The organism is Streptomyces sp. NPDC059037, from assembly GCF_042740015.1.
Classification (GTDB): domain Bacteria; phylum Actinomycetota; class Actinomycetes; order Streptomycetales; family Streptomycetaceae; genus Streptomyces.
Genome location: NZ_JBHYIG010000029.1, coordinates 1 through 49,747, shown reverse-complemented (window position 1 = coordinate 49,747; position 49,747 = coordinate 1). Strand labels below are relative to the sequence as shown.

Below are 49,747 nucleotides of genomic sequence, written 5' to 3'. Positions count from 1 at the left end.
AGACCCCGCCGTCCGCCCCGGTGCGCTCCCGGGACTTTACGGCGGGGGCACCGCCGCACCCCGGTTTCCCCGGGGGGCGGGACGCCGGCGGCCCCCGCGGGGGACGCGGGCACCGGGTCAGGCCGGGCCTCGCGTCCGGGCGTTCAGAGGTCCGGGAGCCGCTCCGGAGTTCCTGTACGCCGACAACGACCAATGTGCCGGAGCCGTGTTAAGCGGGTGCTGCGCGGACGTGACACGCTCGTACCACTTCCGCGAAGTTCGGCCCACGGCACACCCGGTGGCCTACTGCCCCTGCTGCTCCGCGAGGAACGCCAGCAGGTCCTGACGGCTCACCACACCCGTCGGCTTGCCCTCGACGAGCACGATCGCCGCGTCGGCCGCGCCGAGCACCGACATCAGGTCGCCGACCGGTTCGCCCGAGCCGACCTGCGGCAGCGGGTCGGACATGTGCTTCTCCAGCGGGTCGCCGAGCGAGGCGCGCTGCGCGAACAGGGCGTCCAGGAGCTCGCGTTCGACGACCGAGCCGATGACCTCCGCCGCCATCACGTCGGGGTGGCCCGCGCCCGGCTTGACGATGGGCATCTGCGAGACGCCGTACTCACGCAGTACCTCGATGGCCTCGCCGACCGTCTCCTCCGGGTGCATGTGAACGAGCGAGGGCAGCTTGCCGCCCTCCTTGCGGCTCAGTACGTCACCGACGCGAGGCTGGTCGCCGGCCTGCTCCAGGAACCCGTAGTCGTTCATCCACTCATCGCTGAAGATCTTGCTCATGTAGCCACGGCCGGAGTCGGGGAGAAGGACGACCACCACATCGTCCGGGCCGAGCCGCTCGGCGACCCGCAGCGCCGCCACGACCGCCATACCGCAGGAGCCGCCGACGAGCAGCCCCTCCTCCTTGGCGAGGCGCCGCGTCATCTGGAAGGAGTCCTTGTCGGACACCGCGACGATCTCGTCGGTCACATTGCGGTCGTACGCCGTCGGCCAGAAGTCCTCGCCGACGCCCTCGACGAGATACGGCCGACCGGAGCCGCCGGAGTAGACCGAACCCTCGGGGTCGGCGCCGACGATCTTGACCTTGCCGCCGGACACCTCCTTCAGATATCCGCCGGTCCCCGAGATCGTGCCGCCGGTGCCGATGCCCGCCACGAAATGGGTGATCTTTCCTTCCGTCTGCTCCCACAGCTCAGGGCCGGTGGAGTGGTAGTGGGAGAGCGGATTGTTCGGGTTCGAGTACTGGTCGGGCTTCCAGGCACCGGGGGTCTCACGCACCAGGCGGTCGGAGACGTTGTAGTACGAGTCCGGGTGCTCCGGGTCGACGGCCGTGGGGCAGACGACGACGTCCGCGCCGTACGCCCGCAGCACATTGATCTTGTCCAGGGACACCTTGTCCGGGCACACGAAGATGCACTTGTAGCCCTTCTGCTGGGCCACGATCGCAAGGCCGACCCCGGTGTTCCCCGAGGTCGGCTCGACGATCGTGCCGCCGGGCTTGAGCTCCCCGCTCTGTTCGGCCGCCTCGATCATGCGCAGTGCGATGCGGTCCTTCACCGACCCGCCGGGGTTGAAGTACTCGACCTTGGCCAGGACCGTGGCCTGAATGCCCGCGGTCACGTTGTTGAGCCTCACCAGCGGGGTGTTGCCGACGAGGCTGATCATCGAGTCGTGGAATTGCACCGTTGTCTCCGGGCTGCCATGTAGTGCGACGAATGGGTGTCGTAAGCGTAAGACTCCTGGTCCTCCGTTCACCTCCGATCACGATTGGCCGACCGCCCTTACGGGGCAATGAGTGGATGTACGGCGGTATGGCTACGAGGAGGTGGCTGCAGGGCATGTCGAGGGCGAGGGTGGCGAGGAGGATCGCCGCGGGCGCGGCGTACGGCGGCGGAGGCATCGGGCTGCTCGGCGCGGCGACCGTGGGGGTGGTCCTCGCCGAGGTGCAGCTGGCGAAGCGGTCGGTGGGCAACAACGGGGCGCATGCGGCGCCGCCGCGGGCCGACGGGCGGTACGGCGGGGCGCTCGCGGAGCGGCAGGACGGCGCCGAGCCCTTGCGGTTCGCGATGCTCGGCGACTCGACGGCCGCGGGGCAGGGGGTGCACCGGGCCCGGCACACCCCGGGGGCGCTGCTCTCCTCGGGGCTCGCGGCGGTGGCGGAGCGTCCGGTGGAGTTGCGGAACGTGGCGCAGCCGGGCGCCCAGTCGGACGACCTGGACCGCCAGGTGTCCCTGATCCTCACCGACCCCTCGGCCTGGATCCCGGACGTCTGCGTCATCATGATCGGCGCGAACGACGTGACGCACCGGATGCCGGCGACACGGTCGGTCCGCTACTTGGCGGCGGCGGTGCGGCGGCTGCGGACGGTCGGCGCGGAGGTGGTCGTCGGCACCTGTCCGGACCTCGGCACCGTGGAGAACGTCTACCAGCCCCTGCGCTGGATGGCCCGCAGGGTCTCGCGGCAGCTGGCGGCGGCGCAGACGATCGGCGTGGTGGAGCAGGGCGGCCGTACGGTGTCGCTCGGCGATCTGCTGGGCCCCGAGTTCGCGGCGAACCCGCGGGAGCTGTTCGGCCCCGACAACTACCACCCCTCCGCGGAGGGGTACGCGACGGCGGCCATGGCGGTCCTGCCGACCCTCTGCGCGGCGCTGGGCCTGTGGCCGGAGGAGGAGCGCCCCGACGTCTCCCGCCGGGAGGGCTTCCTGCCGGTGGCCCGCGCGGCGGCGCAGGCCGCGTCGGAGGGCGGCACGGAGGTCGCTGCCGCGATGCCTACGGGGCCACGCGGACCCTGGGCCCTCCTCAAGCGGCGGCGCCGCCGCCGCATCCACACGCCGGATCCGTCTCCGCTGCCGCACTGACGAAAGGGGCGCAGGCGGTCGTGCCCCTTTAGCGGCGCGGGGAACTGCGCGCCAAGCCCCCACCGGCCCGCAGCCAGATTCCGCACCCCACCATCCAAGGCGCCCCCGCCAGAAATGAGCAAGCGCTTAGAAAAATGCGGCCCGCGTCACAGTCCCCGGCCGATGACCGACAGCGATACGTGCAGGTAACTTCCCAGAGAGCCCTGCCCCCTCGTCACAGGAGTGCCTTGATGCCCGAAGCCGTGATCGTCTCTGCCGCCCGCACCCCGATCGGCCGCGCCTTCAAGGGCTCGCTGAAGGATCTGCGCCCGGACGACCTGACCGCCACGATCATCGAGGCCGCCCTCGCCAAGGTCCCCGAGCTCGACCCGAAGCAGATCGACGACCTGATGCTCGGCTGTGGTCTGCCCGGCGGCGAGCAGGGGCACAACCTGGGCCGCATCGTCGCCGTACAGATGGGGATGGACCACCTCCCCGGCTGCACCATCACCCGTTACTGCTCCTCCTCCCTGCAGACGAGCCGCATGGCCCTGCACGCCATCAAGGCGGGCGAGGGCGACGTCTTCATCTCCGCGGGCGTCGAGATGGTGTCCCGCAGCATCAAGGGCTCCAGCGACGGCCTTCCCGACACCCACAACCCCCTCTTCGCCGACGCCGAGGCCCGCACCGAGGCCGTGTCCAAGTCCGAGGGCTCCTCCTGGCACGACCCGCGCGAGGACGGGCTGATCCCGGACGCGTACATCGCCATGGGGCAGACCGCCGAGAACCTGGCCCGCGCCAAGGGCGTCACCCGTCAGGACATGGACGAGTTCGGGGTCCGGTCCCAGAACCTCGCCGAGGAAGCCATCAAGAACGGCTTCTGGGAGCGCGAGATCACCCCCGTCACCACCCCTGACGGCACCGTCGTCAGCAAGGACGACGGCCCCCGCGCCGGCGTCACCGTCGAGGGCGTCTCGGGCCTCAAGCCCGTCTTCCGCCCCGACGGCCTCGTCACGGCCGGCAACTGCTGCCCGCTCAACGACGGCGCCGCCGCCCTGGTGATCATGAGCGACACCAAGGCCCGCGAGCTCGGCCTGACCCCGCTCGCCCGCATCGTCTCCACCGGCGTCACCGGCCTCTCCCCGGAGATCATGGGCCTCGGCCCGGTCGAGGCCAGCAAGCAGGCGCTCAAGCGCGCCGGGCTCACCGTCGACGACATCGACCTCTTCGAGATCAACGAGGCCTTCGCCGCCCAGGTGATCCCCTCCTACCGCGACCTGAACATCCCGCTCGACAAGCTGAACGTCAACGGCGGCGCCATCGCCGTCGGCCACCCCTTCGGCATGACCGGCGCCCGCATCACCGGCACGCTCATCAACTCCCTCCAGTTCCACGACAAGCAGTTCGGCCTGGAGACGATGTGCGTCGGCGGCGGCCAGGGCATGGCGATGGTCATCGAGCGCCTCAGCTGAGCCTCCGGACCCCTGCGGATCCCCAGCGCCTCCATTGATTCGTGACTCAATCTCCCCCAGGATGTGACCTATCTCCTGGGGGAGATGCATATGCCCAGGTCAGAGCACATCTGTGGATAAACACCGGGCCAAAAGACCTGTCCAATTCGTGACGTAATGCACTGACAGGTGGATCGTGCAGGCTTCAAGCTGATGTAGGAAGTCGGGGGTCGACTTGAAACCGGGAGTACGTCAGTGAGCGCCATGCCTCTTGCCCTGCTGCTCTCCACGGCTGCCGCCACGGCCGTGGGCGCCGCCGCCCTGCACGCCGTGCACGGGCTGCGGAAGCAGATAACGGCCCTGCGCACCGAGCTGGCCCAGAGCCACGCCGCGACGGGGCGCCCCACCGTGCCCGCGGCACGCACCACTCCGGACACCGACGAGATACGCGCGGCCGTGGCCGAAGCGCTCGCCGAGGAGCGGGAGCGCGAGCTCGCCGAGGCGCGGGCCTTCTGGGCCGCCCAGGAAGCCCGTGACGCGTCGGACGCGCCGTCCCTGCTCAGCGGTCTGCCGGGGCTCTCCGACATGGCGGACGAGCTGTTCCTGCCGCGCCAGGCGGATCTCGCGGGCATCGAGGCGGACAGCCTCGAACCGGTGATCGAGCCCTACGCCGAGCAGAGCGACGAGTTCGCGGGCGACTCCCCCGAGCTGGCCGCGGCCCGCCGCAGGCACCCCTCGCACCCGGACTTCGTACCGGTCCAGACGCCCCACACGGACGGCCACGGCGACCACGAGCGCACGGTCGCCTGCCTGGAGGAGCTGGCCGGCGCCCGCACGGCGCTCGCCGACGTCCGACCGGGCCCGCTGGGCACCCTGGACGTCTATGTCTTCGCGGACGGTACGACGCTCTGTATGACGCCGGGCCACCGCGAGACCGCGGAGCAGCTCGCCGACGCCCTGCGCGACGGCCACGCCCCGGTCCTGCTCGGCGGCTCCGGAGTCTCCGGCGCCTACGCCCTCACGTTCGAGTGCGGCACCGAGAACGTCTACATCCTGGCCGACCGCGTCATCGCCTCGGTCTGAGGTCTGAGGTCTGCGGTCCAAGGTCTGAGGAACGCCCACTCCAAGGCCCACCGGTCTGAGGGTCCCCACCCCTCAGACCGACGCGCGCTTCTGCGCCTTCTCCACCAGCGTCAGCGCTTCCGCCAATTGCCGCTCGTCCTCCAGTACGAGGGCCAGGTCCCGCCCGGCGACCGTGATCTGGTCGGCCGCCGCGAACATCCCGGCGTCCGGCATCTCCCGCGGCTCCTCGTCGGGCACCTCGATCCGCTGCGCCCACGCCGCCAATTCCCTGGCCAGAGCGAGCGCTTCGGCCGCCGCCCCCCGCTGCAGGCGACTCTGCGGGGCGGCCCGCAACCGATCGGCGAAATGGTCCACTGCGGCCGTCAAAGGCGTCGTATCAAGCACCCGGCGACCCTATGCGCCAGGACGGGACTGTTGCCAACGCCCCAACGCTCAGGCACGGTGGCGTGAAGGACGGAACACATCGCGACGCGTCCGGAGGCGCCGATGTCCCAAGTCTTCTCCGAGGAGACCCACCGCAATCTGCTCGCCCGCATCCCCCACTGCACCGGTCGTGAAGTCTCCGACTGGCTTCGCGCCGTGGACGAAGGCCCTTCTCTCTTCCGCTTCGAGGAGAAGGTCAGCTGGCTCCGCGCCGAACACAACCTCGCGTACGGACATGCCAAGGCAATCATTCACGAGTACGACTTGCGGAGGGCCGCACGCAAGTTCCTCTGACCCCCCGACCCCTCACACACACGACTCACACACGGCGAAGGGCCCCGCGGAACATCTGTTCCGCGGGGCCCTTCGGCTGCCGGCCGTTGACCGGCGTCGTGCGTCAGTCGCTACTCAGGATGGAGATCAGGCGCAGGAACTCCAGGTAGATCCAGACCAGCGTCATCGTCAGACCGAACGCCGCGAGCCAGGCCTCTTCCTTCGGGGCGCCGTACGCGATGCCGTCCTCGACCTGCTTGAAGTCCAGGGCCAGGAAGCACGCGCCGAGCAGGATGCCGACGATGCCGAAGACGATGCCGAGGCCGCCGCTGCGGAAGCCGAGGCCGTCGCCGCCGCCGAAGACGGCGAACAGCAGGTTCACCGCGGTCAGCAGCAGGAAGCCCATCGCGGCGGCCATCACGAAGCCGTAGAAGCGACGGTTGACCCGGATCCAGCCCGCCTTGTAGGCGATGAGGACACCGATGAAGACCGCCATCGTGCCGAGCACGGCCTGCATGGCCGCGCCGCTCGCGATGCGGTTGTCGACGACGCTGGAGACGACGCCGAGGAAGACACCTTCGAGCGCGGCGTACGTCAGGATCAGCGGGGGCGACGCCTTGCGCTTGAAGGCCTGGACGAGGCCGAGCACCATCGCGATGAGGCCCGCGCCGATCGCGATGCCGTAGGACTTGCTGATGTTCGCGTCGTCCACCGGCAGCAGCGCCCAGGCGAGCGCGGCGGTCACCACGAGGGTGCCGAGCGTCGTGGCCGTACGCATGACGACGTCGTCCATCGTCATGCGGCCCGCAGTGGTCACGGGCGCCTGCGGCGCGCCGTACTGCAGGTCCTGCTGGGCGTAAGGGTTGGCCGCGTACGGGTTGGTGGGGGCCTGCTGGCCCGCGCCCGCGTACGGATTGCCCTGCGCGTACTGGGTCTGCGTCCCGCCCGCGGGTCCCCCGGCCTGCGGCTGCTGGCCGAAGCCCGCGTAGCCGTTGTCGCGGCTGAACCCCCGTCGCGAGAAGACCGGGTTGCTGCTCCTCATCTCACTCCTCCATGGCCACCGGGCGTGGCATTGGCTCAAGAGTAATGCGTAGGCAAAAGGAAGACCCTAGTGCTTGGGGAGGATCTTTCCCTCCTTGTGACCAAGAACGATCGGTGCCTGGCTCTCTGTTCCCGCCGAGTCTCCCGTCGATTCTCCCGCCGCGGCCGGGTTTCGGCGGCTGCGCCGGACGAGTGGCACCAGGGAGATCGCCACCGCACCGAGCACGGCGGCGACGGCGAACGTGGTGAATCCGAGGGACGCGTTTCCGCCGGAGACTACGGCGCCTCCCAGCCACGGACCGACGACCGCGCCGGTCCGTCCGACGCCGGTGATCCAGCCGAGGCCCGTGGCGCGCTGGGCCGGTGTGTAGACCGAGGGAGCGGAGGCGTACACCATGACCTGCGCCGAGAAGAGCCAGATGCCGGTGACGAAGACGATCACGTACGCGACGCCGAGCGGCAGCTCCGCCTTGAGCAGGAAGGCGCCGCAGGCGGTGAGCAGGAACCAGATCGCGGAGATCCGCATGGCGCCGAACTTGTCGGCGGCACGGCCCGCCACCAGCATGCCGACGATGCCGCCCGCGTTGATCACCATGAGGAAGGTGACGGAGGAGGAGAGCGAGTAGCCGGAGGCGCGCATCAGCTCGGGGAGCCAGGTGGAGACGCCGTAGACGAGCAGCAGTCCGGCGAAGGAGGCGATCCACAGGAGCGGGGTCGCGAGGCGCTGTCCCGGGGTGAAGAGGGATGCCACGGCGGAGAAGCGGCCCTTGGCGCCGGCCTCGGGGGCTTCGGCGAGGGTCGGCGACGGCAGCAGATAGCGGGCGGCGACCGCCTCGGCCTCGCTCGCCCTGCCCTTGTTGAGCAGCACCCCCGGCGACTCGGGCAGCCACTTCACCACGAGGGGGATGGCGACGGCGGCGGGGATGACGCCCGCCCAGAAGACCACGCGCCAGCCGTGGTCGGGCCCGAGCGCGAGGCCGAGGCCCGTGGCCGCCATGCCGCCCGCGTGGTACGAGGTCATCATCAGGCCGGTGGCGAGCGCGGCCCTGCGCTTCGGCGCGAACTCGGCGACGATCGCGAGGCTGATCGGCATCAGACCGCCGAGCCCGAGCCCGGCGACGAAGCGCCCCGCGCCGAAGACGGCGGCGCTCGGCGCGAGCGCGCACACCGCGGAGCCGAGTGAGAACAGCGCGACGCTGCCCACCACCATCGGCTTGCGGCCGAGCCAGTCGGTGAGCGTGCCGCAGCCGAGGGCGCCGATCAGCATGCCGAAGGTGGTCCAGGAGCCGATGGTGCCCGCGGTCGACGGGGTGAAGCCGAAGCCCTTGTCGTCGATGAGGTGCGGCATCACGGCGCCGTAGATGTTGACGTCCATGCCGTCGAAGAAGACGACGAGCCAGCACAGGGCTATGACGGGGGCGACTGATCTGAAGGTGCGCTCGGGGGCGGCGCTCTGGGGAGCGGTCACGGGGCTCTCACTTCTTTGTGGGACCGGCTGGGGACGGGGACGTTCCAGGGGGTGCGGCGGTGCGGGCTCAGTCGAGGGGGAAGCCCGTGTAGCCCTCCGCGAGGTCGGCCTCGGCCGAGCGCGCGGTGGTGATGCGGTCAAGGCGGGCGAGCTGGATGCGGTCGTCGAAGGGGGTGGCTTCGGGGCCGCGGTGGAGCATGGTCGTCATCGCGTACGAGAAGCGCTCGGCCTGCCAGACGCGGCGCAGACAGGTCTGCGAGTACGCATCGAGGCGGGCGTCGGAGCCGGTCTCGCGGAGTTCGACGAGCGCGCGGGCGAAGGTGACGACGTCGCCGACGGCGAGGTTGAGGCCCTTGGCGCCGGTGGGCGGGACGATGTGCGCGGCGTCCCCGGCGAGGAAGACCCGGCCGTGCCGCATGGGCTCGTGGACGTAGCTGCGCATGGGGGTCACGGACTTGGCGGTGACGGGTCCGCGCTTCAGCGTCCAGGAGGCGTCGTCGGTCTCCAGGCGGCGGTCGAGCTCGTCCCAGATCTCCTCGTCGCCCCAGTCGGCGGCGTCCGTGCCGGCCGGCACCTGAAGGTACGCGCGCGTGACGGTCGGCGACCGCATGGAGAGCAGCGCGAAGCCCCGGTCGTGGCGGGCGTAGACCAGCTCGTCGTGCGAGGGCGGCACATCGGCGAGGATGCCGAGCCAGCCGAAGGGGTACGTGCGCTCGAAGACCCGGGAGATGTCGGCGGGCACGGCCTTGCGGGCCACGCCCCAGGAGCCGTCGCAGCCCACTACGTAGTCGCACTCCAGGACGTCATCGCGGCCCTGATGCCGGAAGCGGACGCGGGGGTTCTCGCTCTCGGCGCCCTCGACGGCGAGCGCCTCCGCCTCGAAGAGCAGCGGTCCTCCGGCCGCGAGCTGGAGGGCTATGAGGTCCTTGCAGACCTCGGTCTGGGCGTACACCATCACGGACCGGCCGCCGGTCAGGGCGGGGAAGTCGACGCGGTGCCTGCGGCGGTCGAAGCGCAGCTCGATGCCGTCGTGCGGGATGCCCTCGCGGTCCATCCGGGCAGCCACGCCGGCCTCCCGAAGGACATCCACGCTGCCCTGCTCCAGGATTCCGGCGCGCTGGCGCTGCTCCACGTAGGCGCGGTCCCGGGTCTCCAGGACGACGGAATCGATGCCGGCGTTGTGCAGCAGGCGGGCGAGGAGCAGTCCCGCGGGTCCGGCCCCGATGATTCCGACGGTGGTGCGCATCGATCGTTCCCTTCGCTTCCGAACCAGCCCACTCGACTCGACTTGTTCGCCTGGTGAACTTTCGTTCATAATGTGCTGACGGGAGTCTCCGACCGGACCCAGCGGCTGTCAACGGTTGCGGGGCACCCATTTCGACGGCTTTCCACGGCCACGAGGAGCGGCGCCATGCCCGAAGAGTCCGTACGCCCCCTGGAGCGCGGCCTCGCGGTGCTGCGCGCCCTAGCGGCCGCCGACAGGGCGAGGGCGGGCGATCTGGTCCGCGCCACGGGCCTGGCCCGCTCGACCGTGGACCGGGTGGTGGCGACCCTGGCCCGGCTCGGATACGTACGCGAGAGCGGCCAGGAGCTTCAGCTCACCCCGCGCCTCATGGAGCTCGGCAACGCCTATCTGGCGGCCAGCGGTCTCACCGGCGAGGTCGCGGCGCGCACCGCGCGGCTCGCGGACGAACTGGACGAGTCGGTGTCCCTTGCCGTGCCGGACGGCGACGGCGTCCGCTTCGTCACGCAGGCCGCGCGCCGCCGCGCGATGTCGGTGGCCTTCCGCATCGGAGATCTGCTGCCCGCCGAACGGTGCGCGCCCGGCGCGCTGTTCGCCGCCGAGTGGGACGAGGCGGGGTGGGCCGCATGGCACGCGCGCGTGGCCGCCGATCCGGACGGCCACGCCTTCCCCGCGCTCCCGCCGGGGCCCGCGCCCCGCGTCCCGGACCTGGCGGACCGTGTGACGCACTCGCGCGCCGCGGGGTGGGCCCTGGACGACCAGCTGATCGAGCCGGGCCTGATCGCGACGGCGGTCCCGGTGCGCGACACCGCGGGCCGCGTGCGGTACGCCCTGTCCGCGGTGAGCCACACCAGCAGACACACGGCGCAGGGCCTCGCGGAACTTGTCCTTCCGCGGCTGCGCGAGGAGGCGGCACACCTGGAAGCACTGCCGACCGCCCCATCGCCGTACGAAAAGGGCGAGTTGACGCCACATCAGACTCAGGCTCAAACTCAGACCCCGGAAACCGCCGACGCCAAGGCCGAACTGGGCCCCGGGTTCCTGCAGTCGCTCGCCCGCGGCCTCGCCGTCCTGCGCGCCCTGGGCCGGGCCCGCGGCGACGGACTGCCGCTCACCGCGATCGCCGAGGCCACCGGACTGCCGCGGGCCACGGCCCGCCGCTGTCTGCACACCCTGGAACTTGAGGGATACGCGGCACATGACGGTCGCCTCTACCGTCCGCTCCCCCGCATCCTGGAGCTCGGCTACGCCCGGCTTTCCCGCCTGGGCTTCGCCGAGATCGCCGAGCCGCATCTGCGCGAACTGACCGGCCGCGTCCACCAGTCGGCGTCGGTGACGGTGCTCGACGGCACGGAGATCCTGTACGTGGCGCGGGCGGCGACGGTCCGCGTGATGAGCGTCTACATCACGCTCGGCACGCGCTTCCCCGCCCACCCCACCGCGATGGGCCGCGTCCTGCTCGCGGGGCTCCCCGAGCGGGACCGCGCCCGCCTGCTGGCGGCCGAGCCGCCGAAGGCCCTCACCCGGCACACGGTCACGGACCCGGCGGAGCTGCGGCGCATCCTCGACCGGGCCGCCGCCGACGGCTACGCCACCGCGGACGAGGAACTGGAGGAGGGCCTGCGCTCGGTCGCCGTACCGCTCAAGGGCGCGGACGGCCGCGTGGTCGCCGCCCTGAACGTGGCCCAGCACGCGGGCACCGCCCCGCTGAGCGAGACGGTCGAGGCCCTGCTGCCGGCCCTGCGCGAGACCGCGGCGGCGATCGAGACCGATCTGCACACCGCGGCCCGCTTCAACTCGGTGCGTATGCCCTAGAGGTCACCAACACTGCTGCGAGACGCTTGAAATGACGCGCCATCAAACAAATACCTTCATGGTTGAATACCGAACAGAAGGATCTGCCGGATGCGGTCGATCAGATTCGGCTGATCTTCGCCGCAGAAGGAGGGTGATCTTGGGTCGGACGGCCGGACACGACCGTCGCGAATCGCACACAAGCACCCCACAAGGGGGCAGCGGAGGTGCCCGGAGCCGGACTCGAACCGGCACGCCCCCGAGGGGCAGCGAGGTTTAAGCTCGCCGTGTCTGCATTCCACCATCCGGGCAGGCCATGGGCTCCGCATCAAGTGATTCGACCCTATCGGGAGGCGTCCCCCGAACAGCGGAACAACAGCCCGATGTTGTCTTATTTTATTGACGTCTGAGGGTGCATCAGCCACCGGTACGGGCCATCGGTACATGCCGCAGGCCATTCCGTGAGTTCCCGGCCTCCTGCACGGAATGACGGAATTTAGCCGCAGCCGGACCGCACCCGGCTCGCTTTCGCGTGCCGCCCGTCTCAGGGGCGGGTGTCATCCCCAGGTATGACAAGGGCGTCCCGGGTCCGACTGGAGAGGGCCCCGGGAACCGGAACAGCGGCTGACTACACGGCGCGGATCGGCAAGCACGATGGAGTACGTCCCCACTCGTCGTCCCGACAGGAGCACCGTCCCGTGACCACCACCCCCTTCGCCGCCCGCGCCACCGCCGTGGCAGCGCGCGCCACGGATCTCTCCAAGGTGTACGGACAGGGCGAGACGCAGGTGGTCGCCCTGGACCATGTCTCCGTCGACTTCCGGCAGGGCGAGTTCACCGCGATCATGGGCCCCTCGGGCTCCGGCAAGTCGACGCTCATGCACTGCGTCGCGGGGCTCGACAGCTTCAGCGGCGGCTCCGTGCGGATCGGCGAGACCGAGCTCTCCACCCTCAAGGACAAGCAGCTCACCAAGCTCCGCAGGGACAAGATCGGCTTCATCTTCCAGGCCTTCAACCTGCTGCCGACGCTGACCGCCCTGGAGAACATCACGCTGCCGATGGACATCGCGGGCCGCAAGCCGGACAAGGCGTGGCTGGAGCAGGTCATCTCCATGGTCGGCCTCGCCGAGCGGCTCAGCCACCGGCCCACCGAGCTCTCCGGCGGGCAGCAGCAGCGCGTCGCGGTGGCCCGTGCGCTGGCCTCTCAGCCGGACATCATCTTCGGCGATGAGCCCACCGGAAACCTGGACTCCCGCTCCGGTGCCGAGGTCCTCGGCTTCCTTCGCAACTCCGTACGTGAGCTGGGCCAGACCGTCGTGATGGTGACCCATGACCCGGTGGCGGCGGCGTACGCGGATCGCGTGATCTTCCTGGCCGACGGCCGCGTTGTCGACGAGATGCTGAACCCTTCCGCCGAGGGGGTCCTTGACCGGATGAAGGACTTCGACGCGAAGGGGCGTACGAGCTAAGCGCTCCGCCTCTCCGTTCCTCGACTGCGGGCCGCATGTGGCTGGTCGCGCAGTTCCCCGCGCCCCTTCGGGGGCCCGCCCCTCTCCAGGACAGGACCATGTTCCGTACCGCCCTGCGCAACGTGCTCGCGCACAAGGCCAGGCTGTTGATGACCGTGCTCGCCGTCATGCTCGGCGTCGCCTTCGTCTCCGGCACCCTCGTCTTCACCGACACCTTCGGCAACGCCTACAAGAACAAGTCGGCGAAGAGCTTCGACCACGTCTCGGTCGCCATCCAGCAGAACGGCGGCTCCGACGACGAGACCAAGCAGCAGCCCCGGCTCACCGACTCGCTGCTCGCCAAGACCAAGGAGCTGCCCGGCGCCGAATCGGCGATCGGCGGTGTCTACGGCTTCACCGCGCTCGCCGACAAGGACGGCAAGCTGGTCGGCGGCGAGTGGGGCACCACCGGCGCCAACTACTACCCGGACAAGGACGGCAAGGACCCGCGCTACGACTTCACCGAGGGCGCCGCGCCCAAGTCCGCGGGCGATGTCGCCCTGGACTCGCGCACCGCCGGGCGCACCGGCTACAAGGTCGGCGACACGGTCCGCTACTCCACCGAGGGTCCGGTGCGGGAGGCGAAGATCAGCGGCGTCTTCGACACCGACGACGGCAGTGTCGTCGCGGGCGGCAGCCTGATGGTCTTCGACAACGCCACCGCGCTGAAGGCGCTGAACAAGACCGAGTACGACGAGATCGACGTGAAGGCGGCCGCCGGCACCTCCGAGACGGCGCTCAAGAGCTCGGTCGAGAAGATCCTGCCCAAGGACACGGACGCCGTCACCGGCACCGAACTCTCCGACCAGCAGGAGTCGATGATCGAGGAGCAGACCAGCTCGATGAGCCAGGTCCTGCTGATCTTCGCGGGCATCGCGCTCTTCGTCGGCATCTTCATCATCGCCAACACCTTCACCATGCTGGTCGCCCAGCGCACCAAGGAGCTGGCCCTGATGCGGGCGGTCGGTGCCTCGCGCCGCCAGGTCACCCGCTCCGTGCTCATCGAGGCGTTCCTGGTCGGCCTGGTCGCCGCCGTGGCCGGCTTCGGGCTCGGCATCGGCGTCTCGACGGGCCTGGAGGCCCTGATGAACTCGGGCGGCGCCTCGCTGCCCCAGGGCCCCCTCGTCATCGCCCCGACGACGGTCGTCGTGGCGCTCGTGATCGGCGTGGTCGTGACCATGCTGGCCGCCTGGCTGCCGGGCCGCCGCGCCGCGCGGATCCCGCCGGTCGCCGCGATGAACAGCGTGCACGCGACGCCGACCACGCGCGGTCTTGTCGTACGCAACACGCTCGGCTCGCTGGTCGTCGCGCTCGGCACGGTCATGCTCTTCATGGACGACAACTACGTGATGGCCGGCGGCGCCGGTGTCATCCTCGTCGGCGTCATCGTCCTCACGCCGCTGCTCTCGCGCCCGGTCATCGCCGCGTCGGCCCCGCTCCTGAAGCCGTTCGGCGTCGCCGGCAAGCTGTCGCGCCTCAACTCGGTGCGCAACCCGCGCCGTACGGCCTCCACGGCGTCGGCCCTGATGATCGGCCTGACCCTCATCACGGCGATGACGGTCGTCGCGACCTCCATGAGCAGCGCCATCAACAAGATGGCGGTCGACTCCCTGAAGGCCGACTACAGCGTCTCCATGGCGAACTTCCAGCCGCTGACCCCCGAGGTCCGCGAGAAGCTCGACAAGCTCCCCGACGTCGAGGCGAGCAGCCCGCTGCGCGCCGCGTACGGCGAGGCCGACGGCAGCTACACCTCCATCTCCGGTGTCGACCCGAAGACCATCGGCAAGCTGGTGGGCCTGGACTTCACCAGCGGTTCGATGGACGCCTTCAAGGGTGAGTCCACGCTGGTGGACTCGGACACCGCCAAGGACAAGGGCATCAAGGCGGGCGACACCATCCCGGTGAAGTTCGACGAGGACAGCAAGACGGTCCGGCTGAAGGTGGCCGGCGTCTACGAGGCGAACGAGATGCTCAACGGCCTGTTCGCGCCGACGTCCGTCGTCGACCCGCACCTCGACAAGATCGTCGACAAGCAGGTGCTCCTGAAGATGAAGGGCGGCGCGTCCGACAGCGCCGAGGACTCCATCGTCAAGGCCCTGGGCGACAACCCGGCCATCACCATCCAGGACAAGCAGGCGATCAGCAACGCCATCGGCGGCGCCATCAACATGGTCCTGAACATGCTGTACGGCCTGCTCGCCATGGCGATCCTGATCGCGGTGCTCGGCGTCATCAACACCCTGGCCATGTCGGTCTTCGAGCGGAAGCACGAGATCGGCATGCTGCGGGCCATCGGCCTCGACCGCGCGAAGGTCAAGCAGATGGTGCGCCTGGAGTCGGTCGTGATCTCCCTGTTCGGCGCGGTGCTCGGCATCGGCCTCGGCCTCTTCATGGGCTGGGCGGCGGGCGGCAGCATCGCCGAGACGGTGAAGACGTACTCCATGGAGATCCCGTTCGGCCGCATCGCGATCTTCCTGGTGATCGCCGCGGTGGTCGGCGTCCTCGCGGCGGTCTGGCCGGCCCGCAGCGCGGCGCGGCTCAATCCGCTGCAGGCGATCAAGAGCGAGTAGCACCAGCGGTAGTACGCGCGAAGGGGCCCGGACGGTATTCCGTCCGGGCCCCTTCGCTGCCCCGTAAGGGGCGCGGGGAACTGCGCGACCAGCCACATCGGACCCGCAGACGAAGAACGCCTACCGCCAGTCGCGGGCCCGCAGAGGCACCCCGGAGGTGCCAACCTCGGGGGTCTTCACCGCAAGCACCTGATTGACGCCGATCCGATTCCGCTCAAAGGACAGCGCAGAGGCGGCCATGTAGAGCCGCCAGATCCGCGCACGCCCCGGCGAGGTAAGCCGCTGCCCCTCCGGCCAGTTCGCCTCAAGATTGGCGACCCACCTCCGCAGGGTGAGCGCATAGTGCTCACGGATGGCCTCCACGTCGCGCACCTCGAACCCCGCCCGCTCCAGGAGCCCCACCGTGGTCCCCACAGGCGCCAGCTCCCCGTCCGGGAAGACATAGGCGTCGATGAACTCGTCCACCGAGTACGCGGACTCGTCCTCCTGCGGGCGGCGCGCGATCTGGTGGTTGAGCAGCCGCCCGCCCGGCTTGAGGAGGGCGTGCAGGTCGTGTGCGTACTCCAAGTAGCGCTCGGAGCCGACATGTTCGGCCATACCGATGGAGGAGATGGCGTCGTACGGGCCGTCGCGCACATCGCGGTAGTCCTGGACGCGGATCTCGACCTTGTCGGTCAGGCCCTCCTCCGCGATGCGCTTCCTTGCGTACGCGGCCTGCTCCTGGGAGAGCGTGACGCCGACGACGGTGACGCCGTGCTCGCGGGCCGCGTGGATCGCCATCGAGCCCCAGCCGCAGCCGACGTCGAGCAGCCGCATGCCGGGCTTGAGGGCGAGCTTGCGGGCGATGAGCTCCAGCTTGTCGCGCTGGGCGTCCTCCAGGGTGGAGTCCTCGGACTCCCAGTAGGCGCACGAGTAGACCATCGAGGGGCCGAGCACCAGCTCGTAGAAGTCGTTGCCCACGTCGTAGTGGTGGCTGATGGCCTGGCGGTCGCTGCCCTTGGTGTGCAGATGGAGCCGGCCGCGCCTGCGCATCTCCTCCTGCGGCGGGGACGGCGGCAGGAACGGCGCGGCCAGGGCGATCAGCGAGCGGGCGGCGGCCCGGAACTCGGGGTCGCGCAGCGATACCCTGAGGCTCTTGGCGTCGTCGCCGCGCTCCCAGATGAACTCGGCGAGCGCGTCGAGCGCGGCGTACAGGTCTCCTTCGACGTCCAGGTCACCGGCCACCCAGGCGCGGGCAAGACCCAGTTCGCCCGGCTTCCACATCAGGTGGCGCAGGGCCCTGCGGCTGCGCACGACGAGGGCGGGCGCACCCGGCGGGCCCGCTTCCGAACCATCCCAGGCACGAATACGTACGGGGAGCGGGGCTCCCAGCAACTGTTCGGCAAGCTTCTTCAGCCGCGGTGCGGCGCTTGGCATGGTGCACACCTCCGTGATTCGGGATATCCCGGATAGGTTCAACACCACGTAAACACCAACGGGGCGCTCGCGCAGTCCCGTTGCGGCGTTACGGATCGGCAAAATACATGTAACAGCCATGTATGAGGTCGCGGAAAAGCCGGTCACGGAAAACGCCGAAGGGGCCGCCCGCACCACGGATGGCGGGCGACCCCTTCGGGGCTGATCAGTGACCGGAGGTCAGGAGGCCTTGGCCTTCTCCTCGGCCTTGGCGACCGGAGCCTCCGCTGCAGCGGCGGGCTTCGGCGCGGGCTTGGCGGCCTCGTAGAACTCCTCGCGCGGAGTCTCCATGGCGCCGAGCGAGACGACCTCGCGCTTGAGGAAGACCGCGAGGGTCCAGTCCGCGAGGACGCGGATCTTGCGGTTGAAGGTCGGCATGGCCATGCCGTGGTAGCCACGGTGCATGTACCAGGCGAGACGGCCCTTGAGCTTGATCTTCACCTTGCCCATGACGATCATCGCGACGCCCTTGTGCAGACCGAGACCGGCGACCGCACCCTTGTTGGCGTGGCTGTACTCCTTCTGCGGGAAGCCCCGCATGCCGGAGATGACGTTGTCGCCGAGGACCTTCGCCTGACGCAGCGCGTGCTGGGCGTTCGGCGGGCACCAGGCGTTCTCGTTGCCGGCCTTGCGGCCCACGAGGTCCGGCACCTGGGCGTTGTCGCCCGCGGTCCAGATGTAGTCCGTGCCCTTGACCTGGAGGGTCGGCTCGGCGTCCACGTGGCCGCGCGGGCCGAGCGGCAGGCCGAAGCGGGCGAGCGCCGGGTTCGGCTTGACACCGGCGGTCCACACGATGGTGTTGGAGTCGACCTCGAGGCCGTTCTTGAGCACCACGTGGCCGTCGACGCAGGAGTCCATGGAGGTGGAGAGGTAGACCTCGACCCCACGGCCCTCCAGGTGCTCCTTGCCGTACTGGCCCAGCTTCGGGCCTACCTCGGGAAGGATCTTGTCCGCGGCGTCGACCAGGATGAAGCGCATGTCCTCGCGCTTCACGCTGGTGTAGTACTTGGCCGCGTCGCGGGCCATGTCCTCGACCTCACCGATGGTCTCCGCGCCCGCGAAGCCACCGCCGACGAAGACGAAGGTCAGCGCCTTGCGGCGGACCTCCTCGTCCGTCGTGGAGTCAGCCTTGTCGAGCTGCTCGAGGACGTGGTTGCGCAGGCCGATGGCCTCCTCGATGCCCTTCATGCCGATGCCCTGCTCGGCGAGGCCGGGGATCGGGAAGGTGCGGGAGACCGCGCCCATCGCGATGACCAGGTAGTCGAAAGGCAGCTCGTACGCCTCGCCCACGAGGGGGGCGATCGTGGCGACCTTGCGGTCCTGGTCGATGGTGGTGACCCGGCCGGTCAGAACTTCCGCCTTGGGCAGCACGCGTCGCAGCGGGACGACGACGTGCCGAGGCGAAATGCTGCCGGCTGCGGCTTCGGGGAGGAAGGGCTGGTAGGTCATGTACGACCGGGGGTCGACGACCGTGACGGTCGCCTCTCCGTAGCGCATCTTCTTGAGAATGCGCCGAGCTGCGTACAGGCCTACGTACCCACCGCCTACTACGAGGATCCTGGGACGCTCCGTGGTGCTCATGCCATCGAGTATCCACCTGCCTGACGGGGGTCGCTCGTGCGCCCCTTCACAAGCATGGGTACACCCTCTGCTACACTTCGCCGCCCACGTGACGCAGGCCATAGCCCCCCAGGGGAACCACGACTTCACCCGAGACGTTGTGCACCCCTTGTGAGCTGCCGCTCTGGCCCATTTCGCACAGTGGACCACGCGGCCGCCGCACACTCCGGACACGCGCCCGAACCTTCACTGTCACGGGTCAAGAGGCCCCTGAGGGGCACATTCAGGGGCTCGGAACCCAAGAATCTCGCCCAACCGAGGCCAATTCCTTGTGAAGAACTTCACGAAGTTTCCCGACAGGGCGTCGCCGAAGGGCCCTTCAGGCCCCTCACCAGGCGCTCAGACGCCGCCGGAACCGCTCACGCGAGGGACCATCCGATCCCGTCGAGGATGTCGTGCTCGCTGACGACGACCTCCCTGGCCCCCGTCCGGTCCATGATCGCCAACAGCACGAGAGCGCCCGAAACGATCACGTCGACGCGGCCCGGGTGCATCACCGGGATCGCGGCGCGCTCGTCGTGCGTCGACCCGGCGAGCCGCCCGACGATCTCGGCGACCTGCTCGTACGAGATACGGGAGTGGTGGATCGCCGCGGAGTCGTACGCGTCGAGGCCGAGCGCGATGGCCGCCACGGTGGTGACGGACCCCGCGAGGCCGACCAGGGTCCGGGCCTCGCGGATCGGGACGGTCTGCTCCGCGAGGTCGAGCGCGGCCTCGATGTCGGCGCGGACGGCGTCGAGCTCGGCGGGCGCGGGCGGGTCGCTGCGGATGTGCCGTTCCGTCAGGCGTACGCAGCCGATGTCGACGGAGCGGGCGGCGCGGGCGTGGTCCTCGCCGACGACGAACTCCGTGGAGCCGCCGCCGATGTCCACGACGAGGTAGGGCTTGGCGAGGTGGTCGGTGCCGGTCAGCTCCTTGGTCGCCCCCGTGAAGGAGAACTCGGCCTCCTGGTCGCCGCTGATGACTTCCGGCTCGACGCCGAGGATGTCCAGGACTCCGCGTACGAAGTCGTCGCGGTTCTCGGCGTCGCGGGATGCGGAGGTCGCGACGAAGCGGAGGCGCTCCGCTCCGTGGCGCTTGATCACCTCGGCGTACTCGTGGCAGGCCGCGAAGGTGCGGTCCAGTGCTTCGGGGGCGAGGCGGCCCGTCTTGTCCACGCCTTGCCCCAGGCGGACGATGGTCATCCGGCGGTCCAGGTCGACCAGTTCGCCGGTCGCGGGGTCGGCGTCCGCCACGAGGAGGCGGATGGAGTTCGTGCCGCAGTCGATCGCTGCCACGCGGGTCACTCTGGGTTCTCCTCAGTCAATCGGTACTCGGCGGCTGTGGCGTTGTGCCCACCCGTTCCGCCGTGCGGAACGCCTGCCCACAACGGGGACGGCCGGGCGACCAGGGCGGGAAGGCACCGTGCGGGGCGCCTGCACGCAACGTGCCTGTTACTCCTCGGGCAGGGTCACGCAAGCGCCCTTGCGCCACCACTCCGGGAGCATCGCGATGGCCTCGTCGCCCAGGGGGTTCACTCCCGGGCCCGCGGCCAGGGAGTGGCCGACCAGGACGTGCAGGCACTTCACGCGGTCCGGCATGCCGCCCGCGCTCGGGAATCCCTCCAGGACCTCGATGGCGTCACGGCGCGCGATGTAGTCCTCGTGCGCCGCGCGGTACGCGGCGGCCAGCTCGGGGTCCGTCTTGAGCCGCTCGGACATTTCCTTCATGACGCCGTTGGCTTCCAGCGTGCCGATCGCGGACGCGGCCCGCGGGCACGTCAGGTAGTACGTCGTCGGGAACGGCGTCCCGTCCGGCAGGCGCGGCGCCGTCTCGACGACGTCCGGCTGCCCGCACGGGCAGCGGTGTGCGATGGCCCGCAGGCCGCGCGGCGGGCGGCCGAGCTGCTGCTTGAAGGCCTCGACGTCGGCGTCGGTGGGCTCGGTGCGCGGGGTGGTCGGCGGGGGCGTTTCCATGCCTGTCTTTCATGTCCTTGGGTCAGTCGTCGGGGCGGTCGGCCTTGTCGACGCCGTCCCATACGTTCGAGTACCAGGGGCGCGTGGCCGCCCCCTGGTCGGCGCGGCGGCTCTTCGTCGCCGCGGGGTCGATCACCGTGAACCCGGTCTCGCCCGGCATCACATAGTGCAGCCGGTCCCGGATCCGCTGCTCCGCGTACGCGTCGTCACGCCAGCGCGCCTTCTCGTCCTTCAGCCTCTCGACGTTCTCGCGGCGCTCGGCCTGCTCCCGGCGCTGATCGGCGATCTCGGCGCGCTGGGAGACGTACTGCCTTATCGGGTACGCGAGCGCGACGACGAGGGAGCAGAGCACAAGAGCGAGGAGGGCCGCCCGGCCGGTGAGCCGGGAGCGGCGGGCCTGGCGCTTGGTCTGGGAGCGGTAGACGCGCTCCGCGGTCTGCTCGCCGAGCAGCCGCAGCCTGGTCGCGGTGGAGAACCGGTCCCGGTCCTTCACGGCCATGTCCCCGCCTCCCGTTCACACGCGCGTACGTCCCCGCACACGGTACGGGACCGAGTACGGGGACGTACGTAACTACAGCGTGACTACGGCTCAGCCCTTGAAGCGGGGGAACGCCGAACGGCCGGCGTAGACCGCCGCGTCGTCCAGGATCTCCTCGATGCGCAGGAGCTGGTTGTACTTGGCGACGCGCTCGGAGCGGGCCGGGGCGCCGGTCTTGATCTGGCCGCAGTTGGTGGCGACGGCCAGGTCGGCGATGGTGACGTCCTCGGTCTCGCCGGAGCGGTGGGACATCATGCACTTGAAGCCGCTGCGCTGGGCCATCTCGACGGCGTCGAGCGTCTCGGTGAGCGAGCCGATCTGGTTGACCTTGACCAGCAAGGCGTTCGCGGACTTCTCCTCGATGCCGCGGGCCAGGCGCTCCGGGTTGGTGACGAACAGGTCGTCGCCCACGAGCTGGACCTTCTCGCCGAGCTTCTCGGTGATGACGTTCCAGCCGGCCCAGTCGTCCTCGAACAGCGGGTCCTCGATGGAGACCAGCGGGTACGCGGCGACGAGCTCCTCGTAGTACTCGGTCATCTCGGCGGCCGAGCGGGACTTGCCCTCGAACTCGTACTTGCCGTCCTTGTAGAACTCGGACGCGGCGACGTCGAGGGCGAGCGCGACCTGCTCGCCGGGGACGTAACCGGCCTGCTTGATGGCCTCGAGGATGAGGTCGAGCGCGGCGCGGTTGGAGTCCAGGTTCGGGGCGAAGCCGCCCTCGTCACCGAGGCCGGTCGACAGACCCTTGTCCTTCAGGACCTTCTTGAGGGTGTGGTAGACCTCGGTGCCCCAGCGCAGGGCCTCGGAGAACGACTCGGCGCCGATCGGCGCGATCATGAACTCCTGGATGTCGACGTTCGAGTCGGCGTGCGACCCGCCGTTCAGGATGTTCATCATCGGGACGGGCAGCAGGTGCGCGTTCGGGCCGCCGAGGTAGCGGAACAGCGGCAGGTCGCTGGCCTCGGAGGCGGCGTGCGCGACGGCGAGGGAGACGCCGAGGATGGCGTTGGCGCCGAGCGAGCCCTTGTTGTCGGTGGCGTCCAGGTCGAACATGGCCTGGTCGATCAGGCGCTGCTCGGTGGCGTCGTACCCGACGAGCTCCGGGCCGATCTGCTCGATGACGGCGAGGACGGCCTTCTCCACGCCCTTGCCCTGATAACGGTTGGGGTCACCGTCACGGAGTTCGATGGCCTCGAAAGCACCGGTGGACGCACCGGACGGAACGGCGGCACGACCCGTGCTGCCGTCGTCGAGGCCGACCTCGACCTCGACCGTGGGGTTGCCTCGGGAGTCCAGGATTTCCCGGGCTACGACGACGTCGATGGACGGCACGAGCATCTCCTTCTGGGATGTGACGCGGGTACGCGGGGCGTTGGCCTCGCGGACACGAGCCTAACCGGCTCCCGGACAAGAGCCAGCCGAGCGACCGCCCTGTGGACAAACCGAGAGCAAAAAGTTTCCGAACGGAACAAAGCGGTGGATCAAAAAGACCCCGCCCCGGTGCGTACGGGGGATACGCGCACCGGGACGGGGTGGACCCATGGGGACGGGGGTTGCGCCCCGAAGGGGCGCGGGGCTGTGACATCGTGCGGCTCCGCCGCGTGGGCGCGACAAGCCACGAAGCACCCGCAGCCGAACAAGACTGCCGAGGCGCCCCGCCAGAACTAGCTGAGGTGCAGCTGCTGACCCGGGTAGATCATGTCGGCGTTGTCGATGATGTCGCCGTTGAGCTTGTACACCTTGTGCCAGCCGCCCTTGACGTCCTTCTCCTCGGCGATCTTGGAGAGGGTGTCGCCCTTCTTGACCTTGTACTCGCCGTCGCCCTTCTTGACCTTCTTGCCGGTCGGGGTCTCGACGGTCTTCTTGGACTCGGCCTTCGGGGCGGGCTTCGGGGCCTCGGCCTTGGGTGCGGCCGGCGCCTCGGTCTGGGCGCTCGGCTGGCTCTGCGGCTGCTCGGCCGGCTGCTGCTGCGGCGCGCTCTCCTCGGCGCCGCCACCGCTGTACGCGGCGCCCGAGAGGCCCACGCCACAGCTCGGCCAGGCGCCCTTGCCCTGACCCGCGAGAACCTTCTCGCCGATCTCTATCTGCTGGGCCTTGGAGGCCTGGTCGGCGGTGGCGGCGTACTTCGTGCCGCCGTACGCGGCCCAGGTGGAGGCCGAGAACTGCAGGCCGCCGTAGTAGCCGTTGCCGGTGTTGATGGACCAGTTGCCGCCGGCCTCGCACTGGGCGACGGAGTCCCACTCGGAACCGGTGGCGGCGGAGGCCGATCCTGCGGCCATCAGCGGGGCGGCGACCGCGACACCGGTGACGCCGGCGAGCGTGGCGACGCGGGTGGCCTTGGACGGACGACGGTGCTTGCCCTTGCTGGAAAACAGCATGAGTGATCCCCTCACCGACGCCTACGAGGTGAGCTGTCGGGTTCGGGCCGATGAAGTTGCCCGGCCGCGCTTCTTGAGCGCGACTTAACCCCTAGCCGGTCCCAACTCCGCTCGGCAGCTTCCTCGTTCTGCTGCTGTGCGGCCGGGCCGGCGGAAACCTTGGGTCCCCCGCTCCTGCCTACGGCGCTTGACGCGACGACTGTTCCCGAACGGCCGTTGGCAGGACTAGGCGTACCGACCGGCGGGGCCCGCTGTGGCGAGCGGTCACGACCGTAGTCATGCGATCCGCCGAATTTCAAAGACGATCAGGGCTTCTGAGACCCATCTCTCACTTGCGCCAAACCGGACATTCGGCGCGAAGCGAGTGGCCGACTCTTCGTCAACTTCCCTTACTTTTCGCCCAAATCGAGGCTCTGACCGGGGAGGATGAGGTCGGGGTCGGCTCCGACGGACTTCTTGTTCTCGTCGTAGAGCGCGCTCCATCCGCCCTGCACGCCGAGGTCGTCGGCGATGGTCCAGAGGTTGTCTCCGGAGCGGACCGTGTACGTCCCGTCGGCGCCGTCCTTCGCGCGGTCGTCGCCGCGCGACGCGTGCCGCCCCGAGCCGTCGCGGTCGCCGTTCTTGGCCTGCCCGTCGTCCGCGCTGTCGCCGCGGTGCCGGCCGGAGCCCTCGCCCGCGCCGGTGGAGGGGGTGGAGTTCGGGGTGGCGGGCGAAGTGGAGTCGTTCTGCCCGGACTTGTCCGAATCACTGCCGGTGTCGCCCGACTCGTCGTGATTCTTGTCTCGGGAGTCGTCGCCGGAGTCGGCCTTTTCGGAGGGCTCCTCGGACGGCTTCTCCGAGGGCTTCTCCGAGGGCTTTTCGGTCGGCTTCTCGGAGGGCTTCTCGGACGGCTCCTCAGACGGCTTCTCCGAGGGTTCGGCCGAGTCGCCCGAGTCATCCGACCCGCTCGTGTCACTCGTGTCGCCGGACCCGCTCGTGTCGGTCGGCTCGTCCGAGGGCAGTGAGGTGATCGGGGCACCCGGGTCGACATCGGCCGGGGCGTCGTGCTTGCTCAGCCCGGCGATCACTCCGCAGCTGGGCCAGGCGCCGGGACCCTGGTCGGCCAGGACCTTCTCGGCGACGGCTATCTGCTGCGAACGGCTGGCCTGGTCGGCGTAGGGGGCGTAGTCGAGACCGCCGTACTGCTCCCAGGTCTCCTGGGACATCTGGAGTCCGCCGTAGTAGCCGTTGCCCGGGTCCAGGCTCCAGGAGCCGCCGCTCTCGCACTCCGCGAGCTTGTCCCAGGTGGCGGTGTCCGCGGCGCTCGCGCTGGTGGCGCCGAGCAGCGGGATCGCGATGGCTGATCCGGTGACACCTGCCGCGACGATGAGGGCCGGGGCTTGGCGGGGGCGTCGGTGACGACCATTACCGGAGAGCATGCAAGTGCCTTTCAGGAGACTGCAGAGGCGACTGCGGCTGCTGCGACAGCGGATGCCGAGTCGTCGGTGAACGTAGCCGCAGTCGAACAGTTGTCACAAGTCGATGCAGCGGAGATCACGTGAAAGTCACAGTCTTGACGCACCGTCAGCTCAAGGGTGCCTCAGGTGTGCTTCTGTGCGGGTGTGAACTCCACCGGCAGCGTGCGCAGTCCGCGCATGATGAGCCCGCCTCGCCAGCGCAAATCACCCGGTTCCGCCGCGAGGCGCAGGTCAGGGAGACGGCGTAGCAGGGTCGCGAGGGCGGCCTGCCCTTCGAGCCGGGCGAGCGGCGCACCCAGGCAGTAGTGAATGCCATGCCCGTATCCGAGGTGCTGGTTGTCGCGCCGGGAGAGGTCGAGCGTGTCGGGGTCCTCGAACCGCTCGGGGTCACGGTCGGCGGCGGCGAGCACGACGAGAACGGGGTCGCCCTGCGCGATGTCCTGCCCGCCGATGGTCAACGGCTCGGTGGCGAACCGCCAGGTGGCCAGCTCCACGGGCCCGTCGAAGCGGAGGAGTTCCTCGATGCCGGTCTCAAGGAGCCCCATGTCCCCTCCCCTGATGGACTCCTGGAGGCGCTCGCGCTGCTCGGGGTGGGTGAGGAGCGCGTAGGTCCCGTTCCCGATGAGATTGACGGTGGTCTCAAAACCGGCGAAGAGGAGAATGAAGGCCATCGCGGCGGCCTCGTTCTCGGTGAGGTGCTCGCCGTGGTCGGAGGCGCGGATGAGCCCCGAGATGAGGTCGTCGCCCGGTTCGAGGCGCTTGCGGTGGATGAGTTCGGCGAGATAGCCCCGCATCTTCTTCACGGAGCGCGCGACGCCGCCGCGCGGGCCGCCGCCGTGCCGGATCATCATGCCCGCCCAGTCACGGAAGTCGTCCTGGTCCTCGCGCGGGACGCCGAGCAGATCGCAAATGGCGTAGATGGGGAGGGGAAAGGCGAAGTCGTGAATGAGGTCGGCCTCCCCCTTCTCCGCGAACCGGTCGATGAGGTGGTCGGTCAGCTCCTGCACGCGGGGCGCGAACTCGGCGACGCGGCGGGGGGTGAAGGCCTTCGACACGAGGCGGCGGAGGCGGGTGTGGTCCGGCGGGTCGATGTTGAGCAGATGCGTCATCAGGTTGGCGCTGCGCTCGCCCGGGATGCCGGTCTTGCTCTTGGCGTGGGCGGGTTCGCCGTGATGCGCCGGATTCTTGCTGAGCCGCTGATCGGCGAGGGCCTGCTTGGCATCGACGTACCGGGTGACCAGCCAGGCCTCCACGCCACTGGGCAGCGCGGTCCGGTGCACGGGCGAGTTCTCACGCAGCCAGGCGTAGGCGGGGTAGGGGTCGGTGGCGAACTCCCAGGTGAAGAGTTCCGGCTGCGGGGTGGCGGCTCCTGCGGGGCAGGCGGCGGGCGGCTGGTCTTGCATGGGGTCGACGGTATCCCTAGGCGGGGTCCGGCTCCTGGCCGGTCGGGCGGAGGAGCCCTTTGAGGCGTTGCCCGGCCATGGGGTCGCCGTCGGCCTTCGCGATACGGAAGTAGTGGACCGCGAGGTGCTGGTGGACCTGCCCGAGGAGGGCGGCGGTCCCGGGCTCGCCCGCGTCGGCGGCGGCCGTGAGATGAGGAACCGCTTCCGCGTAGGCGAGGCGGATGGCGAGGAGGCGGCCCAGCGCACCGGCGGCGCGGGTGCTTCCGAGATCCGCGGCCTTGCGGTACCAGTCCTCGGCGGCCGCCGTGTCCCCTTCCTCCTCGGCGAGGAGGCCGAGCCACCCCATGGCGGGGACGTCCCCGCTCGCGGCCTGGGGGGTGAGGGTCAGCCGGAAGGCGGCCACAAAGCCGTCCAGTTCGGCCACGTCATGGGGCTGAAGATCGCGGTGCGCACGGACCCACACCTTGTCCGGCACCGGCCCCGTCAGGGGCGAGCGGTTCGCGTCCGCGATCAGGGAGCCGTACGCCCGCCAGGTGCCGGGCCACTCGCCCGGTACTAGCAGTCCGGTCACTCCGTGCCGGGGCTCGGTGGCCCAGGCGAGCGCCTCCTCGAAGCTCTCGCTGCCGGCGTCGGCCGCCTCCGGGCCGTACGCCTCCTGGACCTGGCTCAGCAGCTTCGGTGTGACGCCCCGGGTGAGCCCGCACCGCGCGAGATCGATCGCGGCGCGCACCAGGAGGTGCCCCAGCGGATTCCTGCGGGCCGCCCTGCGCCACTCGTCCCACAGCTCCGGGCCGACCGCCAAGTACTCGGTGACGCCCCGTTCCCCGCGCCACCGCGCGGCGTCCACGAGGCGAGGGTCAGCCGCCTCCGCGAGCCGCGCGAGCTCCGGTTCGCTCCAGCGGGAGTTCAGCTGGACCCAGGCCACACCGCTGAGGAGACGGGACGCGGGACCGCGGCCGAACCGATGGGTCTCGTACGCCTCGTCGCTCATGGTGGCCAGGACGAGCACCTTCTCGCCGACGAGCTGGGCCAGCAGGCCCGCGGTGAGGCCGTGCCTGCCGAGGTGGCCGTCCAGGTCGTCGAGCCAGACGACGTACGTGCCCAGGGGGTCGTGGCCCCGGAGTTGGGCAGGGAGGTCGTGCAGGTTCGTGCCCGGGTGCGGGGCGTAGACCCGGCCCTCGTCGCTCACGGTCTGGTGGAGTGCCGCCCAGGCCGCCGTCGTCTTGCCGGAGAGAGGTTCGCCCGTGACGACGACGAGGCCGCCGAGGAGCACGGCCTGCGTGACCATGGCCGTCAGTTCCTCGTCGCAGTCACGCGGAACGTAGGGATGCCGGCCGGGATCGTCGTCGAACTGCCGCGCGGGGCGGATGCCGAGGGCTTGGGGACGCAGCTGGTCGATGCGGGGCCAGCTGTCCGCGAGGGCGTGGGCCGGCGGGGTGCCGTAGTGGTTGTGCTGCACGCCGATGGCCGGGGCGCTGAAGTTCCCCCTGCTGAAGTCGATGTGGTCCTGCGATTCGGCATGGTGGTGAAGGGTGACCGCACCGATGGAACCGGACCGGACAAGGCCGCCGGAGACGAAGTCACCGGACACGGCGTTGCGGACGAGGGAGGGCCCAGAGACGGGGCGCTCGTCGTCCGGCCCCAGCCTGAACTCGGCCACGATCGCCTGGACTTCAGGGATCGTCTCCGGCTGTTCTCGCATGAGGCGGCTCAGACGGACGCGCCATTCCAGCGAGACGCGAGCCGCTGTCGTCCTGTCCCCGTCAATCCGCTCGGCTCTGGACTCGGTCAGCCTCGACTCCCAGGCCACGCGCCCCGCCATCTGGAACAACAACGTGAAGCGCGCCCGCACCACTTCCCAGCGGTCGGAGACCATCGCGTCGATGATCGCCCGCCGCCCCGAAGCCGCCAGTTCCTCCAACTCCGGTTCCACGCAAGCCCCTATGCGTCGACGACAGCCCTACCGCAACGGTACTAAGGCCCCGCCCTCCGTCTACTCCGTCTGCCCCGTCTCCTCCTCCAGCACATCCGTCCCCGCCCGCAGCGATTTCAGGTACGTCACCGCATCCATGTCCCCCGCCTCCGCGCCCTTGGTCAGCCAGTGGCGGGCGCGGTCGCGGTGCAGTTTGCCCAGCGTGACGTACGCGTCCTCCATGCCCGCCTCCGCGGCGATCTCCAGGTAGTGGATCGCCTCCGCCTTGGCGCCGCGGTCGGCGAGGATCTGGCCCAGGCCGTGGCCGGCACGGGGGTCGCCGAGGGCGGCGGCCTTGCGGTACCAGCTCTCCGCCTCCGACACGTCGCCGTCCCAGTGCGCGAGGGCCGCCAGCCCGTTCATCGCGATCAGGTCCCCGTCGTCGGCGCGCGGGACCATCACGGCACGGAACGCGGCGACAGCCGTCTCGACGTCGAGCCGGTGCGTGCGCGCTCCGGCCACCGCCGTGCCCCACACCTGGTCCGGCACGGGCTCCGCCTCGGGCGACCGGACGGCGTCCGCGACGAGCGATCCGTACGCCCGCCAGGTGCCCGGCTGCCCGCCGCGCACGAGGAGTCCGGTGACTCCGTGCCGGGTCGCGGCCGCCCAGGCCAGGGCCGCCTCGAAGTCCTCCCCCGCGAGGTCCACCTCGCCGTAACCGGCACACGTCTCGCGCAGCAGGACCTCCGGGACGTCCGACGTGATCCCGCACCGGGCGAGGTCGACGGCCGCGCGCACCACGAGGTGCCCGAGGGGGTGCCGTCGGCGGGCCCTGCGCCACTCGTCCCACAACTCGGGGCCCAGCGCGAGGAACTGGGTGATGCCGCTGCCGCCGCGCCACTCACGGGCATCCACCAGGCGCGGGTCCTCGAACGCCGCGAGGCGTGCCAGCTCCGCCACGCTCCATCGGCAGCTCAGCTGGACGGTGCCCGCGCCGCTCAGGGCACGGGAGTTGGGGCCGCCGCCGAAGCGGTGGGTGTCGTAGTCGTCGTCGTTCATCGTGGCGACGACGAGCACCTTCTCCTGGGTGAGCTGAGCCAGCAGACCCGCGGTGAGGCCGTGTTCGCCGAGGTGTCCTGCCAGGTCGTCGAGCCAGACCAGGCACCCGCCCTCGGGATCACGGCCCCGAAGCTGGGCCGGGAGGTCCCGCAGCTCGGTGCCCGCCTGGGCGACGTACATCCTGACGTCGCTGCGTACGTTCCTGCGGAGTACCGCCCAGGCCGTCCTGGTCTTGCCCGAGAGCGGTTCGCCCGTGACGACGACGAGGCCGCCGCCCCGCAGGGCGCTCTTCACCAGGCGGTTGAGCTCGCCGTCGCAGTCCCTCATGACGTACGGCGGGACGCTCGACTCGCCGTCGAGCCGCCGCGTGGGGTGAACGCCGAGGTCGAGGCGGCGGAGCCGACCGATGGGGGGCCAGTCGGCAGCCGTCGCGCGGGCCGTCGGCGACGGGGCTCCGTAGTGGTTGTGCTGGACGCCGATGGCGGGGCCGTTGAAGGTGCCATCGCGGAAGTCGATGTGGTCCTGGGCGGTGCCGGGGGCGGCGTTGACGGTGAGCGAGTCGATGCGGCCCGACTGAATGACCGTGCCGTCCGTGACGCCGCCCGACACGGTGTTGCGCACCTGCGGGCCGCCGTCCGCGAGCGGCGCGAACTCGGCCACGATGCTGCGGAGTTCGGTGACCGAGCTGGGGTTGGACACCAGCAGGCGCGCAAGCCGCCCTTGCCACTTGCGCGCTCGCACCGCTGCGGGGTCGGGCCCCCGGGCGCTGAGCCAGCCCTCGCTCAATCCCGCGTCCCCGAGGTGATGCGCCACCCGAGCGGAGACTTCCGCCCACTTGTCGGTCCGGGAAGCCGCCATCAGCGCCTCGGCCGCGGACGCCGCAAGCTCCTCCAACTCCGGTTCCACACAAGCCCCCACGCATCTCGAACAGCCCTACCTCAAAGGTACTAAGCCCCCGCCCTCTCAGCGGCCCGAACCGCATCCCGATAAGCCCGCGCGGCAACCCGCAGCGCCGCCTCCGGATCAACCCCGTCCGCCTCGGCCCGCAGAGCCAGGGCAAGCAGCTCATAGCCGACGCCCTCCCCCGAAGGCACCGTCACCTCAAGCCCCGCGGTCCGCACCCGCGAGGCCAGCTTCGCCGCCAGTGCGAGGCCCGGCTGGCCCAGCGGGATGCCCTCCGTCACCGACGAGCGCTGCTTCTCCTGCGCCTTCGTGCGCAGCCAGTGCGCCTTGACGTCCTCGGGGGTGTCCGCCGAGTCGTCGCCGAAGACATGCGGGTGGCGGTGGATGAGCTTGTCGACGATGCCGCCCGCCACGTCGTCCACGGAGAAGGGGGACTCCGGGTCCTCCTCGGCGATACGGGCGTGGAAGACCACCTGGAGCAGGACGTCCCCGAGCTCCTCCCGCAGCTCGTCCCTGTCGCCCTCCTCGATCGCCTCGACCAGCTCGTACGCCTCCTCGATCCCGTACTTCGCCAGGCTCTTGTGCGTCTGCTGGGACGACCAGGGGCATTCGCCCCGGATCTGGTCCATGACCTGCACCAGGTCCAGGAGCCGCGCGCCCGGCAGGTCGTACGACGCCGGGAGCAGCTCCAGGTCCGGCATCGCGATCCGGCCCGATCCCGCGAGGCGGGCCAGGCCGTCCGTCAGGGGGCGGTCGCCCTCGGCCGTGGCGATGACCAGGACCGTGCGGCCGCCGGCGCAGGCGTCCACCAGTTCCTGGGCCGTGGGCGACGCCTGCTCCACGCGCACGCCCGCCTCGCGCAGATACGGCAGCTGCGGATGCGTCGCGTCGGCGCACAGCACCGCGTCCGCCCCGTGCAGGGCCTGCCAGGCGGGCCAGGAGAGCAGGCCGGGGGCCACCCGGTGGCTGGTGGTGAGGAGGATGACGCGGCCGGGGGCGTCGGCCGGGGGCGTGGTTTCGTTCACCCGTCGAACGTAACCCACGGCACTGACAGCACTACTGCCTACGCCTGCTCGGGCCCCGCCGCCCCGTCCCCGGACACATCGCGCACCCACGGCGTCTTGGTGTCGGCGCGCTTGGACTTCTCGACGTCCCACGTGCCGTACCGCGGGTTCAGGTCGACGTCCAGCTTCTTGGAGGCCGCGGAGAGCGCCTTCCAGAAGGCCGCCTGGCCCTCGGGGGAGTTCATGTCCGCGCCCAGGGTCTTGGCCAGCTTCTGCGCCTCGATCTCCGTACGGAGGCTGTCCTCCAGGCGGGACGGGGCGACGCTGTACTGCTGCAGCCAGCCCTGTTCGAGGGCCTTCTTGCCGCCGGCCTGCTGTTCGAGGCCCGCTCTCATCGTCTGGATCTCGCGGCGGGACACGTCCACGCCCGCGTCGGTCGCCGCCCGGTGCAGGACCTTGTCCAGGACCATCGTGTGCAGCGTGCTGCGGGTGAGGCCGCCGGACTTGGCGATGGCCTGCTCGTACTGCTGGTCGTCCGGGACGGCGGCGCGCTGCGCGTCGCGCACCTCGTTCACCCGGCCCTCCAGCTGCGCGACCGTGATGCGGTCGTCGCCCACGACGGCCGCGGCACCGGGGTGGGCCTCGCTGCCGCAGGCGGTCAGGAGCGGGGCCGCGGCGATGGCGGCTACGGAGAGGGCGAGCGCGGTGCGACGGCGGCGGTGCAAGGAAGCCTCCCGAGGAGATTGTGCGGCGGTGCACAAAGTCTTGCGGTGATCGATGTTAGGCAGTGGTCGGTCTATCGGCCACCTATTCGACCAACGATTCCGCAAGAGTTCGGGCACCCACGCCCGTCGGCCCGTCACTACCCGCGCACTTGTCCGAGCCACTGCAACGTACGCCGGATCTCCGCCGGGAACGGATGACCGACCCCGTGCATCCGCTCGGCGTCCAGGAGCAGCCGCGCCAGGGTGTCGTGGGCGGCCGGGCGGTCGCCGAGGGCGAGGAGCAGGTGGCCGATGCGGCGGCGGATCTCCAGGGGGCGTTCGCGGTCGTCGGAGGCGTAGCGGTTCTCGTAGTACGGGAGGAGCGCGCGGTACTCGGCGAGGGCCGCCGCCGGTTCGCCGAGCTGCTCCAGGCACTGCGCCGCCTCGTAGCGGAACTGGAGGGAGTGCGGGTCGGCCTGGCCCGACTCGGCGGCGCGTTCGTCGGCGAGGCGGCGCAGTTCGGGCAGGGCGCGGCGGTACTGGCCGTCGTCCATCAGCGTCGCGGCGTACTGCTTGCGCAGGGAGCGGACCACCGGGGAGTGCTCGCCGTGCTTGGCGGCGGCCGCGGGCAGGATCGAGCCGAGGATGTCGACCGCCTGCGTGATGCGGCCCTCGCCGAGCAGCCGCTTGACCTCGTCGACCGCGTGCACGACGTCCGTCTGGCTGCCGGGACTGCCGGGGCCCTGGCGCTGGTCGGGCTGGTTCGGCGGGAGGGCCGGGGCCGACGCCGGTGTCGCCGCGCGGTCGGGCCACGGGGCCTGCGGGCGCAGGAACGGGCGGGTGGGGTCGAGCGGGCCGCCGGTGGGGATGGAGCGCGCGGGGAGCAGCGGGGCGAGTTCCTCGTAGACCTCCTGGGCGCTGCCGTGGCGGTGCTGGGGGTCCTTGGCGAGCAGGCGCAGGACCAGCTGTTCGAGGGCCTCGGGGATCTCGGCGCGCAGCCGGCGGACCGGGAGCGGCGGTTCGTAGAGGTGGCGGTGGAGCACGCCGAGCGCGGTCGAGCCGGAGAACGGGACGTCGCCGCTGAGGAGTTCGTGGAGCAGGACGCCCAGGGCGTAGAGGTCGGTGTACGGGCCCACCGCGCCGCCCATCGCCTGCTCGGGCGCCATGTAGGCGGGGCTGCCGATGGGTGAGCCGGTGTGGGTGAGGCGGGTGGTGTCGGTGTCCATCACCGAGGCGATGCCCAGGTCGAGGATGGAGACCGTGCCGTCCTGCTTGACCATCACGTTCCGCGGCTTCAGGTCGCGGTGCACGATCGGCACGGCGTGCACCGCGGAGAGCACGGCGCACAGCTGCGCGGCGATCGCGACGGCCCACTGCCAGGGGTAGGGGTCGTGTTCGGCGAGATGGTCGCCGAGGTCGGCCCCGTCGACGTACTGCATGACGAGGTAGAGGTCCTCGCCCTCGGTGCCCGCGTCATGGACGGTGACCAGGCCCGGGTGGTCGACCTGTGCGGTGACGCGGCATTCGCGTACGAAGCGGCGGCGCAGCTCATCGGCCTCGGCGCCCGCGACCCGGTCGGGGCGCAGGAGCTTGACCGCGACGCGGCGGTCGAGGCGTTGGTCGTACGCCGTCCAGACCTGGCCCATGCCGCCCTGGCCGATGAGCGTGGAGAGTTCGTAGCGTCCGGCTACGACGCGGCCCCCGATCCCCAGTGTCACGGTCAGCTGCCGCCTTCCTGCTTGCGCAGGTAGTCACTGAGCTCGTCGAGCTCGGCCTGTACTTGGTGGATGCGGGCCGGTGCGGGACGCGTGGGCGGCGGCGGTGTCTGCTGCGTCGGCGGCTGGTGCAGCTGCGTGGGCTGGAGGTGGACGGGGGCGGGGCCCTGCTGCTGCGGATAGCCGTAGGCGGTCTGCGGCTGCTGCGGTACGTAGCCCGTGAACTGCGGTCGGCGGTACGGGCTGAAGTGGCGTATGTCCGCGAACAGGTAGTAGGCGACGGCCGCCACCAGCGTGCTCAGGAGGATCACCATGCCCGCGTTGCCGGGACCCTGGAACTCGTCGGCGCCCGGGTCGACGCCGATCAGCACGACGGCCGTCACGTCGAGCGCGGCCACGATCCCGAACAGGACCCAGTCGTAGGACTTGCGGGTCACGATCGCGAGCCGCAGCAGCGCGCCCCACGCCGCCAGGCCGCAGGTCACGACGGCGAGGACCACGAACAGCACGCGCAGCGTCACATGGGTGCCGCCGGAGGGCGGCGGCGGTTGCTGCGGCGCGTAGCCGTGGCCGTGCATGGCTGCTCCTGGTGCCTGATGCAGCCGTACGCGCCCACGGGCGAACGCACGGCCGGAAGTCGGAATACGAACGGATGCAGATTCGAGCGTATAGGCCGACAGGGAGAACCGGTCCCGGGTTGTACCGAACCGTTGCCGTACTGGTCACGTCCTGATCGCGGCCCGGTCCGGAACCCGGTCGCCTCACTCCGGCGGAAGCGTCCCGTCCGTCAGTCCGTCGTGCAGCCCCCGCACCAACTGCTCGCCCAGGCGGCCCGCGAGGCGCAGGCTGTCCTCGAAGGCGGCGAGCGCGCGGAACCGCTCTCCGTAGCCGTGCTGTCCGTCGAGCGGCAGGCGGGGCACCTGGAGGCGGCGGATGTCGAGCCGGGCAGCGGTGGACGCGTAGCTGCTGGCCTGGCGGTTGTTGGCGGTGCCGCGCAGGAATCCGGCGAGGAACCACGGGTCGATGGCGGCCGGGTCGGGCCGCAGGAGGGTGAGGCCGCGGCCGAGCACCGCGCCCGCCGTGGCCTCGTCGACGACGCGGGCCGCGGTGCCGCCGCCGGAGACCGGGATGACCACATCGCCGGTCTCGGTCACCACGGAGTCGCCGCCGACGCCCGCCTGGTCCTCCAGCGGGTCCGCCGCTCCGGAGGGTGCCGTTCCGGCGAGCACGTCGTGCTCGGTGAGCACCGGGGCGCCGGGTGCGCCCGAGCCGGTCCCGGTACGCAGCAACAGGGCTCCCGCGCGGGCGAGTTCGCCCACTGTGGTGAGCGGCCACCGGACGGCATCGGTGATCTCTGCGGGCTGCGGCAGCAGATCGGCGGTCCGCCGCACCGCGTCACCGAGCCGTTCGCGCACCGCCGTCAGCTGCTCGGTGCCGCCGCCCGCCGCAGGTGGCGGCAGGCGCCGGGCGGGGGCCAGGTCGACCTCGTCGTCGAGGAGTTCGAGCACCGGTACGGCGCGGGCGAGACCGGGCCGCTCGTCGAGGGTGCCGTGCCTCTCGAAGTGGCGCCAGACGTCGAGGACGGCATCCTGCACCGGGCGCCAGGCCTGCCGGTCCCTGCCGTCCGGGGCGGCGAGCCCCGCCGTCTCGACCAGGAGCAGTTCGGGCGAGGCCGGTGTGTTCGGCGCGGGGCGGCTCAGGACCCAGATGTGCAGCGGGATGTTGTACGGGGGCGCGGCGCCCGCGGGCAGCGCGAGCACGGCGCGCAGGGCACCGCGGCGCAGGAGATCGGCGCGCACCCGGCGCCCGGAGCGGCGGGACGCGGCGGCGGGCGGCATCAGGACGACGGCGGTGCCGCCGTCCTTGATGCGGGCCAACGCGTGCTGGACCCAGGCGAGTTCGGACTCCGTGCGGGCCGGGAAGCCGTACTCCCAGCGGGGGTCGTAGGCGAGTTCGTCGTGCCCCCAGTTGCGTTCGTTGAACGGCGGGTGGCACAGCACGGCGTCGGCCCGCTCGTCGGCGAAGGCGTCCGCGCGCAGGGTGTCGGCGGCGGCGCCGCGCACGGTGGCGTCGGAGTGCAGGGCGAGCCTGAGCGCGGTGAGGGCGGCGAGCTCGGGGGCGACGTCCTGCCCGTACAGGCGCTGTTCGGGGCGGGGCGGGACGGCGCGCAGCAGGGCTCCGGTGCCGCAGGCCGGGTCGAGGACGGTCCGCGCGGGGCCCGCCAGCGCGGCCATCAGCTCGGCGGGGCCTGCCGGAGTGAGCGTGTACTGGCGGGGGTTGGCGTCGATGTGCCGGCCGAGCAGGAACTCGTACGCCTGCCGTGCGCCCAGCTCGGCGGCGAGTTCGGCGACACCTCTCAACAGCGGGACGGAGAGCAGCAGTTCGGCGGCCCGCGGGATGCGCACGGCTCCCGGACCGGCCCCGAAGCGCGGGGCGAGCACCCCTTCCAGCTCCCCCGGAAGCAGCTCCGCCATCCGCTCGTCCGACACCGCGCTGACCTTGAGCCAGCCGGGATGGCGATCGCGTACGAGAAGCAGCGCGCAGCCCGCGTGCAGCAGGGCGGCGACCGGGCCCGCCGGGTGTCCCGCGAGCTGCTGCCAGACCTTCTCCCGGAGCGGGACCTCGCCGAGTTTGCCCTGGGTGCGCAGCCACTCCTCGACCGCGGTGAGCGCGAAGGAGGGGCTGGTCTCGGTGCCGCCGACGGGCTTGGGGAAGTCGGCGTGCCTGCGGCGCCAGTTGCTGACGGCGGCGCGGCCGACCCCGGCGAGCCGGGCGATCCCGGCGGCGGTCACCTCTGTCGCGTTGTCCCGCACCGAACCGGCTCCCCTCAGTCCCCTGCCCCCACCGCGCGTGGTCGCGTCGCGGCGCTGTGGCGCCGAGCATACCCGCGCATGCGGAACCGCCCGCTTCACGGCGTTAACCCACCGCCCACTCAATCTCATGTTGACTCGGTTCACAGGCTCTGCTGAGATGGCGTCAGCACTTTGACGAGCTCCTGTGGGGGGAACTTCCATGCATCGCACCACTTTTGTCGCCGTCTGCCTCGCCGCAGCGGCGACCTTCGGCCTGACGGCCTGCGGCACCGAATCCGGCAACGCCGGGGACAAGGCCGGGGACAAGACCGAGAAGGCCGAGCCCAAGGGTCCGTTCGCCGGGATGTCCGGCGCCGAGATCGCCGACAAGGCCGTCAAGACGACCTCGGACGCCAAGTCGCTCCGCATCGCGGGCAAGGTCACGGACGAGGAGACCGGTCTGGACTCGATGGACATGGCCCTCGACACCAGCGGCAAGTGCGCGGGCGAGATCAGCACGACCGACGAGGGCTCGATGGAGCTGATCGTCCCGGGCGGCACCGTCTACATGAAGTACGACGAGAAGTTCCTGCGCGCGCAGAGCAAGGGTGAGCCCGCCGCCGACACCCAGGCCGCGGTGGACATGCTCGCGGACCGCTGGGTGAAGACGAAGGCGACGAGCTCCGACGCGAAGGACATCGCCGGGTTCTGCGACCTCGACGTCCTGCTCGCCGACTTCAAGGATGTCAACTCCGCGGCCCGCAGGGGCGGTACGACCACGGTCGACGGCACCCCGGCGATCAAGCTCACCGAGAACGACGGCAAGGAGAAGTACACGCTCTATGTCGCCACGGAGGGCAAGCCGTATCTGCTGAAGGTCGACCAGACGACCGGCGGGAAGCCCGAGTCCATGACCTTCAGCGACTACGACAAGCCCGTGAGGACGACGCCGCCCACCGGCGACGTCCTCGACCTGGACAAGCTGACGGGCTGAGCCTCGCCCGGGCTCCTGCGAGCGCCACTGCACGGGTCCGGCGGCGAAAGCGAACGCGTGTGCCCGTATTCATCTTTGGAGGTGACCGCAGGGGGAGATGGGTGCGGGTGTACGGGTCGCGTACGTATGGTCGTCGGCGGCAGGGCGGACCATGACGTAGGCGGGGACGAGGCATGACGGGGACTGAGGGTGTGGGGGCAATTGGGCATGCCCGGTACACGTACCGGTTACGGGTGTCATCCACCGCAGAGTCGGCGCTGCTGGCGGAGTGGGACCGCTGCCGCTGGATCTGGAACGAGTGCGTGGCCAAGTCGAAGGCCACCCACCGCCACAACCAGGCCCATCCCGAGTCCAAGCGGACCTGCGGCCCGGCCCAGCTCGACAAGATGCTCACTGATGCCCGCGCCTCCATGCCGTGGCTGTGGGAAGGATCCTCGGTTCCCCAGCAGCAGATCATCCGCGACTTCGGCCGCTCCCGGGCCAAGGCCCTCAAAGACATCAAGGAGCGGCTGCCGATGCGGCAGCGGGCTGGGATGCCTGGCTACAAGAAGAAGCACGACGCGGCGCCGACCCTGAACTACACCCGGCGCGGCTTCCAGTTGAGGGACGGCCGTCTGCAGTTGGCAGGCGGCCTCGTACTCACCGTGGTCTGGTCGCGCGGGCTGCCCGCCGACCCGCCCAGCGTTCGCGTTTACCGCGACAGCCTCGGTCACTGGTACGCCAGCTTCGTCGTGCCCGCCGCCCTCGAACCGCTGCCGGCCACGGGTGCGGTGCTCGGCGTGGACTGGGGCGTGACGGAGGTGGCGACCACTGCCTCCGATGCGCACGACCTGCCGCATGCCGAACCCGGCAAGCAGGCCAAGGCGAGGCTGAGTCGGTACGACCGGATGATGGCCCGCCGCAAACCGAAGAAGGGGCAGCCCGCCTCTCAGGGCTACAGGGAGGCGAAACACCTGCGGGTGAAGGCGCACAAGAAGGTCGCGCGCCAGCGTCAGGACACCGGCCGCAAGTGGGCCAAGAGAGCGGTCCGCGACCACGATGCCCTGGCGGTGGAGGATTTCAGGCCCCGGTTCCTGGGGAAGACCACGATGGCCCTGAAGGCCGCGGACGCCGCCATCGGCGCCACCAAGGCCGCTCTGCTCGAGATGGGTCGCAAACACGGGCGGGACGTCCGCCTGGTACATCCCGCATACACCACGATGGACTGCGCGCAGTGCGGAGCGAGAGCCAAGCACACACTGCCGCTGGGTGAACGCACCTACACCTGCACCGCCTGCGAAGCCGTGTCCTCCAGGGACAAGAACTCCGCATGCGTGATGCTCCACCGGGCTGGTCTCCTCCCGGCTGGTGTCGAGGGCGGAAGACCTCCTGGAGCGCTGCTCCAGGAGGCGGCCTGAACCAGGAATCCCCTCCCTTCAGGGAGGGGAGGATTCAAAGCACGTGCCGCACCCACACGTTCGGCTCGACGTACACCGCGTACCCGCGCTCCGGCTCGCAGCGCACCGGCACCAGCGCGCCCGGCACCTCGACGGTGCCCGCCGTGTCGAACGGCAGCCCTGTCCAGGCCCGCCACTGGGCGGTCGAGCCGGACACCGTCATCGACGCGGGCGCCACCTTCTCGATCGTGCCGCCCGCCCGCACATGCACCCGCAGCCACGGGTCCGCGGGCAGACCGTCGTCCCGCTTGCGCTGTGCGTAGGTATCGATCTGGGCGGCCGGTTCGAGGTGCTTGGCGTTCGGCCGGACCGGGGCGACGACCTCGCTGTAGCCGCGGGCCCGCGCATTCTCGCGCATCGCGCCGAGCATCCGCCCGGACACGCCCTGGCCGAGGTACTCCTTGGCGATGGTGATCTCGATCGCGCTCACCGTGTCGGGCTTCCTGCCGTGCCGCAGGTCGGAGAACGCCCACAGCATGACCTGGTCCCAGCCACCGTCCGGCAGCTCGCCGCGGTCGTCGGCGCGCAGCGCGAACGGCACGCTGAACGCCTTCGCGGCGACCTCGCCCCGCTCGTCCGTGGCGACCAGGACGTACTCGGGAAAGTCCGTGACGATCCGCCCGATCATCGACCAGGCGATCGGGTCGTTCCCGATGAACTCCGGCCAGGTGTCTTCCATCTGCCAGAGCGGCGAGGCGAGTTCGGGGCGCTCGGCCAGGGTCGTGATCTTGAGGTCCATGCCGGGGACGCTAGCGGGCGCGGACCCACCTGTTAAGTGGTTTTCCGCGCCCGGCGGCGTTCAGTGCGCGTGGAAGCGGTCAGCGCGCCCGGGCCGGCCTCCGCCGCGCGATGCGGGCGGTGCCCTCGAAGTGACCTCACACAGGGCGTCTCTGCTGTTTCCCGGCTCTGACAGATCCGGGCAGACCAGTGTGTGGACCCTCCTGCGCGGCTCTGGCTGCCATCCGCCGGTGCTGCACGCCGGGCTCCGCGACCCGTCCCTCGTGACGGTCTACGACGCTGAATGCTCATGGTCACGAGAGGACGACTTCTTTCTGTCCGTTGTCAACGAGCCCCCCGGCTCGCGGTCCCGGTCAGCCGTACATCGCCACGCGGTACAGAGTCGCAAGCGCGTCGTCGATGGGATGGGGCTGCGGCCTGCCGGAGGAGTCGAGCCTGTTCCACCTCTGCAGGTTCACCGCGACCGCCATCTGCCGCTTGCCGTCGGCACGGGTCATGGCCAGCGCTCCACCACCCCAGACCGTGCCGCCATGGCCCCAGAAGGTGCCCTGACCGGGACCCTCCATCGGGTGCAGGCCAAGGCCGTAGTCGATCATCTTTCCCTCTTGGGAGATCACCGGGCCGGTGCGTTGCATCTGCGCCAGCGACGACGGACTGACGATCTCGCCCGCCAGCAGCATGCCGTAGAAGCGGTTGAGGTCCGCGACGGTCGATATCAGCGAGGCCGAAGGGCCCGCGTATGACATGTCGAAGACGCTGTAGTCGCGCGGCGGGTCGAGCTTGCCGAACCATGCCTCGTAGAGCTGCGAGTGCGACCCGTCGACGTACGGTCCGGCGGGGAATTCGGTGTCCCGCAGCCCGGCGCGCTCGATGACGTTCCGGGTGATGTACCGCTCGGCCGTGGTGCCGGTCACCTGTTCCAGGAGTTGGGCCAGGAGCAGGTAGTTGGTGTTGGAGTACAGGCCCGGGGTGCCGCCCGGGGCGCCGAAGGCGGGTGCGGTGACCCCCATCTCGATCAGCTCGGTGGGGTCGAACCGCGTGAACCGGTGGTCGTCCATGCTCTGGGGACCGGTGCCCGCGAGGTCGGGGTACGCCTTGAAGGAGGGGTAGGCGTACGGGAGGTACTCGGCGAGGCCGCTGGTGTGGTTGATCAGCATCCGCACCGTGATCGTGTCGCCGCGTTCTCCGGGGACCAGTTTCGGGAGGTACTGGCCGATCGGTGTGTCGAGACCGATCTGACCGCTCTCGGCCTGTTGCAGGACCGCAGCGGCGGTGAAGGTCTTGGTGATGCTGCCGATGCGGTGCCGCATGTCGGCGGTGACGGGGCGGCCGGTGGCGACCCCGGCGACCCCGGCGGCGCCGCGCCAGACCTGGTCGCAATCCCGCACCTCGGCGAACAGGCCCGGCATCCCGGCGCGGTGGACGTTTTCCAGGGCGGCATTCAGCTCAGCGGGATCCAGCGGGTTCCTCACGACATGCATCCTTTCGTCATCCCCGAGGTGAGCTCCACGTCAGTCACCTCACCCGGGTAACAGGGCACGAATGGCATCCCGGCCCGCCCGGCATACCCATGCCCTCATGATGCACGCGGTGCGTGCATCATCAAGTGCATCGGTAGGATGAGATTGGGTGAGAGGAGCAAGATGGCAGGCCGAAGGCGTTGGTCAACCGAAGAGATCCTGGATGCGGCGGCGGAGCTGCTGCGCACGGGCGACGCGGATTCGTTCAGCGTGCGCAAGCTGGCCGCGGCCCTCGGGACCGATTCCTCCAGCCTCTACCGGCACTTCCGCAGCAAGACCGAACTGCTGCGCGCGGTCGCCGACCGGATTCTGCTGGCCGCGATGGACGACTACCGCCCCGAGGGTGACTGGAAGCAGCGCATCACGTCCCTGGCCCTGCATGTGAGAGAGGCCTTCGGGCGGCAGCCCCAGCTCGCCGCCGTCTGGGGGCGCTACGCATCAAGCGGCACCGGTTCCCGGCTGGCCATGGAAGAGGTGCTGCACGCCCTACGCACGTCGGGGCTGCCCGACGAGGAGATCCCGGCGCGCTACCACCGCATCACGGTCCTCATCACCGCGTTGATCGCCTCCGAGGCCGGGATCAGCGCCATCACCCCCGAAGAGTACGAACAGGGCATGGAGCTGTTTCGCGTGGCGGCTCTTGGCGCCGACCCTGAACGCTTCCCGACCCTGGCCCACTTCGCCCGCGACGTCCGCCCCCTCGGGGTAGACCGCCGCGCAGCGTTCGAAGAGATCCTCGCAGCCCAACTCGCCCACATCGAGGCCACAATCCGTCCGAGCTAGCCGACCGGCTCGGGAGTGTAGGCAAACGATCGTTTGCCTACAGATGCCGGACGGCAGGGCGGTAACCGCGTGGACCGAGGTCACAGCTGTCCCGGACTGCGCCGCGAGCCCGTGGACGCCGGGGACGGAGAGTTCCTGGTGATCGCTCGCGCCTGAGGCCTCAGCTCCGGTTCATCCACCGCACTGCTGCACCATCATCTGCTTGTCCGCGGCCGTCACCGGCATCTCGTACTTGACGGCGACCTGAGCGAAACGGACCGCGTACGCGCACCGGATCGACTTGTTCGGCGGAAGCCAGGAGGCGGGGCCGGAGTCACCCTTGGCCGAGTTGGCTCGCCCCTCGACCGGGATCAGATTGAGCACGTCGTTCGCGAGCTGTTTGCGCTTGCTCTCCGGCCAGCGCGACGAACCCATCTGCCAGCTGTACGACAACGGCACCACGTGATCTATCTGCACTTCGGCGGCCTTCTCCTTGCGCCACTCGATGGTCGTGCCGGTGTACGGATCGTGCAGTGTCATGGCGATGGCCACGCAGTCGGATCCGGATCGGAAGCGGAGGTTCTGGCCATCGCGGCGAATAAGATCATTTCGAGTGTCACACCCGTTCCGCGCCAGCGGCACGCCGTCGGCCGTGTCCATCCATGCGTAGCCGAACTCGCCCCGGTCGTATCCCGTCCTGGGTCCCCGTCCCTTCGTGGACAAGCCTTCGATGAGCTTGCGGGAAGCAGCTTTGTCCGCCTCCGTCGTCACCGGCGCAAGTCCGGGCTTCGTACCGTCCGGATTCTCGAGCGGGCTGACCACCCGCCGGTCCGGTGCAGTCGGCCCCGACCCCGTCGAGGAGCCGTCTTCGTCGAGCCCCTCGCATCCCGCGCAGAGGAGAACGGCGGCTGCGGCCGCCGTCGCCGCGCGGAGGAAACATGCGGTCCCGGAGCCGCTGTGCCTCATGTCCCTCTTAGTAAGCACAGCCCAAGGCTCCCTTCCTGAACTGCACGAATGCCCTGGCCACCTGGCGCAGCATAGAGATAACCCGGGTGCCGCAGCCGTTGGAGTCCGTGTCGGCCCAGGCGCTGCCGAACCGCTCCCGCTCGTAACCCGTCCTGGGCGCACGGCCCTTGACGGTGAGCGAGTCGACGGCGGCCAGCGCGGAGCCGGCCTTCGCGTCGGGGCCCGGCGAGCCGCCCTCGCCCTTCTCGTCGGGGGTGCAGCCGGTGACGACGAGGAGCGCGAGCAGCGCGGCAGCCTGGATCCGGGTGGTGCGGGTGGTGCGTCGGCTCACCGGGCGGCCACCGTGGCGCCGAGTGCGAGCGTGCCGGGGGTCACGACGTCCGCGTACACGCCGATGCACATGCCGCGCGTGGCGGTGAGGGTCTTCAGGACGCGGTTGTCGGCGGGCAGGCCGCGCTGGGCCTGGGTGGTCATCACGCAGCGCTCGATGCGCTCGGTGACCCGCAGCCGCAGCTCACCGCCGAAGCCGATCTCCCGGCCCACCCACTCCTCCTCCACCCACGGCTCGTCGGTCTCGACCACGATGTTCTTGCGCAGTCTGCGTACGTCGACGGGGTCGGCGTCGCCGAGCAGCTCGCCGAGCGCGCGCAGCGACGCGGTGCCGACGATCGAGACGGCCGCCACGTCCTGATGGCTCGCCTCGCCCTCGCGCACCAACTCCACACCGGCGCCGAAGAGTTCCGCGATCCGCGGATCGCCGGGGCGCAACGTTTCTCCGTCCGGCGTGGTGACGACGGGACCCTCGTCGTCGTACGCGGCGTCATGTTCGAGCAGCCCCGGAGTGCGCCGGAACCGCCGGTGGTTCTTGCCGCTCCCCAGCTTCCCGTCCGCGTACCGCAGGGCCCACAGCCGGTCCCCGACCACACCGCGCTCGTCGAAGACGAGTCGCTCGTGCGCCTCCCCCAGCATCGATTTCACCGGAAAACAGACGAGCCCCACAACGGCGCCGTGCGCCATGCCGCTTCCCCTCCCCTGAGCCGAACCTCGGTCTCGATCACGCTCCATCGAGCTCCATCGAGCTCCATCACGGCAACCGTAACGCGCGCGGGCAAGGGGCGGGGGCACCCTGGGCCACTTACGCGCCGCCGGTTCCCGGCGTCCGCGCCGCCCCGGACGCCGCATTACCTCGGAGGTAATCGCGCCCGTCCGGCCCTCCCGGCACCATCGTCAGCACACCGCAACGAACCGCCGACCGCGAGGAGTTCGACATGACCGCCGAGAACGCCGAGACCACCGCCGACGCCACCCGCGCCGCCGTCCAGGCCTTCCTCGGCCACCGGCTCGCGGGCGACACCGAGGGTCTCACCGCCCTCTTCGCCGACGAGGTCGACTGGCTGCTCGCCGAGAACCCGGCCGTGCCGTGGATCCGGCCGCGGACCACCGGCGCGGAGTGCGCCGCCCAGGCCGACGAGATGGCCGAGCACGTGATCCCGGAGAAGGGCGGCGCCACCATGGACGCGCTGATCGTCGAAGGCACCGACGCCGTCATCTTCGGCAGGCTCTGGGGCACCGTACGCAGCACCGGCAAGCCCTTCGAGGGGCCGTTCGCCCTGCGCCTCACCGTCGAGGACGGGCGCATCACCCGCCACCACCTCTACGAGAACAGCCTGTCGATCGCCGGGGCCTGCACCCCCTGACCGCCCGCCGCACTTGACCTTGCCCCTAGCGGCAGGGTCCGACCATCACCGTCATGAGCCACCAAGAACCGCAGGACCACATCACCCGAACCGTGCTCGTCACCGGGGGCGGTACCGGCATCGGACGCGCCACCGCGCTCGCCTTCGCCGCCGAGGGGGCGCGGGTCGTCGTCGTGGGGCGGCGGGCCGAGCCACTCCACGAGACGGCGGCCGAGGGGGGCGGGCTGATCACGCCGCTCGTCGCCGACATCACCGCCGACGGGGGACCCGAGCACATCGTCCGTACCGTCCTTGAGACCCACGGACGCCTGGACGTCCTGGTCAACAACGCCGGAGTCGTCCGCACCGCGAGCCTCGGCACCTACACCCGCGAGGTCATCGGCCTCCAGCTCGCCACCAACCTCGTCGCCCCCGTCCTGCTCACCCAGGCCGCGCTGGACGCCCTGGGCGAGAGCCGGGGCGTCATCGTGAACGTCACGACCGCCGTCGGGCAGCGCGGCTGGCCCGGCAACTCGCTCTACCCCGCCACCAAGTCCGCCCTCGAACTCCTCACCCGCGGCTGGGCCGTCGACCTCGCGCCCCGTGGCATCCGGGTCGCCGCCGTCGCACCCGGCGCGGTGGCCACGCCGATCGCCGACCACTGCGGATTCACGTCCGAGGAGAAGGCGGCCATCCGGAAGTGGCAGATGGAGCACACCCCGATGGGGCGGGTCGGGCGGCCGGAGGAGGTCGCCTGGGCCATCACCCGGCTCGCCTCGCCCGGCGCCTCGTTCATCACCGGCGTCGTGCTGCCGGTGGACGGCGGTGCCGTGGTCTCGTAGCGCCTCGTGGTGCGGCACGCCGCGTGATACGAAAAGCTCCGGCCGAGGAGAACCGGAGAAGGGGGCCTTGCGGATGCGCATCGGGGAGCTTGCGGACGTCACCGGGGCGACGCCTCGCGCGCTGCGGCACTACGAGGAGGCCGGGCTCATCGAGTCCGAGCGCGCCCACAACGGCTATCGGCTGTACGACGCCGAGCGCGCCGTCACGCGCGTGCGCAACATCCGCTTCCTCCTCGATGCCGGGCTCACCCTCGACGACGTACGCGTGTTCCTGCCCTGCCTGGACGGCGACATCGCCACCACAGAGCCGTCCGACCAGGGCCTGCGGGTCATCCTCGACCGCCTCGCCGTCATCGACCGGCGCATCGCCGCCCAGACGGAGGTCCGTGACCGCCTCGTGGAGAAGCTGAACCAGGCCACCGGCGGACGGATCCGTCCGGTGGCCTGAGCCGATCGCGTGCCTACGACCCGAGGATCGACGTGAGGAACTCCCCCACCCAGCCGAGGAGTTCGCGCCCGATCAACGGCTTCCCGCCGACCTTCGCCGTCTTCGGGCGCGGGACGAGGACCTGGTGGGCGCTCTCCTTGATGACCGTGCCGGGGTAGAGCCGCTTCAAGCGCAGCTCCTGGGACTCGCGCAGCTCCACCGGCGCGAACCGGATGTTGTTGCCCTGCAGCACGATCTCGCCGACCCCGCACGCGCGGGCCAGCATGCGCAGGCCCGCCACCAGGAGGAGGTTCTCCACCGGCTCGGGCAACTTGCCGTAGCGGTCGGTGAGTTCCTCGCGCACCGCCTTGACGTCCTGCTCGCTGCTCGCGGAGGCGATCGAACGGTAGGCCGCGAGGCGAAGCCGCTCGCCGGGTGCGTAGTCGTGCGGGACGTGCGCGTCGACCGGCAGCTCGACCTTGACCTCCAGCGGCGGCTCCTCCTCCACGCCGCCCTCCAGCGAGGCGCGGTAGTCGGCCACGGCCTCGCCGACCATGCGTACGTAGAGGTCGAAGCCGACGCCCGCGATGTGTCCCGACTGTTCGCCGCCCAGGAGGTTTCCGGCTCCGCGGATCTCCAGGTCCTTCATCGCCACGTACATGCCCGCGCCCATCTCCGTGTGCTGGGCGATGGTGGCCAGACGCTCGTGGGCCGTCTCCGTCAGAGGCTTCTCCGGCGGGTACAGGAAGTAGGCGTAACCGCGCTCGCGGCCACGGCCCACGCGGCCGCGCAGCTGGTGGAGCTGGGAGAGGCCGAAGTTGTCGCCGCGCTCGACGATCAGGGTGTTGGCGTTGGAGATGTCGATGCCGGACTCGACGATCGTCGTCGAGACGAGCACGTCGAACTTCTTCTCCCAGAAGTCCACCACGACCTGTTCCAGGGCCTGTTCGGACATCTGGCCGTGAGCGGTGGCGATACGGGCCTCCGGCACGATGTCCCTGAGCCGGGCCGCCGCGCGGTCGATCGACTCGACCCGGTTGTGGATGTAGAAGACCTGGCCCTCGCGCAGCAGTTCACGGCGGATCGCCGCGCCGATCTGCTTCTCCTCGTACGGGCCGACGAAGGTGAGCACCGGGTGGCGCTCCTCCGGCGGGGTGGTGATGGTCGACATCTCGCGGATGCCGGTCACGGCCATTTCCAACGTACGGGGAATCGGGGTCGCCGACATCGTCAGGACGTCCACGTTGGCCCGCAGCTTCTTCAGCTGCTCCTTGTGCTCGACGCCGAAGCGCTGCTCCTCGTCGACGATGACCAGGCCCAGGTCCTTGAACTTGGTCTCGGATGAGAAGAGGCGGTGGGTGCCGATGACGATGTCGACCGAGCCTTCCCGCAGGCCCTCCAGGGTCGCCTTCGACTCGGTGTCCGTCTGGAAGCGGCTCAACGCCCGTGTCTTCACCGGGAATTGGGAGTAGCGCTCGGAGAACGTACCGAAGTGCTGCTGGACGAGGAGGGTCGTGGGGACAAGCACCGCGACCTGCTTGCCGTCCTGCACCGCCTTGAAGGCCGCGCGGACCGCGATCTCCGTCTTGCCGTAGCCGACGTCGCCGCAGATCAGGCGGTCCATCGGGACCGTCTTCTCCATGTCCTCCTTGACCTCGGCGATGGTGGTGAGCTGGTCGGGCGTCTCCACGTACGGGAAGGCGTCCTCCAGCTCGCGCTGCCAGGGGGTGTCGGGGGCGAAGGAGTGGCCGGGTGCCGCCATGCGGGCGCTGTACAGCTTGATCAGATCCGCGGCGATCTCCTTGACCGCCTTCTTCGCGCGGGCCTTCGTCTTCGTCCAGTCGGCGCCGCCCAGGCGGTGCAGCGTGGGGGCCTCGCCGCCGACGTACTTGGTGATCTGCTCCAGCTGGTCGGTGGGGATGTAGAGCCGGTCGCCGGGCTGGCCGCGCTTGGCGGGGGCGTACTCGACGACCAGGTACTCGCGGGTGGCGCCCTGGACGGTGCGCTGCACCATCTCGATGTAGCGGCCGACGCCGTGCTGCTCGTGGACGATGTAGTCGCCGGACTCCAGGGTCAGCGGATCGATCGTCTTGCGGCGGCGGGCGGGCATCCGCTGGCCGTCCTTGCCGGCCGCCTTCTGCCCCGAGAGGTCGGTCTCGGTGAGGACGGCGAGCTTGAGCGCGGGGTCGATGAAGCCGAAGTCGATGGAGCCGCAGGACACGTGCACGACGGACGGCGTGAGCTCGCTGAGGTCCGCGTCCAGGCGGGCCGCGATGCCCTCGCCGCCGAGGACCTCGACGGTGCGGGCGGCGGGGCCGTGGCCCTCGGTCACATAGATGGTGCGCCAGCCGTCGGCGAGCCAGCCCTTGGTGTCGGCGAGCGCCTTCGCGGTGTCGCCCCGGTAGGTCTCGGTGGCGTGCATGCCGAGCTTGAGGGTGTCCTCGTCGAGGTCTTCGTCGGCGGCGAAGGGGCTCACGGACCACCACATCATGCCGAGGTCGCTCGCGTGGTCGCGGACGTCCGCGATGCCCCAGAGGGAGGCGGCGCCCACGTCGATGGGGGCCTCGCCGCCGCCGGCGGTCGCGGCCCAGCTCGCCTGGAGGAACTCCTGGGAGGTCGCCACCAGGTCGGCGGCCCGGGTCCGGACCCGCTCCGGATCGCAGACCACGGCCATGGAGTCCTTCGGCAGGACGTCGAGCAGCAGCTCCATGTCGTCGACCAGGACCGGCGCGAGGGACTCCATGCCCTCGACGGCGATGCCCTCGGCGATCTTGCCGAGCAGCTCGCCGAGCTCGGGGTGGGCCTCCGCGAGAGCGGCGGCCCGCTCCCGTACGTCGTCGGTGAGCAGCAGCTCACGGCAGGGCGGCGCCCACAGGCCGTGCTCGGCGACTTCGAGGGAGCGCTGGTCGGCGACCTTGAAGTAGCGGATCTCCTCGACGTCGTCGCCCCAGAACTCGACGCGGAGGGGGTGCTCCTCGGTCGGCGGGAAGACGTCGAGGATGCCGCCGCGCACGGCGAACTCGCCGCGCTTCTCGACCAGCTCGACACGGGAGTACGCGGCTGCCGCGAGCGCCTCGACCGTCTCGTTCAGGTCGGTGGTCTGACCCTGGCGCAGGGCGACGGGCTCCAGGTCTCCCAGGCCCTTGACCTGCGGCTGGAGGACGGAGCGCACGGGGGCGACGATGACGGACACGGGCCCGGTCTCGGGGTCGTCCGCGCGGGGGTGCGCGAGGCGGCGCAGGACCGCGAGGCGGCGGCCGACGGTGTCGGAGCGGGGCGAGAGGCGCTCGTGCGGGAGCGTCTCCCAGGACGGGTACTCGACGACTCCGTCCGGCGGGATGATCGTGCGCAGGGCGGCCGCCAGGTCCTCGGCCTCGCGGCCGGTCGCCGTCACGGCGAGGACGGTGCGCCGTGTCTCGCGGGCAAGGGCGGCCACAGCGAACGGACGGGCAGCAGGCGGCCCGACCATGTCGATGGCCATGCGGTTGCCGTCCCTCCCGGCCTTGACCGCTTCGGCGAGGGCCGCGTCCTTGACGACAGCGTCGAGCAGACCGTGCAGGCTCATGTGGGCTTTCGCTTTCCGTCCAGGTTCGGGGGCGCGCGGGAGGGCAACGCGAACCGCCCGGCACGTGTCACGGGCCGGGGGGCTTCCAGCGTACGACTCCGGGGTGACAGCCGCTGGACGTCGGGCGGACGCGCAGCCCATCCAGCCCGTCGAGGGGGTCCCCTGCTCTTTAAGAGCTTGGGGGAGTTTGAGGACCGGGGCCTGGGGCTGAGCCCCAGCCGGTCTCTTAAACCCCACTCCGCGA

Annotated in this window: 40 protein-coding genes, 1 tRNA gene and 1 riboswitch; of the genes, 13 read left to right on the top strand and 28 right to left on the bottom strand. The window is 70.6% G+C overall.

The features are described from left to right. Window positions 1–282 precede the first annotated feature (282 nt). On the bottom strand, window positions 283–1,674 hold the full coding sequence (locus tag ACFWY6_RS09325; protein ID WP_384687602.1) for a cystathionine beta-synthase: 1,392 nt from the start codon (window positions 1,672–1,674) through the stop codon (window positions 283–285). A 155-nt stretch (window positions 1,675–1,829) separates the two neighbouring features. Here ACFWY6_RS09325 and ACFWY6_RS09320 point away from each other — a divergent pair, with 155 nt between their 5' ends. From ACFWY6_RS09320 to ACFWY6_RS09310, 3 genes are all read left to right on the top strand, one after another. Next, window positions 1,830–2,849, top strand: coding sequence for an SGNH/GDSL hydrolase family protein (locus tag ACFWY6_RS09320; protein ID WP_384687601.1), 1,020 nt, complete (start codon window positions 1,830–1,832; stop codon window positions 2,847–2,849). Window positions 2,850–3,079: 230 nt separating this feature from the next. Beyond that, window positions 3,080–4,300 (top strand): acetyl-CoA C-acetyltransferase, encoded by a 1,221-nt coding sequence (locus tag ACFWY6_RS09315; protein WP_384687600.1) that lies wholly within the window; start codon window positions 3,080–3,082, stop codon window positions 4,298–4,300. A gap of 243 nt (window positions 4,301–4,543) precedes the next feature. After that, a complete protein-coding gene (locus ACFWY6_RS09310) occupies window positions 4,544–5,362 on the top strand; it encodes a hypothetical protein (protein ID WP_384687604.1) in 819 nt (272 codons plus the stop codon). 72 nt (window positions 5,363–5,434) lie between these two features. Here ACFWY6_RS09310 and ACFWY6_RS09305 read toward each other — a convergent pair whose 3' ends face one another. After that, window positions 5,435–5,746 carry a hypothetical protein gene (locus tag ACFWY6_RS09305; RefSeq protein WP_360770620.1) on the bottom strand — a complete coding sequence of 104 codons (312 nt, stop codon included), beginning with the start codon at window positions 5,744–5,746 and terminating at the stop codon, window positions 5,435–5,437. Window positions 5,747–5,848: 102 nt separating this feature from the next. Here ACFWY6_RS09305 and ACFWY6_RS09300 point away from each other — a divergent pair, with 102 nt between their 5' ends. Beyond that, on the top strand, window positions 5,849–6,079 hold the full coding sequence (locus ACFWY6_RS09300; RefSeq protein WP_055545457.1) for a DUF4287 domain-containing protein: 231 nt from the start codon (window positions 5,849–5,851) through the stop codon (window positions 6,077–6,079). A 103-nt stretch (window positions 6,080–6,182) separates the two neighbouring features. On the opposite strand, the gene ACFWY6_RS09295 is transcribed toward ACFWY6_RS09300, so the two are convergent. From ACFWY6_RS09295 to ACFWY6_RS09285, 3 genes are all read right to left on the bottom strand, one after another. Next, window positions 6,183–7,100, bottom strand: coding sequence for a Bax inhibitor-1/YccA family protein (locus ACFWY6_RS09295; RefSeq protein WP_384687599.1), 918 nt, complete (start codon window positions 7,098–7,100; stop codon window positions 6,183–6,185). 66 nt (window positions 7,101–7,166) lie between these two features. Continuing rightward, a complete protein-coding gene (locus ACFWY6_RS09290; RefSeq protein ID WP_384687598.1) occupies window positions 7,167–8,567 on the bottom strand; it encodes an MFS transporter in 1,401 nt (466 codons plus the stop codon). A 67-nt stretch (window positions 8,568–8,634) separates the two neighbouring features. Continuing rightward, window positions 8,635–9,813 carry a 4-hydroxybenzoate 3-monooxygenase gene (locus tag ACFWY6_RS09285; RefSeq protein WP_384687597.1) on the bottom strand — a complete coding sequence of 393 codons (1,179 nt, stop codon included), beginning with the start codon at window positions 9,811–9,813 and terminating at the stop codon, window positions 8,635–8,637. Between the two features lie 165 nt (window positions 9,814–9,978). Between ACFWY6_RS09285 and ACFWY6_RS09280 the strand changes: the two genes are divergently transcribed. After that, on the top strand, window positions 9,979–11,625 hold the full coding sequence (locus ACFWY6_RS09280; protein WP_384687596.1) for an IclR family transcriptional regulator C-terminal domain-containing protein: 1,647 nt from the start codon (window positions 9,979–9,981) through the stop codon (window positions 11,623–11,625). 207 nt (window positions 11,626–11,832) lie between these two features. On the opposite strand, the gene ACFWY6_RS09275 is transcribed toward ACFWY6_RS09280, so the two are convergent. Continuing rightward, window positions 11,833–11,915, bottom strand: a tRNA-Leu gene (locus tag ACFWY6_RS09275). Window positions 11,916–12,302: 387 nt separating this feature from the next. Here ACFWY6_RS09275 and ACFWY6_RS09270 point away from each other — a divergent pair. Together ACFWY6_RS09270 and ACFWY6_RS09265 are read left to right on the top strand one after the other, a co-directional pair. Beyond that, entirely contained in the window at window positions 12,303–13,073 is a 771-nt protein-coding gene (locus tag ACFWY6_RS09270) for an ABC transporter ATP-binding protein (RefSeq protein ID WP_384687595.1), read from the top strand. Window positions 13,074–13,171: 98 nt separating this feature from the next. Further along, on the top strand, window positions 13,172–15,682 hold the full coding sequence (locus ACFWY6_RS09265) for an ABC transporter permease (RefSeq protein ID WP_384687594.1): 2,511 nt from the start codon (window positions 13,172–13,174) through the stop codon (window positions 15,680–15,682). Between the two features lie 120 nt (window positions 15,683–15,802). Here the strand turns inward: ACFWY6_RS09265 and ACFWY6_RS09260 are convergent, their stop codons facing one another. The 16 genes from ACFWY6_RS09260 to ACFWY6_RS09185 form a co-directional block, all read right to left on the bottom strand. Beyond that, complete coding sequence (locus tag ACFWY6_RS09260) at window positions 15,803–17,098, bottom strand: class I SAM-dependent methyltransferase (RefSeq protein WP_384687593.1); 1,296 nt, start codon at window positions 17,096–17,098, stop codon at window positions 15,803–15,805. Window positions 17,099–17,317: 219 nt separating this feature from the next. Further along, entirely contained in the window at window positions 17,318–18,718 is a 1,401-nt protein-coding gene (locus ACFWY6_RS09255; protein WP_266866083.1) for an NAD(P)/FAD-dependent oxidoreductase, read from the bottom strand. A gap of 398 nt (window positions 18,719–19,116) precedes the next feature. Further along, on the bottom strand, window positions 19,117–20,043 hold the full coding sequence (locus ACFWY6_RS09250) for an exopolyphosphatase (protein ID WP_384687592.1): 927 nt from the start codon (window positions 20,041–20,043) through the stop codon (window positions 19,117–19,119). 147 nt (window positions 20,044–20,190) lie between these two features. Continuing rightward, window positions 20,191–20,712, bottom strand: coding sequence for a DUF501 domain-containing protein (locus ACFWY6_RS09245; RefSeq protein ID WP_361827723.1), 522 nt, complete (start codon window positions 20,710–20,712; stop codon window positions 20,191–20,193). 22 nt (window positions 20,713–20,734) lie between these two features. Continuing rightward, window positions 20,735–21,211, bottom strand: a complete 477-nt coding sequence (locus ACFWY6_RS09240) for a septum formation initiator family protein (protein ID WP_361827725.1) — start codon at window positions 21,209–21,211, stop codon at window positions 20,735–20,737. Window positions 21,212–21,301: 90 nt separating this feature from the next. Next, window positions 21,302–22,588: a phosphopyruvate hydratase gene (gene eno / locus ACFWY6_RS09235; RefSeq protein ID WP_384687591.1), complete on the bottom strand. Its 1,287-nt coding sequence runs from the start codon at window positions 22,586–22,588 to the stop codon at window positions 21,302–21,304. Between the two features lie 326 nt (window positions 22,589–22,914). Next, the gene (locus ACFWY6_RS09230) at window positions 22,915–23,628 is read right to left on the bottom strand and encodes a transglycosylase family protein (protein ID WP_384687590.1); all 714 of its coding nucleotides are present in this window, start codon (window positions 23,626–23,628) and stop codon (window positions 22,915–22,917) included. A gap of 3 nt (window positions 23,629–23,631) precedes the next feature. Beyond that, window positions 23,632–23,824: riboswitch (cyclic di-AMP (ydaO/yuaA leader) on the bottom strand. 193 nt (window positions 23,825–24,017) lie between these two features. Continuing rightward, window positions 24,018–25,046 carry a transglycosylase family protein gene (locus tag ACFWY6_RS09225; protein ID WP_384687589.1) on the bottom strand — a complete coding sequence of 343 codons (1,029 nt, stop codon included), beginning with the start codon at window positions 25,044–25,046 and terminating at the stop codon, window positions 24,018–24,020. A gap of 161 nt (window positions 25,047–25,207) precedes the next feature. Further along, window positions 25,208–26,488, bottom strand: a complete 1,281-nt coding sequence (locus ACFWY6_RS09220) for a cytochrome P450 (RefSeq protein WP_384687588.1) — start codon at window positions 26,486–26,488, stop codon at window positions 25,208–25,210. Window positions 26,489–26,504: 16 nt separating this feature from the next. Next, complete coding sequence (locus ACFWY6_RS09215) at window positions 26,505–28,421, bottom strand: tetratricopeptide repeat protein (RefSeq protein WP_384687587.1); 1,917 nt, start codon at window positions 28,419–28,421, stop codon at window positions 26,505–26,507. Between the two features lie 60 nt (window positions 28,422–28,481). Beyond that, window positions 28,482–30,365 (bottom strand): tetratricopeptide repeat protein, encoded by a 1,884-nt coding sequence (locus ACFWY6_RS09210; RefSeq protein ID WP_384687586.1) that lies wholly within the window; start codon window positions 30,363–30,365, stop codon window positions 28,482–28,484. A gap of 41 nt (window positions 30,366–30,406) precedes the next feature. After that, window positions 30,407–31,387: a nucleoside triphosphate pyrophosphohydrolase gene (locus ACFWY6_RS09205; protein ID WP_384687585.1), complete on the bottom strand. Its 981-nt coding sequence runs from the start codon at window positions 31,385–31,387 to the stop codon at window positions 30,407–30,409. 38 nt (window positions 31,388–31,425) lie between these two features. Further along, window positions 31,426–32,091: a SurA N-terminal domain-containing protein gene (locus tag ACFWY6_RS09200; protein WP_384687584.1), complete on the bottom strand. Its 666-nt coding sequence runs from the start codon at window positions 32,089–32,091 to the stop codon at window positions 31,426–31,428. 137 nt (window positions 32,092–32,228) lie between these two features. Beyond that, window positions 32,229–33,716, bottom strand: coding sequence for a protein kinase (locus ACFWY6_RS09195; RefSeq protein ID WP_384687603.1), 1,488 nt, complete (start codon window positions 33,714–33,716; stop codon window positions 32,229–32,231). Between the two features lie 74 nt (window positions 33,717–33,790). Next, window positions 33,791–34,363, bottom strand: coding sequence for a hypothetical protein (locus ACFWY6_RS09190; protein ID WP_384687583.1), 573 nt, complete (start codon window positions 34,361–34,363; stop codon window positions 33,791–33,793). Window positions 34,364–34,546: 183 nt separating this feature from the next. Continuing rightward, window positions 34,547–36,598, bottom strand: coding sequence for an N-6 DNA methylase (locus ACFWY6_RS09185; RefSeq protein WP_384687582.1), 2,052 nt, complete (start codon window positions 36,596–36,598; stop codon window positions 34,547–34,549). Window positions 36,599–36,797: 199 nt separating this feature from the next. On the opposite strand from ACFWY6_RS09185, the gene ACFWY6_RS09180 reads away from it, so the two are divergent. Both ACFWY6_RS09180 and ACFWY6_RS09175 read left to right on the top strand, forming a co-directional pair. Continuing rightward, complete coding sequence (locus tag ACFWY6_RS09180; RefSeq protein ID WP_384687581.1) at window positions 36,798–37,571, top strand: hypothetical protein; 774 nt, start codon at window positions 36,798–36,800, stop codon at window positions 37,569–37,571. A gap of 173 nt (window positions 37,572–37,744) precedes the next feature. Continuing rightward, a complete protein-coding gene (locus ACFWY6_RS09175) occupies window positions 37,745–38,968 on the top strand; it encodes an RNA-guided endonuclease InsQ/TnpB family protein (RefSeq protein ID WP_384687580.1) in 1,224 nt (407 codons plus the stop codon). Between the two features lie 34 nt (window positions 38,969–39,002). Here ACFWY6_RS09175 and ACFWY6_RS09170 read toward each other — a convergent pair whose 3' ends face one another. After that, entirely contained in the window at window positions 39,003–39,746 is a 744-nt protein-coding gene (locus ACFWY6_RS09170) for an N-acetyltransferase (protein ID WP_384687579.1), read from the bottom strand. Window positions 39,747–40,098: 352 nt separating this feature from the next. Continuing rightward, complete coding sequence (locus ACFWY6_RS09165; protein WP_384687578.1) at window positions 40,099–41,217, bottom strand: serine hydrolase domain-containing protein; 1,119 nt, start codon at window positions 41,215–41,217, stop codon at window positions 40,099–40,101. Window positions 41,218–41,388: 171 nt separating this feature from the next. Between ACFWY6_RS09165 and ACFWY6_RS09160 the strand changes: the two genes are divergently transcribed. Continuing rightward, window positions 41,389–42,048, top strand: coding sequence for a TetR/AcrR family transcriptional regulator (locus ACFWY6_RS09160; RefSeq protein ID WP_384687577.1), 660 nt, complete (start codon window positions 41,389–41,391; stop codon window positions 42,046–42,048). 171 nt (window positions 42,049–42,219) lie between these two features. Here the strand turns inward: ACFWY6_RS09160 and ACFWY6_RS09155 are convergent, their stop codons facing one another. From ACFWY6_RS09155 to ACFWY6_RS09145, 3 genes are read right to left on the bottom strand one after another with little or no spacing between them, the layout of a single operon-like run. Then, complete coding sequence (locus ACFWY6_RS09155; RefSeq protein WP_384687576.1) at window positions 42,220–42,993, bottom strand: HNH endonuclease family protein; 774 nt, start codon at window positions 42,991–42,993, stop codon at window positions 42,220–42,222. Window positions 42,994–43,000: 7 nt separating this feature from the next. Next, complete coding sequence (locus ACFWY6_RS09150; RefSeq protein ID WP_384687575.1) at window positions 43,001–43,324, bottom strand: hypothetical protein; 324 nt, start codon at window positions 43,322–43,324, stop codon at window positions 43,001–43,003. Beyond that, window positions 43,321–44,010, bottom strand: a complete 690-nt coding sequence (locus ACFWY6_RS09145) for an MOSC domain-containing protein (RefSeq protein ID WP_384687574.1) — start codon at window positions 44,008–44,010, stop codon at window positions 43,321–43,323. The genes ACFWY6_RS09150 and ACFWY6_RS09145 overlap by 4 nt, the downstream gene beginning before the upstream one ends. A 251-nt stretch (window positions 44,011–44,261) precedes the next feature. Here ACFWY6_RS09145 and ACFWY6_RS09140 point away from each other — a divergent pair, with 251 nt between their 5' ends. The 3 genes from ACFWY6_RS09140 to ACFWY6_RS09130 all read left to right on the top strand — a co-directional run bounded on the left by ACFWY6_RS09140 (window position 44,262) and on the right by ACFWY6_RS09130 (window position 45,959). Beyond that, entirely contained in the window at window positions 44,262–44,690 is a 429-nt protein-coding gene (locus ACFWY6_RS09140; RefSeq protein ID WP_384687573.1) for a nuclear transport factor 2 family protein, read from the top strand. A gap of 53 nt (window positions 44,691–44,743) precedes the next feature. After that, on the top strand, window positions 44,744–45,511 hold the full coding sequence (locus ACFWY6_RS09135; protein WP_384687572.1) for an SDR family NAD(P)-dependent oxidoreductase: 768 nt from the start codon (window positions 44,744–44,746) through the stop codon (window positions 45,509–45,511). A gap of 73 nt (window positions 45,512–45,584) precedes the next feature. Beyond that, the gene (locus ACFWY6_RS09130; protein WP_384687571.1) at window positions 45,585–45,959 is read left to right on the top strand and encodes a MerR family transcriptional regulator; all 375 of its coding nucleotides are present in this window, start codon (window positions 45,585–45,587) and stop codon (window positions 45,957–45,959) included. 13 nt (window positions 45,960–45,972) lie between these two features. On the opposite strand, the gene mfd is transcribed toward ACFWY6_RS09130, so the two are convergent. Continuing rightward, window positions 45,973–49,503 (bottom strand): transcription-repair coupling factor, encoded by a 3,531-nt coding sequence (gene mfd / locus ACFWY6_RS09125; protein ID WP_384687570.1) that lies wholly within the window; start codon window positions 49,501–49,503, stop codon window positions 45,973–45,975. Between the last annotated feature and the right edge of the window lie 244 nt (window positions 49,504–49,747).

Coding starts and splice junctions, on each gene's coding strand:
- ACFWY6_RS09320 (WP_384687601.1), top strand. CDS start 1,830: ATGTCGAGGGCGAGGGTGGCGAGGAGGATCGCCGCGGGCGCGGCGTAC.
- ACFWY6_RS09315 (WP_384687600.1), top strand. CDS start 3,080: ATGCCCGAAGCCGTGATCGTCTCTGCCGCCCGCACCCCGATCGGCCGC.
- ACFWY6_RS09310 (WP_384687604.1), top strand. CDS start 4,544: ATGCCTCTTGCCCTGCTGCTCTCCACGGCTGCCGCCACGGCCGTGGGC.
- ACFWY6_RS09300 (WP_055545457.1), top strand. CDS start 5,849: ATGTCCCAAGTCTTCTCCGAGGAGACCCACCGCAATCTGCTCGCCCGC.
- ACFWY6_RS09295 (WP_384687599.1), bottom strand. CDS start 7,100: ATGAGGAGCAGCAACCCGGTCTTCTCGCGACGGGGGTTCAGCCGCGAC.
- ACFWY6_RS09285 (WP_384687597.1), bottom strand. CDS start 9,813: ATGCGCACCACCGTCGGAATCATCGGGGCCGGACCCGCGGGACTGCTC.
- ACFWY6_RS09280 (WP_384687596.1), top strand. CDS start 9,979: ATGCCCGAAGAGTCCGTACGCCCCCTGGAGCGCGGCCTCGCGGTGCTG.
- ACFWY6_RS09265 (WP_384687594.1), top strand. CDS start 13,172: ATGTTCCGTACCGCCCTGCGCAACGTGCTCGCGCACAAGGCCAGGCTG.
- ACFWY6_RS09260 (WP_384687593.1), bottom strand. CDS start 17,098: ATGCCAAGCGCCGCACCGCGGCTGAAGAAGCTTGCCGAACAGTTGCTG.
- ACFWY6_RS09255 (WP_266866083.1), bottom strand. CDS start 18,718: ATGAGCACCACGGAGCGTCCCAGGATCCTCGTAGTAGGCGGTGGGTAC.
- ACFWY6_RS09245 (WP_361827723.1), bottom strand. CDS start 20,712: ATGGAAACGCCCCCGCCGACCACCCCGCGCACCGAGCCCACCGACGCC.
- ACFWY6_RS09240 (WP_361827725.1), bottom strand. CDS start 21,211: ATGGCCGTGAAGGACCGGGACCGGTTCTCCACCGCGACCAGGCTGCGG.
- eno (WP_384687591.1), bottom strand. CDS start 22,588: ATGCTCGTGCCGTCCATCGACGTCGTCGTAGCCCGGGAAATCCTGGAC.
- ACFWY6_RS09230 (WP_384687590.1), bottom strand. CDS start 23,628: ATGCTGTTTTCCAGCAAGGGCAAGCACCGTCGTCCGTCCAAGGCCACC.
- ACFWY6_RS09225 (WP_384687589.1), bottom strand. CDS start 25,046: ATGCTCTCCGGTAATGGTCGTCACCGACGCCCCCGCCAAGCCCCGGCC.
- ACFWY6_RS09220 (WP_384687588.1), bottom strand. CDS start 26,488: ATGCAAGACCAGCCGCCCGCCGCCTGCCCCGCAGGAGCCGCCACCCCG.
- ACFWY6_RS09195 (WP_384687603.1), bottom strand. CDS start 33,716: ATGGGCCAGGTCTGGACGGCGTACGACCAACGCCTCGACCGCCGCGTC.
- ACFWY6_RS09190 (WP_384687583.1), bottom strand. CDS start 34,363: ATGCACGGCCACGGCTACGCGCCGCAGCAACCGCCGCCGCCCTCCGGC.
- ACFWY6_RS09180 (WP_384687581.1), top strand. CDS start 36,798: ATGCATCGCACCACTTTTGTCGCCGTCTGCCTCGCCGCAGCGGCGACC.
- ACFWY6_RS09175 (WP_384687580.1), top strand. CDS start 37,745: ATGACGGGGACTGAGGGTGTGGGGGCAATTGGGCATGCCCGGTACACG.
- ACFWY6_RS09170 (WP_384687579.1), bottom strand. CDS start 39,746: ATGGACCTCAAGATCACGACCCTGGCCGAGCGCCCCGAACTCGCCTCG.
- ACFWY6_RS09160 (WP_384687577.1), top strand. CDS start 41,389: ATGGCAGGCCGAAGGCGTTGGTCAACCGAAGAGATCCTGGATGCGGCG.
- ACFWY6_RS09155 (WP_384687576.1), bottom strand. CDS start 42,993: ATGAGGCACAGCGGCTCCGGGACCGCATGTTTCCTCCGCGCGGCGACG.
- ACFWY6_RS09145 (WP_384687574.1), bottom strand. CDS start 44,010: ATGGCGCACGGCGCCGTTGTGGGGCTCGTCTGTTTTCCGGTGAAATCG.
- ACFWY6_RS09140 (WP_384687573.1), top strand. CDS start 44,262: ATGACCGCCGAGAACGCCGAGACCACCGCCGACGCCACCCGCGCCGCC.
- ACFWY6_RS09135 (WP_384687572.1), top strand. CDS start 44,744: ATGAGCCACCAAGAACCGCAGGACCACATCACCCGAACCGTGCTCGTC.
- ACFWY6_RS09130 (WP_384687571.1), top strand. CDS start 45,585: ATGCGCATCGGGGAGCTTGCGGACGTCACCGGGGCGACGCCTCGCGCG.
- mfd (WP_384687570.1), bottom strand. CDS start 49,503: ATGAGCCTGCACGGTCTGCTCGACGCTGTCGTCAAGGACGCGGCCCTC.